This is a genomic window from Nonomuraea sp. KM90 (assembly GCF_052246675.1).
Lineage (GTDB): Bacteria > Actinomycetota > Actinomycetes > Streptosporangiales > Streptosporangiaceae > Nonomuraea.
Window position 1 is genome coordinate 170,001 of record NZ_JBQQCB010000007.1, and the last position, 54,000, is coordinate 224,000.

The window sequence follows — 54,000 nt, forward strand, 5'->3', positions numbered from 1 at the left end:
GTGGGTGCGCGAGGTCGGCGCGGCCGTGACGAACGTCCGGCCCGGTGACGCGGTCATCCTGCACCCGCTGGTCACCTGCGGGTTGTGCCGGGCCTGCCGGGCGGGCGACGACGTGCACTGCGCGAACTCGCGCTTCCCCGGCATCGACTCCGACGGCGGCATGGCCGAGCTGCTGCTCACCACCGCCCGGTCGGTGGTGAAGCTGAGCCCCGCCCTGCAGCCGGCCGACGTCGCCGCGCTGGCCGACGCGGGCCTGACCGCCTATCACGCGGTACGCAAGGCGGTGCCGCTGCTCCACCCCGGCACGCGGGTCGTCGTGATCGGCGCCGGCGGGCTCGGGCACATCGGCGTGCAGTGCCTGACCGCCATGACGCCCGCCGAGATCATCGTCGTCGACCGGTCGGCCGAGGCGCTCAAGCTCGCCGAGGGGTACGGCGCCGCGCACACCGTGCCCGCCGACGGCCGGCAGGTGGAGGCGGTGACCGACCTCACCGATGGCGAGGGCGCGCACGTGGTGCTGGACTTCGTCGGCGAGGGCGGCGCGGAGCGGCAGGGGGTGGCGATGTTGCGGCGCGCGGGGTCGTACTTCTCGATCGGGTACGGCGGGCGCGTCGAGATCCCCACCATCGACATCATCTCCACCGAGATCAACGTCATCGGGAACCTCGTCGGCTCCTACAACGACCTGGACGAGCTGATGGCCCTCGCCGCCCAGGGAAAGGTGCGCCTGCACACCAGGACGTACCCGCTCGACGCCGTCAACGACGCCATGGACGACCTGGACGGCGGCCGGCTGCAGGGCCGGGGCATCCTCGTGCCGGCAAGGAGCTAGCGGATGTACGAGAAGGACGGCCAGCGGTATTTCGTCGTGGACGGGGGAGCCGGCCGGGCTGCTCCGGCGCCGGGCCGAGCTCGGGCTGGACTGCGCGCCGGGGTCCGCGCGGCTGCTCGACGAGCCGGGGCGCCCATCCCGGAGGAGGAGGCCGAGCGCCGGTTGCGGTTCGCCCGCGTGGTGCGGGTCAGCATCGAGGGCAACGCCGGGTTCTGCCGGGGGTTGCTGCGTACGCGCTACGCGGGGGCGGAGTCTTCGTCCTAGACCGCTCGCCGGATGACGTTTCCCCATGTGGCGCTGATCACCTCTGATGTGTGGATTCCTGCACAGTTGATCGCTTGTGGTCTCCGTACTGTCTGTCTTGCCGGAAACACCCCGGCAGCACTGACAGGGAGGAACCCGAAATGCGTAAGACTCTTGCGATCGCCGCTCTGGCCGGTTCGATGGCCGTGACCGGTCTGGCGCTCAGCCCGGCCGCCGCGCAGGCGAGCACCACGACCCAGTCGGCCACGACGCAGTCGACGGTCACCACTTGGGGGAAGTTCTTCTCCAGTGACGGTAAGGCGTACACGTTCGGCAGGACGTGGAAGTCGGGTGGCAAGGTGTTCACGAAGTGGTACGGCGTGGACAAGGTCGGCGGGAAGAAGGGCTGGGTGTGGTTCGAGGTCTACCAGAACGGCGCCTGGCACAAGTTCAACAAGTCGTGGGACGGCAAGGTCGTGGGTTCGTGGAGCGGCCGGGGGATCGGGAAGGTGTACACCTTCACCTGCTGGGCCGGCAAGTTCGACAACTGCGGCAAGAAGTACCGCATCTACTAGACGATCAGGGCGACGCCCACCAGGACGAGACCGGCCGCGCTGGCCACGGCGCGCAGCGTGTTGAAGGCGGTCCACCTCGGCGAGTAGTCCTTCCAGGACATCGTCCCGGCGTCGAGGGCGTTGTTCATGGGCACGTTGATCACCATGGTGACCAGGAACGAGCCGACGAAGCTCACCCCGGCGGCGGCGAAGAACCAGATGGCGGCCGGGGCGTCCGCGAGGAACCCGGTCACCAGCGCCGCGATCGGTGAGCCCAGGAACGCGAGGTAGAGCCACGGGTTGAGGATCTTCCGGTTGATGCTCCGCATCGCCGCCTCCGCCTGGTCGGGGTCGACGGCGTTCAGGCCCGGCATGACCGACATGGAGAAGGTGTAGAAGAGGCCCGTGAGGGCGCCGTGCAGCAGGAGTGTGACGAGAGCCATTACCAACATGGTTCATATGGTGACGGCTGACCGATGAGACGGTCCATGCCCGTTCCGCTCAATCCCATACGTGAAAGTCCACGATCTCAGAGGTAGCCGTGGGCGACGATGTGGGCGGCGCGATGGGCGTAGGGGGCGGGGTCGTCGGGGGCGGTGGTGGCCAGGCCGTCGACGTACCGGTTGAACATGCAGAACGCGGCGGCGATCAGCACCGTGTCGTGGATCTCGGTGTCGGTGGCGCCGGCCTCCCTGGCCGCCGCGACGTCCTCGGGGGTGACGGCGCTCCCGCCGTGCCGTACGGCCGCCGCGACGCGCAGCAGGGCGCGCAACTTGCCGGAAATGGGGGCGGTGTCTGGGGCCGCGCACGCGTGGGCGACGACCTCCTCGCCCCCGTCGAGCTGGGCCGCGGCGAAGGCCCCGTGGGACCTGGCGCAGAACCCGCACTCGTTGAGCGTGGAGACGTAGGAGGCGATGAGCTCGCGCTCGCCACGCGACAGCGTGTTGTCACCGCGCAGCAGCACCTCGGCCAGCTCGCTCAGCACCTTGCCCGTCTCGGGACGGTAGCGCATCAGCCCGACGATCCCGGGGGCGTCGTTGCCCAGGTCGATATGTGGCATCCGGTCCTCCAGATGGGACATTACCGAATCGGTAAGGTCTGCGAAGCATGGAGCTCTACATCTACTGGTTCGGCGATGCCCACGCCAGCAGGTACGACGTCGAGAGGCTCATGGGCCAGGTCGCCCGGGCGGTCTCGGCCGACCTCCCCGCGTACGCCTGCTACCAGCACGCCGACGACGAGGAGCAGCACCTGCTCCGCGAGCTTCTCCCGGAGCACCCCCGAGCGCCCGAGCACCTGCGTGCGGCGGGTGAGGGCATCCGCAGCGGGCTCAACAGCGCGCTGGAGGCGGCCGCGCCGGGGGGCCGGCTGCCGTTCCGGTGCGCGGCGTCCATGGTGGACGGCGCCACGGTGATCTCCCAGCTGGTCGGCGCCACCGCGTGGGAAGCGCACTACAACGGCGTTCCCGTGTTGCGCGTGCCCGTGTAGCGGCGCCGGCCGCGCCGCGCCGAGCTGGCGGACGGCGTCAAGATGTCACCAGGTGACCCATACGTCCTGGAGCCCGCCGGATAGCCCGCCGGTGCGCAGCCGGAGGTCGTCGGCGGAGTCACGTAGCCGCAGGTTCGGCAGCCGCTGCGCCAGGGTGGTCAGGACGACCTGGAGTTCGAGCCGGGCCAGCGGCTGCCCGAGGCAGTAGTGCGGGCCGGCGCCGAAGGTGAGGTGCTGGCCGCTGTTCTGCCGCCGGGGGTCGAACCGGTCGGGGTCGGGGAACTTGTCCGGGTCGCGGTTGGCGGCCGGGATGTTCGGGATCAGCGTGCTGCCGGCGGGCACCGTGGTCCGGCCGAGCTCCACGTCCTCGGTGATGAACCTGGGCACCCCGCCGATCACCGACAGCGTGCTGTCCAGGCGCAGCACCTCCTCGACGGTGCCCGGGACGAGGCCGGGGTCCTCGATGACGGCTTCGTACCGGCGGCGCTCCGCGAGCAGCATGGCCGCCATGATGGCGATCATGTTCGAGGTGGTCTCGTGGCCGGCCAGCAGCAGCCCGCGTACGGTGGCGATGAGTTCGGCCCCGCTGAGCCGGCCGTCCTCGGCGTCGGTGATCTGGGTCAGCTCGCTGAGCAGGTCGTCACCCGGGTCCGCCCGGTTGCGGTCGACCAGGTCCGACACGTACGCGTTGAACTCCCGGTAGGCCTGGTCCACCTCCTCCTGCGTGTGCCGCGTGAGCGTCAGCATGACGCGGGACCAGTGGGCGAACTTGTCCTGGTCCTCGCTCGGCGCTCCCACCAGCGCGCAGATGACCCGTACCGGCAGCGGCAGGGCGAGACCGGCCGACAGGTTCCCCGGGGAGCCCTTGGCCAGCATGGCGTCCAGCAGGTCGTCGGTCATCGCCTGGACCCTGGGCCGCCAGAGCTCCATCCTCCGCATGGTGAACCAGCGGCCGAGCAGGCGCCGCCAGCGCAGGTGGCCCTGCCCCTCGCTGATGTCCATGGTGTTCACCCGGCGCCGGTTGAACAGGCCGCCGTCCTCGGTGGTGGACAGCCGGGCGGCGCCCTCCCTGGCCAGGTTGCGGCTGAAGCGCGGGTCCGCCATCACCGCGCGGGCGTCGTCGTACCTGGTCACCAGCGTGGCGACGTCGCCGCTGGGCAGCCGTACGTGCGCCACCGGGCACTTCTCGCGCAGCTCGGCGAGCTGCGGCGGCGGCTCCAGGGCCGTGGGGCGGTCGAACGGGAATTCGGGGATCGCGTCGGCAGTCACCTTGTCCTCCAACTCGGGAGCCCGTCGTCCTTCCGAATATAAGTCGATCGCCTCAGGACGCCCACGAAGGCCGGCGCGACGTGTCGGGCCACCGTGCCGGCGCTTTGTGGCGCTGATCACCTCTGATGTGTGGATTCCTGCACAGTTGATCGCTTGTGGTCTCCGTACTGTCTGTCTTGCCGGAAACACCCCGGCAGCACTGACAGGGAGGAACCCGAAATGCGTAAGACTCTTGCGATCGCCGCTCTGGCCGGTTCGATGGCTGTGACCGGTCTGGCGCTCAGCCCGGCCGCCGCGCAGGCGAGCACCACGACCCAGTCGGCCACGACGCAGTCGACGGTCACCACTTGGGGGAAGTTCTTCTCCAGTGACGGCAAGGCCTACACGTTCGGCAGGACGTGGAAGTCGGGTGGCAAGGTGTTCACGAAGTGGTACGGCGTGGACAAGGTCGGCGGGAAGAAGGGCTGGGTGTGGTTCGAGGTCTACCAGAACGGCGCCTGGCACAAGTTCAACAAGTCGTGGGACGGCAAGGTCGTGGGTTCGTGGAGTGGCCGGGGGATCGGGAAGGTGTACACCTTCACCTGCTGGGCCGGCAAGTTCGACAACTGCGGCAAGAAGTACCGCATCTACTGAACCTTGAAGGAGAACTGCTGCGGCGTTGCCCGTCGGCTCGCCTGATCGCCGGGGTGGCCGGACCAAGCTTGCCATGACAAGGTTCCGGCCCCGGGCAAAGACAAGCAGGTTCTCATGGTTGGACGATTCCTCGCCGCCCTCGCCCCGATCATCGTCTTCGCGCACCCGGCTCCCGCGTACGCCGTGACGCTGGAGCAGAAGCTCACCGCGCTCTCCGCGCTCACCAGTCCCACCAGCGCCGGCGCCGCCGCCTGGTACGACGCCTGGCTGGACCGGGCGTCCTGGACCGCCTACGCCTTCGACTGGTCCACCGACCTGTGCTCCGGCAGCCCCGACCAGCCGCTCGGCTTCGACTTCCGGATGCCCTGCCGGCGGCACGACTTCGGTTACCGCAACTACCGGGCCGTGAGCCGGTTCGCGGCAAACAAGGAGCACGTCGACAGCGCCTTCCTCTTCGACATGCGGCAGGTGTGCGCCGGGTACGAGGGGGTCCGCGAGGACGCCTGCGACCGGCTCGCCCGCTCGTACCACCAGGCCGTTCAGCGGCTGGGCGCGCTCGTGGTCGGCGAGGGGATCCACTGACCGTCACAGCCGGTGTGCGATCACCTGATCGCGGCTGTCCTGAGACCCCGGTGCCGTCGTGCCCGCCGGACCGGATCGGGCTCTCACCCGTCCGTTCCGGTCAGCCGCAGTTGGTCCGGCGCTTGCCGCCCTCGACCCCCGAGATGCGCCCCATCCAGTCCACGCACCTGCCCGCCGCGGACAGCCGGATCGGCCCGGCGTAGGAGGTGTAGTGGCGCCCCTGGTAGGCCGGCCAGTGCTGGCCGACCGGGTGCACGCCCAGGCCCGCCTCGATCAGCACGCGCGTGCCGGCGCGGTGGCGCTTGGCGATCACGCAGTTGTTGCCCGAGGCGGAGCTGTAGGTCAGGAACACGGTGCCGAGCCGGCCGATGGGGGCGGAGTTGACGACGCGGTAGCCGGGCCCGCACTCGCCCGCGTACGTGGCCGCGGCGGCCGGTGGGGCGGTGATGACGGTGCCGGTCACGGCGGTGAGGGCACAGGCGGCCACGGCCGCCGCTCGCTTGGAGCTGTTACGTAGAGTCACTGTTCGGTTATAACGCGTGTTCGCGGGGATGTCATCGAGCCGGCTCCTGGGCGGCCAGAAAAAGATCATGTAATGTGAGCCCGGCATACCCCCCAACGGCCTGGAGCCCGCCGTGCCGCACATGTCCCGCCGCCAGGTTCTCTCCCTGCTCCCCGCCGCCGGCCTGCTCGCCGTTGCCACCCCCGCGCGTGCCGCGGCGGCGGTCGACCACGCGCGGCTGCTCGCCAACACCGTGGCGATCTTCGCGGGGACCCCCGAGGTCAACGCCCGCCCCGAGGTCGCGGGCAAGCTCGCGGCCATTCTCGGCACCGCCAGGCAACGGCTGACGGCCATGGACCAGGCGGGCGCCGGCGAGCTGTTCGCCGGCCTGAAGCTGGGCACCGACGACGCCAACCTCCGGCTGGCCTACCAGTACCTGTACGAGATCGCGCTCGCGACCCGCGCCCCCGGCAGCGCGCTCGCCGACGACACCGCCGTCCAGCAGCGGGTCGCCGGCGGCCTGCGGTGGCTGCACGAGCGCTACTTCGGCGACCAGGCCGCGGGCTACTACGGCAACTGGCACAACTGGGAGATCGGCATCCCCACCCACGTGAGCAGGACGCTGGTCCTGCTGCCGGAGCAGTTACGAGGGGACCTGACGGGGACGTACATCACCTCGATGGACGCCTACCTGCGCAACGGCGAGAACGGCGACGTCGACCTCGACTCCCGCTTCCACACCGGGGCGAACCTGGCCGACATCACCGCCAACCGCATCCTTCAGGGCGCGCTCACCGGCGACGACGCCCGCGTCACCAAGGCCATCTCCGACCAGGCCACCGTCTTCGCCACGATCGACCCCTACAACCTCCAGCACGGCGTCACCGACGGCTACTACCGCGACGGCTCCTTCATCCAGCACCACTCGGTCGCCTACACCGGCTCGTACGGCCGCATCCTGCTGACCCGGGTCGTGCAGACGCTCAAGACCCTCGAAGGCGTGACCGGCGGCCCGGAAGAGCTTCCCGGCGCGGTGTACCGGTGGATCTCCGACGGCTTCGCCCCGCTGATCTTCGAGGGCTGGATGATGGAGATCGTCAAGGGGCGCGCGGTCTCGCGCACCAACACCGGCTACTCCGACGTCAGCGTGGTCGTGGAGGCCGTCGCCGACCTGGCCGACCACGTCGGGAGCGCCGAGGCGCTCGCGCTGAGGAAATACCTCAAGTTCCTGCCGGCCACCGACCCGGCCGCCTTCGTCTCCCCGGTCAGCATCGCCCGCTACGCCGCCATCCGCGCCGACTCCGCCATCCCGGCCGCCGACCTGAACCCGCCCGAGCGGTGCGTGGCGTTCAACGCCATGGACAGGACCGTCCACCGGCGCCCCGGCTACGCCTTCGCCCTGGCGCGGAGCTCGGAGCGGATCAGCAAGTACGAGTACATGAACGGCGAGAACCTCATGCCCTGGTTCCAGGGCGACGGCGCCTACTACCTCTACCTGGCGGGCGAGGACCAGCGCGAGGTCTTCGGCGTCGACTACTACACGACCGTCTCGCCGTACCGGCTGGCCGGGGCCACCGCGCCGGTGGAGGAGCGGCGGACGGTGCCCGAGCTGTACGGCCGGTTCTGGTACGAGAACCCCGGGCACCCGCTCAACTTCACCTCCTCCTCGGAGTCCCAGAACACCTACGTGTACTTCCCGCGCGCAGGCAACGCCTTCTCCGGCGGCGCGACGCTCGGCGCGTACGGCGCGGCCGGCCTGGTCCAGTCCGACGACGCCGCCTACACCGCCAAGCAGGCGGGGCTGCTGCCCGACGACTTCGTCGCCTACCGCAACGCCCGCGCGACCAAGTCCTGGTTCATGCTCGACGACGAGATCGTGGTGCTGGCCGCGGGCGTCTCCGGCCAGGACGGGCGGGCCGCGGTGACCACCGTGGACAGCCGCATCGCCGCCCCCGGCGACGCGGTCGCGGTCACCGGCGAGGGCTGGGACGGCGCGGCCTGGCAGGCGGGGGGCAGCACGCCACCGCGCTGGCTGCGCTACGCCAACGGCACCCGCCGCACGTCCGTCGGCTACGCCTTCCTCACCAGCCAGCCGGTCACGGCCGGGCTGGAGACCGTCACCCGCAGCCGCCGGGTCGTGCGCACGTCCAACCCCGACACCATGGTGACCAAGAACGTCTTCACCGCCTCCGTCACCCACCCCGCCGGCGGCGACTTGACCGCCCTCGCCTACGCCCTCGTCCCGAACGCGACCGAGGCCGCCCTGCGCGGCTACGCGAAGGGCCCGCTGTCCGTCCTGGCCAACAGCCGTCACGTGCAGGCGATCAAGCACAAGGCCCTCGGCATCGTCGCCGCCAACGTCTTCTCCGACGGCCCCCGCCACGTCGAACGCCTGCTCATCGACGGCCCCGCCTCGGTCATCGTCCGGTCCGGCGCGCGCACGGTCGTCGCCCTGTCGGACCCCACGATGAAGCGCGACCGCGTCTCCGTCGTCCTGCACGGCGCGTCCCTCAGGCTCGACACGGCCGACGAGGGCGTGACGGTACGCCGCGTGCCCGGCGGCACCCTGATCCAGGCGACCACCCGGCACGCGCACGGCCGCACCTTCACGGCGACCCTGCGCTGACCGCGCCGGCCAGTACGATGATGGCCGTGGTACCGACCCAGGGGTAAGGCGTTGCGCTGATGGCCGTGAGCATGCACGACGTGGCCCGCGCCGCCGGTGTCTCCCAGCGCACGGTCTCCAACGTCGTCAACGACTACGCGTACGTCCGGCCCGAGACACGCCGGCGGGTGCTCGACGCCATGGCGGAGCTCGGCTACGTGCCCAACGCCGCCGCCCGCCGGCTCCGGTCCGCCCGCACCGGGCTCATCGCGCTCGTCGTCCCCGACTTCAGGGCGCGCATCTTCGCCGACCTCGCCGGTCAGGTCGTGCGCGAGGCCGAGGCGCTCGGCTACACGGTGCTGATCGAGCTGACCGAGTCGGATCGCGAGCGCGAGCTGAAGGTGCTGACGGGCGGGCGGGACCAGCTCACCGACGGCGCGATCATGATGGCCATGTCGCTGCGGCCGGACGACGGGCAGCGCCGCCGCGCGGACTATCCGATCGTGCTGATCGGCGACGAGGTGCTGGAGGGCGAGGTCCCGCACGTCGGCATCCCGAACCGGGAGGCGTCGCTGGCGGTGGTGCGCCATCTGGCGGGCGCGGGCAGGCGGCGGTTGATGTTGCTCGGCCACCATCCCGGCGGAGGGCTGACGGCACGGTTGCGGCTGCGGGGATTTCTGGAGGGGCTGGCGGAGGCGGGGCTGACGGCGTACGACGAGTTGCTGGTCGGGGCGGACTGGACCCGGGCGGACGGCCGGCGGGCGATCGAGGAGCACCTGGACGCCGGGCGGCGGCTGCCGGACGCCATCTACGCGATGAACGACTCCCTCGCCCTCGGCGCGCTCCGGGCGCTGCGCTCCCGGGGGGTCCGGGTGCCGGAGGAGGTCGCGCTGGTGGGCTTCGACGACGTCGAGGAGGCCCGCTACGCGACGCCGTCGCTGACCTCCGTCTCGCCGGACGTCGAGGCGCTGGCCGGCAATGCCGTCGCGATGCTGGACGAGCAGATCGGTGGCAGGTCCGGCGGGCGCGGGTCGCACGTCGTGGTGGACTTCCGGCTGGAGGTGCGCGAGTCCAGCCGGTGAGGCCGTGTCGCAGGGGGCCGTGGCAGGGTATTTTGCTACGTAGCAATTACCCTGCCCCCCGAAGGTTGTGAGATGCCGAGCGCCGCTCCCCACGACGTGCCCCGTCCGGAATATCCCCGCCCGCAGATGGTCCGCGAGGACTGGCTCAACCTCAACGGCCCCTGGCAGTTCGAGATCGACGCCGCCGACTCCGGCCTGGAGCGCGGCCTGCGCGAACGCGAGCTCTCCGGCACGATCACCGTGCCCTTCGCGCCCGAGTCGGAGCTGTCCGGCGTCGGGCACACCGACTTCATGGCGGCGGTGTGGTACCGCCGCACCGTGACGATCCCGGCCGCGTGGGCCGGCCGCCGTACGCTGCTGCACTTCGGCGCCGTCGACCACGACGCCACGGTGTGGGTGAACGGCGTGGAGGTGGCCCGCCACCGCGGCGGCTTCTCGCCGTTCACGGCCGACCTGTCGGCGGTGGCCCGCCCCGGCGAGGACGCCACGATCGTGGTACGCGCCCGCGACCCCCGGCACGGTCCCCAGGCCCGCGGCAAGCAGTCCACCCGGTACGGCAACTTCGAGTGCCTCTACACCCGTACGACGGGCATCTGGCAGACGGTCTGGCTGGAGCCCGTCCCGGACGTGCACCTGCGCCGCCCCCGCATCACCCCCGACGTGGCGACCTCGTCCTTCACCGTCGTCGTGCCGCTGTCCGGCAACCGCCCCGGCAGCTCGATCCGCGTGACGGCCTCCGACGGGGACGGCGCCGCCGCCACCGCGACCGCCCGCGCCAACGTGGACCTCGCACCTTCCGTGCGCCTGGAGCTCCCGGCGGACCGGGTGCGCCTGTGGGAGCCGGGTGACGGCTTCCTCTACGACCTCAGGGTCGAGCTGCTCGACGACGGTGGCGCCGTCACGGACGCCGTGGACGGTTACGCCGGGCTGCGCTCGATCGCGATCGACGGCAAGCGCGTGCTGATCAACGGCCGCCCGGTCTTCCAGCGGCTCGTGCTGGACCAGGGCTACTACCCGGACGGCCTCATGACCGCGCCCACCGACGCCGCGCTGCGGCGGGACATCGAGCTGTCGGTGGCCGCCGGCTTCAACGGCGCGCGGCTGCACCAGAAGGTGTTCGAGGAGCGTTTCCTGTACCACGCCGACCGGCTCGGCTACCTGGTGTGGGGCGAGTTCGGCGACTGGGGCGCGGCCACCGGGCACGAGCGGCAGGAGCCGGCCGCCTCCTTCGTCACGCAGTGGCTGGAGGTGCTGGAACGGGACGTCTCACACCCGTCGATCATCGGCTGGTGCCCGCTCAACGAGACCTCCCAGGCCATCGACGACCACGTCACCCAGCTCGACGACGTCACCCGCGGCATGTTCCTGGCCACCAAGCTCGCCGACCCCACCCGCCCGGTCATCGACGCCTCCGGCTACAGCCACCGGGTGCCGGAGACCGACGTCTACGACTCGCACAACTACGAGCAGGAGCCCGTCGCGTTCGCCGGGCAGCTGAGCGGCCTGGGCGAGGACGAGCCCTTCGTCAACCGGGCTTCGGGCGGCCGGCCCATGTCCGTGCCCTACCGCGGCCAGCCGTACTTTGTCAGCGAGTACGGCGGCATCTGGTGGAACCCGGAGCTGGCCGGGACCGAGCAGGACGCGCTCCGCGAGAGCTCCTGGGGTTACGGGCAGCGGGTGCGGAGCGAGGAGGAGTTCCATGCCCGATTCGCCGGACTGACCGGGGCGCTGCTGGACGACCCGGGCATGTTCGGCTACTGCTACACGCAGCTGACCGACGTGTTCCAGGAGGAGAACGGCATCTACCGCTTCGACCGTACGACGAAGCTCGACGTGGACCGGGTCCGCGCGGTCCAGTCCCGCCCGGCCGCCGCCGAACGCTGAGACCCGGGTACCGCCGGCTGTACTCGCATCACCGGCTTGACAGGTGACGGGCGGGCCTGCCAACATCGTCACCAGTTGAACAGGTGACGCTCGCGAGCATGCCCGTCCGGGGCCGGCGATCGTCCTGCGGGAAAGGAAATGTCATGGCTGTGAGCTACACCGGGGTCGTCACCGTGACCGGAGAGGGCCGTAACGGGGGCCGCGTCCGGGCCGACGACGGTCTCCTCGACACCACCCTCGCCATCCCCGAGGAGCTGGGCGGCGCCGGTGGAGCCACCAACCCCGAGCAGCTGTTCGCCGCCGGGTGGGGCGCCTGCTTCCTCGGCGCGGTCAGGAGGGCGGCGGCGCAGCGCAAGGTGACGCTGAAGAGCACGAGCATCAGGGCCGAGGTGACCCTGCGGCACGGCGACGACGGCGGGTTCGGCCTCGGCGCCGTGCTCAACCTCGAACTGGGCGGGGTCGACCAGCGGACGGCCGAGGAGCTCGGGGACGCCGCCCACCAGATCTGCCCCTACTCCAAGGCCACGCGCGGCAACATCCCGGTGACCATCCGGGCGACCGCCGTCGCCTGATGTCCCTTTCGCCGCCGCAGGGCTCAGCCCGCCGTCCAGGGGCGGAGCTTCTCGGGGTTCCGGACCGCCCAGATGTGCTTGATCCGATCGCCCGCCACCTCGAACGCGAACACCGCCACCGTGACGCCGTCCTGCTGGGCCACCAGCCCCGGCTGACCGTTGACCGTACGCTCCAGGATCGCCAGGTCGGGCGCCACGCGGGCGATGTCGGCGAAGGCCTGCGCGACCAGGTCGCCGCCGTGGACCGGGAGGAGCCGGGCACTGACGAGCCCGCCCCCGTCGGCGGTCGCCGTGACGCCGGGGTCGAGGAGACCGATGAGGGCGTCGATGTCCTTGGCCTCCCAGGCCAGCTTGAAGTCCCTGACGATGCCGGCCTGCTGGGCGCTCGGCGTCGCGGGGGTCTCGGCCTCGCGGACGCGGCGGCGGGCCGAGGAGGCCAGCTGGCGGCACGCCCCCGGCGTACGGCCGACGATCTCGGCCACCTCGGGGAAGGAGTAGCGGAAGACGTCGTGCAGGATGAACGCGACCCGCTCGGCCGGGGTCATGGATTCGAGCACGACGAGGAAGGCCATGTTGACGGACTCGTCGAGGGTGACCCGGTCGGCGGGATCTCCCTCGGGCTTCATCCACTCCGTACGGTCGGGCACCGGCTCCGGGATCCACTCACCCACATAGCTCTCCCGCCTGGCCCGGGCCGAGCCGAGCAGGTCGAGGCAGATGCGGCCGGCGACCTTCCGCAGCCAGGCGCCCGGAGCCTCGATGGCCTCCTGCTCCCGGTCGGACATGGCGTACCAGCGGGCGTACGTCTCCTGCACGACATCCTCGGCCTCGGCCAGGGAACCGAGCAGCCGGTACGCGAGATTGATCAGCTGCCGCCGCTCACTCATGATCGCGCTCAGACTCGGATCGTCCCGGTCGTACCCTGGCCCGGATCGGCTGGTCATGGTGTCGACGACTCCCTCGGTCACATCTCTCCTCACCAGTTGGACGAGACAGCCTGCCGAACTGTGAGGTGCCTTCCCCCTTCCGCGGGGTCGCGTCGTCGTACCGGTGAGATCTGGCACCATCCAACACCAGCCAAGGAGCGAGCCGATGAGCACCCTTCAGACCGTCGCCGACCGCGTCGAGATCGCGGCGCATTTCGTGCAGACACCGTGAGTAGGTAGTGCGGCGTGGTGGGTTCCCAGTCGGCTACAAGCCATGGACAAGAGCGGTGCTTCAGCATTTGCCGACGTGAACGGATTTTTCGGGAATTTCAGGAATTTCAGTAAAGGGTGGACGAAGGTGGCCGCGGTTGTGGCGGCGGTCGTCATGGCAGTCGCGTTACCCGCCGCGCCCGCGGTGGCCGATGGCGCGCCCGACGAGCGGCCCGACGTGCCGGTGGGCACGTGGCTGGCGGCTCGCACCCAGCCCGCGGTGCAGCTGACCAGCTTCACCTACACCGGTACGGTCGCCGTCCCCACCAGCACGATCAACCAGAACGCCTTCAACCAGCTCACCGAGCAGGCCGTCCTCGCCGTGCAGGCGGGCAAGATCTCGTCGGACGAGCGCAGCATCGCCAAGTGGCTGTTCCAGCAGATCGCCGCCGACGTCGACACCTACCTCGCCGAGACCACCCCGGAACGTACGGTGGACGCCGAGGTCGGCGGCCTGTGCACCGGCTGGTGGGTCACCCCCGACGGCTACATGGTCACCGGAGCCCACTGCGTCCAGGTCGGCGAGACCGAGCTCAGCCGGTTGTTCGCGCAGCAGGCGCTGGCCAAGTTCAACGAGCAGGACGCCAAGGAGATCATCTCGGGCCTGCAGAACATCGCGGCCGACGAGGAGATGGTCAAGCTCGCCCAGCAGATCTACGTCACGTTCAACACCAACCACATGAAGATCCGCGGCCTGAAGCAGAGCCTGTCGGTGCTGCAGAGCCTGCCCGGCGGTGGCGTGGACAAGACCGCGAAGGCGGTGCCGGCGGAGCTGGTGTCGGTGGGCGAGAGCTACCCCGGCAAGGACTTCGCGCTGCTCAAGGTCAACGGCCAGCAGAACCTGCCGACCGTCCCGCTCGGTGACGACGCCGACGTGCGCACCGGCGACTCGCTGTACATCAGCGGGTTCCCGGGCCTGGTCACGAACACCCCGTTCTTCAGCCTGGAGTCCAAGCTGGAGCCGGCGCTGACCGAGGGGCCGTACAACGCCAAGCGCACCACCCAGACCGGCGTGCCGTACATCCAGACGCAGGCGCCGTCCTACCAGGGCAACTCCGGCGGGCCGGTGTTCAGCAAGGACGGCAAGGTCATCGGCATGCTGATCGCCGGCACGGTGAGCGAGGGCGGCGAGGCCTCGGAGAGCGAGAGCTTCGTGCTGCCGGTGAGCATCATCAAGGAGAAGCTCGGCGAGAAGAACGTCAAGCCCGCCCAGGCCGTCACGACGGTCCGGTACAACGAGGCGCTCGACGACTACTTCCGCAACTACTTCGAGGACGCCCTGCCGAAGTTCCGCGAGGTGCAGGCGCTCTTCCCGAACCACCCGTACGTGGCCAAGTACATCAGCGACACGCAGGCGGCGATCTCGGCGGGCAAGGACGAGTCGCCCAGGCCGCTGCTGATGTGGGTGCTGATCGGGGCCGGGGTGCTGGTCGCGATCGTGCTCGCCCTGGTCGTGGTGAAGCTCCTCGGCAAGCGCCGCCGCCGATCCTCTCCTCCAATGGGTTACGCCCCGTACGGTGCGGTGCCGCCGCCCTCGTGGCCGCGGCACCAGCTGCCGGCCGGACATGACAGTCAAGCGTCGCCGCCGGTCCCGCCGGCCCACGGCGGCACGTACGCCCACAACGGTCAGGGAGGTTACGGGGCCGGGCCCTATGCCGGTGGTGGTGGGCAGTACGGCAACCCTGCGCAGGGGCACGCCGGTCAGCCGTACCTGGACGACCGGACGCGCGACGCCCGCCACGGCCAGTTCGCGCCTCCTCGGGACGGTCACTCCTCCTGAGAACGGCTTCCTCCGGCAGCAGGCGGGGAGGAGCATGAGCCGTTCACGATGTTCCCCCGCAGGCGACCGTCCCCCCGAGGGGCGGCAGCCGGAGGTTCGTGGACCGGCGGCACGTGATCGTGGACGTGCCGCCGGTTCACCCACGTCCGTCCAACGATTCCCCGGAAGGGGCCCCGTTCGTATCCCCGCTGTATCGCGGATGAAGCCTGCCTGGATAGGCCCGGCGCATCGTGATGGTATGTCCGGCGAAACCCTGACCGAAGGCTGCGAGCACGGCCGTCACCGGCACCCGACCCATCGCGGGATCCCGTGACCCGATGGACGTCAGGCGACTCGGCCACGCCGGTCCGGCCTCCTCCGCCATCGGCCTGGGCGGGACGGCCTTCAGCGGCGCGTACGGCACCGTCGATGTCGGCGCGGGTGTCCGGGTCATCCGCCACGCGCTGGATCTGGGCATCACCCTGCTCGACACGACCTGCCGCACCCGGTCCGAGGAGGTGGAGCAGCTGGCCGGCCGGGCGATCGGGGGCCGCCGCCGGGAGGTGGTGCTGGCGGCGCTGGCCCGCCCGGGCAACCGGAGCCTGGCCCGGGCCTGCGACGCCACCCTGCGCCGGATGGCCGTCGACCACCTCGACCTGTTCTACCTCGACTGCCCGGCCTGGCGGCGGCCCATCGAGGACGGCGTGGGCGAGCTGGCCGAGCTCGTCACGGCGGGGAAGATCCGGCACATCGGGCTGGCCGAACCGCTGGCCGGGCAGATCCACCAGGCCGCCGCCGAGCACGCGATCTCGGCGATCACCTGTGAATACTCCCTGTGGGAGCGCCGCGCCGAGCTGGACCGGCTGCCCGCGGCCCGGGCGCACCGGATCGGGGTGGTGGCCTGCCGCCCGCTCGGCCGCGGCTTCCTGTCGGGAGCGGCCAGGTTCGGGGCGCACCTGGCGCATGATGACGCGCGGCGGGCGGACTTCCGCATCGCCAGGCACGCGCTGGGGGAGAGCATGCGGGCGGTGCGGTCGGCCGAGGAGATCGCCGCGCAGCTGCACCTCAGCCTGGCCAGGCTGGCCCTGGTGTGGCTGCTGGCGCAGGGCGGTGACATCGTGCCGGTCCCGAGCACGCGCAACCAGGTGCACCTGGAGATGAACGCCAGCGCGGCGGGCATCCAGCCCGACCACGCCCTGCTCGCGCGGCTCGGCACGCTGTTCCCGCCGCTCCAGGGCCCGATACCTGAGGGCCCGCCGCTCCAGGGCCCGACCTCTCAGGGCCCGCCGCTCCGGGGCCCGATCCCTCAGGACCCTCCGTGTCCGGGGTTGTGATGGGTGGACGGCGGTTTGATGAGGGACGCCGCGACGGCCTTGTTCACCGCGTCCACCCGCGAGACCGCCCCCAGCTTGACGAAGATGTTGCGCAGGTGCCGCTTCACGGTCGCCTCCGTCAGGTCCAGCCGGCTGGCGACCTGGCCGTTGCTCAGCGCCTCGGACACCAGCTCCAGCACCTGCAGCTCCCGCGCGGACAGCGGGTTGACGTCGCTCGGCTGCGCCTGGCACAGGCTCTCCCTGGAGACGGCCAGCACGACCCGGTCGTGGTCGGTGCGGGCGGCGTGCACGGCGGCCAGCAGCTCGGCCCGGCGCACGCTCTTGAGCAGGTAGCCCCGGATGTTCTGGGCGAGCAGGCTCCGCACCAGGTACGGCCCGTCGTACATGCTCAGGATGATCACCTCGGTGTCGGGTGAGGCGGCCTGGATGCGGCTCACCGTCGTGGTCACCTCGTCGCCGGGGATCTCCACGTCGAGCAGCACGACGTGCGGTTTCCGCTCGGCGGTGACCGAGACGGCGCCCTCGCTGTCGCCGGCCTGGCCGACCACGACGATCTCGTCGTCGCTCTCCAGCAGCTCCTTCAGGCCCTCACGGAACAGGGCATGGTCGTCCACGATGAGGACGGTGGTGCGGTCATCCATCTCGATGCTCCGATAACGGTACGACGAGTTCCATGTAGGTGCCGCGGTTCACCACCGGTGTCAGCATCAACCGGCCGCCTATCAGCTCGGCGCGCTCCCGCATCGACGTCAGCCCCATGCCGGACGACCGGCGCGCCCGGGCCAGGTCGAAGCCGCCGCCGTCGTCCTCGACCATGGCGTGGAGCTGGCTGGGCGCGATGTTCACGCTGATGAGCACCATGCTCGGCGTGCCGTGCGCGAGCGCGTTGCGCACGGCCTCCCTGATGATGAGGAACGTCTCCGCCAGCACCTGCCTGGAGGCCCACGCCTCGTCGCCGTTGACGCGTAAGCGCATGATCACGCCGTCGGGCGCGATGGTCTCCAGGAGCGTGGTCAGCTCCTTCTCGAGGTTGTGCACCTGCTCGTCCATGCGCAGGTCGGAGACGATCGAGCGGGTGCTGAGCATGGCGTTCTGGACGGCCTCGTGCGCCAGCGTCACGCGGTCCATGGCGTTGGCCGGGTTCGTCCGGTAGACCTCGGCCAGCTCCAGTTGGTGGTGGGCGACTCCCAGCCCGGAGCCCACCCGGTCGTGCAGTTCGCGCGCGATCCTCCGGCGCTCGTCCACGTGCGCGGCGTTGATGTCGTGGAGGAGCTGGGAGGAGTAGGCGAGCGAGGCCTCGTGGACCCGCATGATGACACTCTCCGTCACGGCGCGCATGACGAGCACGAGCAGTTCCCGGCCGCACGCGTGCTCCGAGAGGTAGTCCGCGGCGGCGTTCATGGTGACGTCCGCGAGGCAGGTCGCGGCCTGCAGCGACGCCCTGGGGTGCAGCCGGCTCTCCGCCCGGGTCTTGCCGATGTCCCAGGCGAGGAGCTTGTAGCCCTCGTCGATGGTGGGGTGGCCCAGCCGCAGGCTCCTCATGACGTCGGTGATGGTCAGGTCGGCATGGGCGAGCAACTGCGGCCGGGTCTCGGGATCGCCGATCAGCGGACTGCTCATGCTCTCCAGCCCGGCCACGTAGGCCGCCAGGAGCGCAGACCGCTCAGCGTCGAGGAAGTCGGCCAGCGCCTCCCGCAATGGCTTGCCGCTTTCGCGCACGTGCGCCATCACTGGGCCCTTCCCGGAAGGTGGGCGCCCGAACGTAGGACATCTTTTATCAAGCCCATAAGACCGACAACAGCACAGCAACATGGGCGATGTACTGCGTCGCCATGAACACTCGGTAGGGGGCCCGGCTGCCGACCCCGACCTTGACGGCCAGCCCGGCCAGCAGCACGGCGCCGGCGGACAGGCAGATCGCCATCCCCGCCAGCAGCGGCTCGGCCACGCTCACCAGGCCGGCCGCGATGGCCAGCGAGGCGGGCGCCGCGATGAGCAGGATCCGCGTACGAGCGAGGCCGTACGCGGTCAGGAAGCTGCGCCGCCCCGCCGCCGCGTCACCGAGGGCGTCGGGCAGGTCCTTGGCCGGGGCGCCGACCAGCCCCATCCAGGCCGCCATGATCAGCGCCATCTGCGGCAGCGGGGTGCCGGTGACCTCGGTGAGCCGGCCGCCGGCGGCGACGAAGCCGGCCGCGTACGTCAGCAGCGCCGCGCTGACCGCCACGGCGACGCTGGTGCTCGGGCGGGACTTGAGCAGCAGCGGCGGGGCCGAATAGGCGTGGCCGAGCACGAGCAGCGCCGCGACGAGGACCGCGAACAACGGGCCGGCCAGGACGCCGAGGCAGAGCGCGAGCACCGCGGCCCCGCCCGCGACCCTGGCCGCCGTGCCGGGGCGGAGCAGCCCGCCGGCGATGGGCCGCGAGGAGCCATTGGCCCGGTCCTCGACCACGTCGGTCACCCCGTTGAAGAGGTAGACGAAGAACACCGCGAGTGTCCACGAGCAGATCCCGAGCAGCGCACCGGAGGGCCACGACCCCGCCGCTCCCAGCGCGGCGCCGGCGCCGAACCGCAACGCGAAGACCACGAGCACGGACGGCCGGGACTCACGCAGACACAGGACGGGCACGCGCCACGGCGCCACTGATCGGTCGGCTCTCATAGCCGTATGATGCGTCGCCAAACGAATCTGACAAGGGGTACAACTCGGTGTTACCACTTTAGGAGTCGTGCGCGATTATTTCGAGTCAGCCGGATGGCGCTTGCGGGGGAGTCGGCTTGTTTAAGCACGTCAGCCAGGTGAAGCTGCAAGGGAGTCGACCCGACCTGACTTACTCCCACTAGAGAGAGATTTTCGGTGATGCCCTCCTCTTCGGCGAGCCGGTTTTATGACTGGAATTTGGCCGCAGGCACCGGTGAACGGCGAGTCGAGCTCAACGACGAAACCTTACGCGACGGCCTGCAGAGCCCTTCCGCGCGCCAGCCCACATTGGCCGAGCGCATGCGCCTGCTCCGGCTCATGGACCGGCTCGGGATAGAGGCGGCGAGCATCGGCATGCCGGCCTCCGGGGCGGCCGCCAAGCGCACCGTCACGGAGCTGGCCGCGTTCGGCGCCGAGGCGACGCCGCGGCTGCGGCTGCACTGCGCCGCCCGGACCGTGACAGGTGACATCCAGGCCGTCGCCGACGTCAGCCAGCAGCTCGGCCGCCCGCTCGACGTGATGGCCTTCATCGGCTCCAGCCACGTGCGGATGGACGCGGAGGGCTGGACGGCCGCGCAGGTCGAGCAGGCGGTCCGCGAGGCCGTCCGGTTCGCCGTCGCGGAAGGGCTGCCGACCTGCCTGGTCACCGAGGACAGCACGAGGGCCAGGCCCAGGCTGCTGCGCCGCCTCTACCTCGCGGCTCTGGACGAGGGGGCCGTCCGGATCTGCCTGTGCGACACCGCCGGACACGCCGAGCCCGCCGGGGCCGCGGCGCTGATCCGCCACGTACGCGAGAAGATCCTGGACCCCGCCGGCCACGACCACGTGCCGATCGACTGGCACGGCCACAACGATCGCGGCCTGGCGCTGGCCAACGCGCTGGCGGCCATCGACGCGGGCGCCTCGCGCGTGCACGCCACCGCGCTCGGCATCGGCGAGCGGTGCGGCAACACGGCGATGGACCAGCTCCTGGTCAACCTGGGCCTGCTGGGCGACGGGCGCGACCTGGACATGCTGGACGAGTACTGCCGTACGGCGTCCGAGGTCGTCGGCCGCCCCATCCCGCCCGAGTATCCGGTGTTCGGCAGGGACGCCTTCTTCACCGCCACCGGCGTGCACGCCGCGGCCGTGGCCAAGGCGGAGCGGGCCGGGGACAGGCGGCTGGCGGACCTGGTCTATTCCGGCGTCCCCGCCTCGCGGTTCGGGCGCCGGCAGGAGATCGGCGTGGGCCCGACGAGCGGGCGCTGGAACGTCCACAGCTGGCTGCGGCGCAAGGGCCTGCCCTCGGACCCGCCGGTCATCGACCGGATCCTGACCGCCGCGCGCAGCGCGACCCGCGTGCTCACCGACCGCGAACTGACCGCTCTCGCAGCGGACTGACGCCGCTCACCACAAGGAAGATCACCATGGCGAACTTCAACCTGCTCGGCCCCGTAGAGATCGTCGTCGACGGCCACGCGCGCACGCTCGGCCAGCACAAGCTGCGCCAGGTGCTGGCCGTGCTGGCACTGCGGGCCAACCAGATCGTGGACACCGACCTGCTGATCCAGGAGCTGTGGGACGAGCGCCAGCCCAAGAACGCGCGGACCATCCTGCACACCTACGTCTACCAGCTCCGCAAGACCTTCGAGCAGGACGGGCTGTGCCGGCACGGCGAGGAGCTGGTGGAGACCCGGACCGCCGGCTACCTGCTGCGGGCCGGCGATGACGACATCGACGTCTTCCGGTTCGACCGGCTCGTCCGGGAGGGGCGGCGGCTGCTCCGCGACGGCGACGTGGCGGGGGCCGCCGCGCTGCTGCGCCGCGGGCTGGACATGTGGTCGGGGCGGGCGGTGGCCGACGTGGTGCCGGGGCCGGTGCTGCACGGGCACACGGTCGCGCTCGACGAGCAGCGGGTCTGCGCCCTGGAGATGCGCATCGAGGCCGACCTGGAGCTGGGCCGGCACCGTGACGTCCTTCCCGAGCTGCGCCTGCTCGTCGAGACGTACCCGTACAACGAGGGGCTCCACGGCCAGTTGATCAGTGCCCTGGGCCGGTGCAACCGGCGCAACGAGGCCCTGCACGCCTACCAGAACCTGCGCCACCTCCTCGACGAGGAGCTGGGCCTGGCCCCCTCGCCGCAGATCCAGGAGCTGCAACGCGAGCTGCTGTCCGCCGGCATGCTGAAGAGGATGGCGTCATGAACGCGATCGCACCCTAGCGGGCGCGGGTCTTGGCCGCGTCGTTCAGGTGCCGTACGGCGAAAGCCGCCGTCGCCGCCGCTCCCCTGGCGCAGCTCAGCGCCTCGCGGGCACCGTCCACGCTGCCCTGGGGGAAGGCGGCGACCGCCCCGGCCGCGCAGGAGATGAGCTCCTGCGTGGCCTGCACCATCAGCTCCTCGCAGCCGTCCAGGTCGGCCACCCGGTCCCGGGCGGTCTCGAGCAGGTCCAGCACCTCGCCTATGTCCGTGCTCATGATGTCTCCTCCAGTCGTATGGCCCGGCCGCCGTCCCGGCCGCCGCTCTCCGCGGCGAGCGCGGCGGCCCAGCCGGTCGGCAGCTCCTCGGGCGGCACCAGGTGGTCCAGCACTTCGGGGAAGGCGACCAGGTGCGCCTCACGTACCGGGACGCGGGTGAGAGCGTCCACGTCGGCCGGCGACAGCCCGCCCGCGCCGGCTATCTCCACGGGTCCCGCCGGGATGAGCGCGCCGCCGGGCAGGGCCCGGGCGACGGCCTGCAGGCTGGCCAGGTGGAGGCCGGCGGGCACCTGGGCGACCCGCTCGGCCGCCGCGCGGAACTCCGCGCCCACGCTCAGGGCGTCCACCACTCCCCGCTGCATCACGGGCAGGTACGTGGCCTGGAAGTAGCCGCCGACGCAGCTCAGCCCGCGGGCGAACGCCAGTGTCGCGAAACAGGTGAACAGCGAGGGCAGCAGCTGCCCGCCGAGCAGCGCCGGCACCAGGTCCTCAGGACCGAACTTCCACTCCAGCCGGTGGCCGCGCTCGTCGATCCCGGTGAGCAGCTCGCCGTCGAGTGTCAGCGGCACCCGCCGGCCCGCGGCGCTGAGGCCCCAGAAGAAGACCGTGCCCCGCGACGGGTCCCGCTGCCAGCAGGCCCGCACCCCGTCCAGCCGGCCGAGCAGCGTGTCGCGCACCTGGGGCACGAAGAACAGCTGGTGGACCAGGCTGCCGGGGTCGTGGAGATCCCGGCTCAGCAGGGCGGCGCTGATCGGCTCGATCGCCAGCTGCACCAGCCGGGCGGGCGGATCGGCCTGGAACAGGCCGTCCCACAGGGCGGTGTTGACGCGGGTGGCCTGGAGGGCGTGCGAGGGCAGCGACAGCGTGGCGGGGGAGGCGTACACCTGGTGCAGGACGTCGTCCGCGCTGCGCGCGCAGAACGCGGAGACCTCCCCGTCCCGCCGCATCCGCGCCAGCCGGCCGCGCGCCCGGTCGATCATCCCGGCGTCGTACGGCCGCGCGGCCAGCACGGTCCGGTGCTTGTCGCGGTTCGGCTGGATGGGCAGCCGCTGCGGCAACGACCCGACCTCGCCGTGCCGGGGGTCGTAGAGCCGCAGCCCCATGGGGTAGGTCAGGTTGTTCATGCTGACCGAGCCGAAGCCGAGCACGACGACGTCGCGCGGGGCGCCCGGCCGCAGCGCGAAGAGCAGCGTGCCCTGCACGGAGTCGGCGAAGGTGTCCACCCCGAAGTGGTTGGAGGTGGGCACGATCGGCTGCGCGCGCAGGCCGGCCACCGCCTCGGCGGCCACGGCGGGGCCGTACCAGGCCGCCGTCTGGTCAGCGACGACCTGGTACAGGTCCTCCCTGCTCTGCCACGGCTCGGACCGGCCGGGGCGGAGCCCGGCCAGCAGGTCGGCCAGCGGGGCGTCGCCGAGGCGCCGCAGCGTGTCGCGGACCAGCGGCGAGTGCCGCGCCGCAAGGTCGAGGACGTGAGCACCCAACGTCATGGCTTCAGCTCCACGGATAGAGGACGATCTTGCCGCACTCGTGGCGGGACTGCCGGTCGAACGCCTCGCCGATCCGGTCCAGCGGGTAGCGGTGGGTGATGAACCGCTCGATCTGGTCGGGCACCTCGCCGATCAGGTGGAGCAGCCGGCCGGCGTCGTTCAGGTTGATGTCCAGGCTGCCCATCAGCGTCACCCCCTTCTGCACCAGGTCGTCGTCCACGCGCACGGTCAGCTCGCCGGGCTCGGCCAGGAAGCCGACCGTGCCCAGGCGCCTGACCGCGTCGACGCACAGCCGCTGGTACTCCGGCTGCCCGGAGCAGTCGATCGCGAAGTCCACGCCGCCGGTGAGCGACCTGACCTGTTCGAGCGGGTCGCCGTCGCGGGGGTCCAGGACCGTGGCGCAGCCCAGCTCGCGGGCCAGCCGGGCCCGGTAGGGGCTGCGGGCCACGCCGATCACGGTGGCGCCGCGGTACCGGGCGTTGATCACCCCGCCCAGGCCGACCGCGCCCAGCCCGGTGATGAGCACGGTGTCGAAGGAGCCGACGCCCATGCGCTGCATCACCCCGAACGTCGGCCCGAGGCCGCAGCAGGCCATGGCGGCGTGATCCAGCGGCATCGCGTCGGGCACCGGTACGCAGAGCCAGGCGGGCTTGACGGCGTACTGGGCGAACCCGCACTCGCCCGACTCGCTCTTGCACACCTCCAGCGGGTCCTCGGTGCCGGCGCAGTGCGAGTAGTAGCCGCGCCGGCACAGCTCGCAGGTGCCGCAGGGATAGCCGCACAGCGCCACGACCCGGTCGCCGGGCCGCAGCCGGGCGCCCTCGGGCGCGTCGGCCACGACGCCGGCCATCTCGTGGCCCAGCGAGTCGGGCCGGTTGCGCTCCAGGTAGACCTGGTCGCGGTAGGCCAGGTACTCGTTGCACATGGGCGCGGCCTCGACCTTGAGCAGCACGTAGTCGCGGCCGATGGCCGGATCCGGCTTGTCGACGACCGCGCAGGCGCGCGGGCCGGTGATCCGTACGGTCTTCATCGGCCCGGCGCCAGATACTGGCCGATGCTGCCGCGCCGGCGCACGTCCACGGTGACGCAGTGGAAGGATCCGCCGAAGGTGTACACGTGCCGGAAGTCCACCGGGACGCAGCGGAAGCCCCAGTCGGTGAGCAGCTCCATCATCGGCTCCTCCTGGCGCTCCACCACGACGGTCCGCTCGTCCAGGGAGAGCATGTTCATGCTCACCCACGGGCTGCAGAAGTACATCGGCCAGTCGCGCGGCAGCGCCGGTCGCGGCGCCTGGCGGATCTCCCAGCCGCGGAACAGGTCGGTGGGCACGTAGCGCTCCTGGTTGACCAGCAGCTTCCCGGGCGCCAGCGGCAGCAGCGTGGCGTCGATGTGCATGGCGTGCGGGTCGTTCACCTCGATGGTGCGTACGCGGAACGCGCTGCCCAGCGCCCGCTGCACCCACCGGATGCCGAACGCGTTGGTGACGTGGCTGCGCTGCACCACGAGGTCGCGGCCGAACCGCATGAAGTCGGCCGCGTCGAAGACCGGCTCGAACTCGGTGATCGCCCACCCGTCGTGCTCGCCGGTGCGGAACAGCTCCTCGGTGAGCTGGGGGCGGGGGGCCTGCAACCACCGGGCGTCCTGGTTGAAGTACGACTTGAGCAGCGGCCGGAACGGGTCACCGTCGAACTGGCGGCAGCGCCACGACATCGGGGACTCGATGATGGTCTCCCCGACGACGATGAGGTGGTCGCGCGGCATGGCCGAGTAGAGCCCGCCGGAGGTCACCCAGTGCGGCGTGGCGAGCTCGGCGCCGTGGTCGGCGGGCTCCGGCCGGACCACCTTGACGCCCTCGGCCGCCAGGGTGCGGGCCAGCCCGTCGAGCTCCTCGTCCGCGGCGTCCACCAGGTCCTGCGGGAACGGCTGCCCGCCCCGCTCCTGGAAGAGCCGCCACGAGCTGGGCGGCATCGTGGCGCGCATGGACTCCTGCCAGGTCGGGAAGACGCCGCCGGACAGCCGCCCGACGATCACCTCTTCCAGCGGATCCCACTCGTTGTAGGAGCTCACCACCTTGGCCGGTGCGCGGCGGTCCTGGCGGGCCGGAGCAAGCGAGGACACGGTCATGGGAAATACGCCTTTCTGTTCTCGGGTAACAGCGTTGATCCGGGATCAGCTCGCCAGCCCGCCGGCCGTCTCGCCGCCGTCGATGACGAAGCTCTGCCCGGTCACGAATCCCGCCTCGTCGCCGGCGAGGTAGGCGACGAGCGCGGCGATCTCCGCCGGCCGGCCCAGCCGGCCGAGCGGTATCTTGCGCGCGCATTCCGCCAGGGCGGCGGGGGAGTACTCCGCCTCCTGCATCGGCGTGAGCACGTAGCCCGGGCAGACGGCGTTGACCCGGATCTGCGGCGCCAGCTCCAGGGCCATCGTCTTGGTCAGCTCGATCACCCCCGCCTTGCTCACGTTGTAGGCGCTGTAGTCCGGCATGCCGACCATCCCGCTGACCGAGGCGATGTTGACGATGGCCCCGCCGCGGTCGCGCATGCGCCGGGCGGCCCGCTGGGAGACCAGGAACACGCCGGTCAGGTTCACCCGCAGGATGCGTTCCCAGTCGGCCAGCGGCACGTCGAGGAAGGCGCCCGGGCTGCTGATGCCGGCGTTGTTGACGGCGACGTCCACCCCGCCCCAGCGGCGGCCGATCTCCTCGAACGCCTCGTCCACCGCCGCCGGTTCCGCCACGTTGGTGACGAGCCCCAGGTCGGCTCCCGGTACGCGGTCGTCGAGCCGGTCCATGGCCGCCTTGTCGCGGTCCATGACGGCCACCCGGGCGCCGTCGTCGACGAAGCGGCGGGCGATGGCGGCGCCGATGCCGGAGGCCCCGCCGGTGACGATCACTCTGCGCTCAGCCGGTGTCTTCATGGATGCTCCGCCAGGTCTCGGGGTCGAGGGCGCTCGCCGTCCGCGGGTCCTCGCTCAGCCGCCGGTAGAAGCTCGCGTTGTGCTGCCGCACCTGGTCGGCGGCGGCGTTCAGCACGCTGTCGGGGGAGAGGTCCAGCAGCCACACCGGCCGCAGCTTGGCGCCGTACAGGGCCTTGGCCTCGTACGACTTGAGGCCCGCGTGGACCCAGCGCAGCCCGAGCTCGGCCGCCAGGTCGAGCTGGGCGGCCAGCACGACGTTGCCGTACTCGGCCGCGCCGGACAGCCGGTCGTAGTCGAAGCCGGCCCAGCGCAGGAAGATCGCGTCGGTGCCCACGTAGTACAGGCAGAACCCGACGGGGTCGCCGCCGTCGCGGCAGCAGAGCGCCACCCGGGCGGCCGCGCCCATGTGCACCGCGTGGCTGTTCAGCGCCACCCGTTCCACCTCGGGCTCGCTGTCGATGCCGTATTTCGCCAGGGTCTTGGACGCCGGCACCGCCAGCAGGTCGACGCAGTCGGCCAGCGGCAGGTGCCTGATCTTGTACCCGGCGTCCTCGAAGGCCCGGCGGCCGGTGCGGATGCGGTAGCGCTTCTTGGACGACAGGTAGCCGGGCCAGCCGTCGACCGCGGTCCACGCGTCGGCGTCCATCACCACGGCGGGCGCGGTGACCCCGGCGCGGCGGGCCAGCTCCAGCTCGGACGTGGGCAGGTACATCGCCACGCAGGGCCGGCCGGCCGCCCGCGCCCGCAGCTCCTCGATGAGCGCGGGCACACCCTCCGGCGCGCCCAGGAAGTGGGTCTGGTAACCCTCGCGGGGCCCGACCATCAGCCCGGCGGGCGGGGGCGCCGGCAGGCCGCGCGCCGCCAGCTGCTCGGTCCACCGGTACAGCGGCAGCGCCGGCGGCTCGGTCAGCTCCACGTACGGCACGGCGGCCCCGTCGCGCACCACGGCGTCGCCCGCCCCGCCGTATTCCGCCGCGCAGAAGCGCAACCAGGCACTGGTCGAGTAGAAATGCGGTCCGGCCAGCTCGTCCCAGGCGGCCGGGGTCAGTCCAGCGAGCACAGCGTCTCCTTCGGGCCGAAGATCTCGTCGCCGACCGACCGGATGCGGGTGACCGCGAAGACCACGGCCCCGGCCAGCAGGGCGGCCACGGCGATCACCATCGCCGTCCGCACGCCGAGCCGCTCACCCAGCAGCCCGCCGAGCAGCCCGCCCAGCGGGATCGTGCCGAAGACGAAGAACCGGTAGGTCGCCGTCACCCTGCCGAGCAGCTCCGGCGGCACGAGGGCCCCGCGCAGGCTCAGGCTGTGCACGTTGAACACGGCCAGCGCGAGGCCGTACACGAACAGGCCGGCGGCCAGGACCGAGCCGGCCACGAGCGGGGACCCCGAGGCCGCGGGCACCAGGCCGAGCGCGGCACAGCCGAGGATCATCGTCCAGACCATGGTGCGGCCGACCCCGAGGACCTGGCCGGCGCGGTCGGCCACGAACGAGCCGGCCAGCGCGCCCACGCTCCCGACGGCCAGGACGGCGCCCAGGAGGCTGGTGGACAGGTGCAGCTCGCGCACGCCGTACAGCAGGTACAGGGTGAGGATGACCTGCTCGAACAGGTTGAACCAGGCCGAGCCCACGGTGAGCGGGCGCAGCAGGGGGTCGCGCAGCGTGGTGGCCAGGCCTTCCTTGATCTCCGTCCAGGTGGAGGCCCGGTCCGCCGGCCGGTCGGGGGGCGGCTCGCGGTGCCGGATGGCCGCCACGCTCACCGCGGCGGCCAGGTAGGTGACGGCGTTGGCCACGATCGAGACGGGCGCGGTCAGCCACTGGACGAGCAGGCCGCCCACGCCCGGGCCGCCGATGGACGCGATCGAGTACGTCGCCTCCAGCCGGGAGTTGGCCTGGACGAGCTGGTCCTTGGACACCAGGGACGGCAGGTAGACGACGTAGGCCACGTCGAAGACGGCGGTGAGCAGGCCGGTCAGGAAGGCGATGGCGTACAGGACGGGCATGGACAGCAGGTCGGCCACGTAGAGCACGGGGACCAGGCCGAGCAGGGCCGCCCGGCCCAGGTTGGCGACGGTCAGGGCGGGGCGCTTGCGGTTCCCGTCCAGCCACACCCCGGCGAACAGGGTGATCAGCAGCACCGGCGCGAACTGCATGGCGGTCAGGACGCCCAGCTCCCCGGCGGTGGCCTGCAGGGTGAGGATCGCGGTCAGCGGCAGGGCCAGCACGGTGATCTGCGCGCCGAACTGCGAGATCGTCTCGCCGCCCCACAGCTTGAGGAAGTCGCCGTGACGCCAGAGGCCGGCCATCACGCCACCTGAGCCGCGCCGAGCCTCTGGTGCAGGGTCGCCAGCTTGGGGCGGTACCGGGGGGCGTCGGCCGGGTCGGCCGCGTACCACAGCGACCACAGCTCCACGCCGGTGAAGCCGTAGCGGCGCTTGAAGTCGTCGTTGCCCTTGCCGAGCTCCAGGCGCTCCCACCCGCGCTCCAGCCCCATCCGCAGCAGCTCGTAGAGCGTGAACAGGTACGGGCTGACCTCCTTGACCACCGTGTGGTCCATGCCGCCGGACCACAGGTAGAACCGGCGGTCGTGCTCCATCCCGACGAAGGCGGCGACCGTGCGGCCTTCCCAGTCGGCCCGCAGCAGCCGGCCGTGGGGGGTGCTCGCCACTGCCTGGAAGCCGGCCCGGTCGTACAGGACGGGCCAGTCGTGCCGCACGGCCGAGCCGTTGGCCAGCTCGACGACCTCGTCGATGCGCTCGGGCGCGGGATCCTCCTCCATGATCAGCCGCATCCCCTTCTCGGTCGAGCGCCGCCACCGCCTGCGCCACTCCCGGCGCTTGTCCACGTCGCCGAGGTCGGGTTCGGGGCCGCCGCCGATCGTCCGGTGGTAGGCGTGGTCCAGCCGCACCATGCCGTCGGGCTGCCGGACGGTGGCCCACTCCAGGGCCGCCTCCAGCGGCAGGTTGAGCACGAGCAGGCCGCAGGTGCCGGGCATCTGCCCTGTCGCGTAGTCCATCAGGCCGGCCACCTCGTCCGGCTGTTCGGCCAGGTACGCGGGGCCGTACCCGGCGTAGAGCGAGCCGAGGGTGAGGATCGGCCGGTCCCAGATCCGGCCCAGCTCCGTGTCGAGCTCGTAGCCGTGCCAGAAGGGTGAGTATTCGAGGCGCTGGAGGAGGGGCCGGTCGGTCTGCCGCAGCCGCTCGACGGTGTTGCCGCTCCACGCGGTGAGCCATTCCTCGGTGTCGAATACGGTACGTGGATAATGCGTGATGTGTGGCATTGTCATGGTTTCCTCCACGGTACGGCGGCGCCGTATTCGGCAAACCGTTCGCCGTGAAAAGCGGCGCTCACCATGGTGCCCAACTCGTAATGCCAGAATTCCCACGAGTACGGCGCGAAACCTGCGCCGAGCATCGCCCAGTAGAGCATTCGGCGCAGCCGCCGGTATTCGGACCGGGGGTCATTCTCGTAATGCGTGAGCCAGGACCGCTCGTTGAACTCGTCGAACTCCGCGCCGAGATCCAGCTCACGACCCTCGGAATCGCACAGCGTGACGTCCACCGCGCCCCCGGTGGTGTGCGGCGGCGGCGAGGTCAGGAACTCCTCCTGGTCGGTGGGCGGCAGCGCCAGATACATCTCGACCGTGGCGTCGTCGCCCGGATCGGGCAGCGTCCGGCGGAACTGCTCGACGATCTCGGCCTGGGTCTCCAGCGTGCGCAGGCCGTCCCAGACCAGGATGCCGATGCCGTCGGGCAGCGCGGCCGAGGCGCTCCGCAGCCCCGCCAGCACCCGGCGCCGAACGAAGACGCGGCTGTCGGCGGCGGCGATGCCGCGCCGGTGGTAGGCGGGGCCGGCGTGCACGTCCGGCACGCCGGCCACCTCCACCAGCGGCTCGCCGCACTCGCGCACCCCAATGCCCGGCGGCGGCGACACCGTTGGCTCGATGACGATGGGCCCGTCCAATGTGGTGATCATCGTCAGCTCCCGAACCATGCCTTGGCGAACCCCTCGGACAGATCGGGTGGCAGCTCGACGGGCTCGGCCGGGGAAAGGCCCTCCACGGGGGCGGTGTAGCCCCACGCGTAGGCGCCGGAGTTGGGCAAAACGACCAGGTCTCCCTCGGCCATCGGGGGCAGCGTGGCGTGCCTGGCGATCACGTCGAAGGAGTCCATGACCGGGCCGAGCACGGCCGCGGGCACCGGGTCGCCGGACCGCGCGGCGGCGGCGATCTCCACGCCGGCCTCGGGCTCGATGAAGGTGGTCTCGAACAGGCCGGCGTACGCGCTGGTGTCGAGATGGACCAGCCGCCGCCCGGCCACGACGCGATCGGCCACGACCCGGCTCAGCATCGCCATGGCCGGCTGGCAGAGATACCGGCCGGGCTCGCACAGCACGTCCACGTCCGGCGGCAGGGCCTGGGCGATCCGCTGGAAGAAGCCCGGGTGATCGTGGTGGAACCGGTCGCGGGAGCCGGGGAACCCGCCGCCGATGTTGATCGTCGGCACGGCGACCCCCGCCTCGGCCAGCCGCTCCCGCAGGCCCAGCAGCACGTCGAGACCGCGCAGGTACGGCTGCGCCTGCTCCATCTCGGCCCCCGCGGTGCCGACGAAGAACGACAGCGCCTCGACCTCGATGCCGCGTTCGACGGCCCGCCCGGCCAGGCCGGCGAGCACGTCAGGGGTGTTGCCGAAGCGCACGATCGAGCGGGTGGACTCCCCGGCGTCGGGCGGCCGCAGCCGCAGGGTGATCCTGGCCGTGTCCGGCAACATCTCCAGGCCCCTGGTGTCGTCCACCACGAACCGGGTCACTCCGGACGCGAGGATTCTCTCCAGGTTTCCCGGCGTGATGACCGGGTTGAGATAGGCGATGCGGTGCGGCGAGACCCCCAGGTCGAGCAGGGTGGCGAGGTGCCCGGGATTGGTGACGTTGAACTCCTCCACCAGCGGGTCCAGTGCCCGCAGCACCAGCGGGTGGGCGTTGGCCTTGGTCGCGTACGAGATGCGGGCGCCGAGCCGGGTCCGCAGTTCGGCCACCCCGGCGCGCAGCGTGGCCGGGGCGAACAGGAACGCCGGCGTCTCGACCCGCTCCTTCTCCGCCCAGTCGGCCACCTGGTCGACGAGCTGCTGGGAAAGCATGACGGCTCCTCAGTGGTAGTCCGGACCACGCAGCAGGTAGCCGAGTTCGATACCGCTGGAGTCGATGTGCGGGTCGGTGGAGGTGAAGCCGGCCACGGTCAGCCCGGCCCGCCGGAACAGCTCGTCCCAGTAGGCCTTCCTGGCCAGGCGCTGGCGGGTGAAGTAGTGGATGAGGAAGTACGGGTTCCAGAAGTTCCTGGCCACGCCGTGCCGCATGACGGCCGGGTTGCCGATCTCGTCGCTGACCTCGATGACGACGACGTTGATCCGCGGGAACCGGGCGACGACGTCGCGCAGCAGGTCGAGCACCGCCTCCTCGCCCTCTTGGGCCAGGATCTCCTGCAGCACGTAGCCCAGGACGATCAGGTCGGGCCGGCACTCCGGGGGCGGGTCGCGCAGGAAGTCGGTGGCCGAGGCGTTCACCAGGCGGACCCGCTCGGCCATGCCCGTCCGCTCAACCAGGCCGACCGCCGCCCGGTAGCCGTCCGGGTCCGGCTCCACCCCGACCGCCCGCAGGCCGGGGACGGCCTTGGCGAACTCCGTGAGGTACAGCGCGTTGCCGCAGCCGAGGTCGAGCAGCTCCTGAGCGGTCACGCCGCCCTGCTCCAGCAGGTCGAGGGTCATCGGCATGCCGTCGTAGCGGCTGATCTCGCAGCTGCCCACGCCCACGTACGCGCCGTTGCGGGTGCAGATCGGGGGCGCCGCGGGCCAGGGCGCCCCCGATCTGCTGGATCGTGGTGGCGTACCCGCCGATGAGGAAGGTGTACCAGGCACGGAACTCGTCGAGCCCGCGCGCCCGTCCCGTCAGCGCGACGCGGTCGTCCGCCAGCTGCACGATGTCCTCGTTGGCCAGGTAGAGCAGGAAGCCGCGCAGCCGGTCGACGTCCATGGTCAGCTCGTCGGCGAGGGCCGGGATCGGGACCGGCGGCCGGTCGGCCAGGGCGTCGTAGATGCCGGTGTCGAAGAGGTGGTGGATGCCCACCGCGAGGAAGTGCTCGGTGATGGGCCGGATCGCCTCGACGAGCCGCAGCTCGAACGACGGGTCCACGGTCGTCCTGAGCGGGCTGGCCAGGGTCGTGGTGGTGGTCACGGCGTCCTCCCGGATCGGTCGTCGGCCGGCCCGGTGGCCGGATCGTTCTCGCGCGAGAAGTCGCCCCAGCGCAGCAGGTCGAACAGCCGCTTGCCGGTCGATGGCGGGCTGAAGAAGAACGTGGTCTGCTCCCGGCGGCGCAGCAGCCCGTGCGCGACGAAGTCCCGTGCCGTCGCGGCCCAGTACCGGGGACCGCTCCTGAGCAGCAGCGAGGCGTAGTCGGCCGCGGTCATCGGGCGGCCGAACCAGTGGTTGACGGAGACGGACGGCGTACGCGCCCTGATGTCGTGCCAGCACCCGCGCGGCATGAACAGCACGTCGCCCGGCCCCACGGTGCCCGCGTAGAACACCGCCCGGCGCAGCCGCGGGAACCGGTCCAGGTCCGGGTCCATCAGGTCGACCTGGCTGTTGACCAGGTTGCCGGGGAACGGGTAGACGTCACGGGCGTGCTCCCACGGCACCAGCACCACGTGCTTCTCGCCCCAGATCTGGCAGAAGAAGTTGTCCTTCAGATCCGAGTGCAGCATCGACCTGGTGCCGGCCGAGCCGATCCACACCCGGGTGTCCGTGCCGTCCGGCAGGCCGCCGCTGAGCGGCTCGAAGTCGTAGTCGCAGGCCGGGAACAGCTCGGCGGCCCGGGTGTAGGCCAGGTAGCAGGGCGAGTCCGCCGGGGTGGTCAACATGGTGTGGACGAACTCGGCGAACGGCAGCGTGCGCTCGTAGTTCTTCTGGTCCTGGGGGAACAGCACGCCGTTGGCCGGCAGCCCCATCAGTGCGGTGACGGGGCGCCGGCCGTGCGTGCCGGCCAGGTTCTCGGGCGTCCAGCGAGTCCTGGCCGGCCACGAGTCGGACAGCCCGGGGAACACCATGGGGCCCGAACGGTCGGCGATGGCCTGCCGTACCGCGGCGGGCGTGGGGTTGCCGTGGCGGGGCAGCGGCCGCACGTCGAGACCGGCCTCGCGCAGCGTGTCGGCAGGGTCAACCTGCTGGTGCAGCGAGCACATGAATGGGGTCCTTAGCGGATCGACGGTTGCCGGGGTTCTGGGACGCGGGCGAGGTCCGGGGGGACCGACGTCTCGGGTACGACCGACGTCTCGGGTACGACGCCGACACAGACCAGGCGAGGCTGGCCGGTCACGACATATCCGGATTCGGTGCTGGTGACGGTGAGGGCGGCGCCGGGCTGGTACCAGCGGCACCGGTGCGGCCAGAACTCGATCTCACCCTCGGGCAGGAGCCCGAGCTCCCTCCCGACGTGCGCCATGGCCACCGTGCCCGAGCCGCAGGCCAGCGTCTCGCAGTTGATCGCGCGCTCCCACGTGCGGTACTCGACCCGCCGCCCCTCGACCCGGGCGAAGTTGAGGTGCACGCCCTGGGGAAAGAGGTCCCGGTAGGCCCGGTTGACGTGGGTGCCGATGTGGTGGGCGAGGGCGACCGACTCCGTGATGTCGTCACCGTCCGGCCTGCCGATGGCGCCCCGCGCGTCGATGAACAGCTTCTCCGCCAGCTCGTCCGGCAGCCCGTGCCCGCGGAACAGCGCCAGATGGGGCTCGCCGCTGAAGGTCAGGTAGCCGCCCAGCTCGCCCACGCCCGGCACGTCGAGGCCGCTGATCCGGTCGATCCCGTCGGCCGGGGGCGGCCCGCTCCGGTTGATCAGCTCCGCCGGGACCGGGCGGGTCTCGCCCATGTCGACCCAGGTGCGGCGACCGTCCCCCTCCGCGCCGATCTGCACCGGCCGGGGCCGTCCGGTGGGGAGCTCGGTGAGCACCCGCCACTGATCGCCGCCGTGCTCCCGCCGCAGCACGGCGGCGGTGCACAGCAGCCCGTTCCCGCAGGACAGCGTCTCGGACCCGTCCACCTCGAAGATCCGGAAGACGTAGTCGGCCGGGCCGGTGGCCTCGGAGAGGTACAGGACGTTGTCCGTCCCCCCGATGCCGAAGTCGCCGTTGAGCGCCCAGCGCGCGAAGCCGGCCCGCTGCTCGTCGCCGGCCAGCGGCGTGCGGGTCTCGTCGACGATGATGAACGTGTTGCCGAACGAGGTGTACTTGCTGAACCGGATGTCCATGGTCACACCGTTGTGGGGATGGGACCGGTGGCCACCGGCAGCCCCACGTCGCTCTGGATGAGCGACTTGACGCCGGCCGCCAGCTCGGTGGAGTCGTCGGGCAGGCGCGTACCGAAGAGGTTCTCGCAGTGCCTGGCCCGCAGGTCACGGTCCTTGCCGTGATATTCGGCCCGCCGGTGCATCATGCGGTAGTTGTCGATCACCGCGACCTCGCCGGCCGACCAGCCGATCTCGATCTCGTGCTCGAACGCCCAGCGCTCCACGATCTCCAGCAGCTCCCGCGGCACCGGAGTGCCGTCGCCCAGCGTCATGCCGTAGAACGTCTGCTCCGTCATCGCCTGCAGCATCGTGTTGCTGAAGCTGTCGTCGCCGTTGGGCGTCCTGATCACGATCGGTGTCTCGCAGCAGGTGTACAGCGTGCCGTCGGGGAGGAACTGGTGGCTGAAGCCGGGCAGCGAGTCCAGCACCTGCCCGACCTCCCCGGCCGTCGCCCCGCCGGCCGCCGTCCGCCAGGTCTCCTCGCCCCAGTGACGCTCGAAGCGGAGCGTGTTCGCCCGGCAGAACTCCCGCCAGCGCGGGCTGAGCTCGTTGAGCAGCCGCACCCCGTCGACCGCCCCCGTGGGCGCGCCGCCGTCACTGCCCTCGAACAGGCACAGGAACCAGATGGCATCCGGCCTGTAGGGGTTGTAGGAGTCCTCGGCATGGAAGCCCAGCGCCTCCCCGCCCTCCGGGTAGTGCACGTGGCGGGCCCCGGCACACGTACCGAACCGCCCGGTGAAGGCCTCGAACTCCGCCAGGGTCGGCTGGTATCCCGTGAAGTGCACGTAGCCGTCCTTCTTCAGGAGCGGTACGACGATCGCGGGGTCGATGTCCGCGAGCCGCTCACCGGGACCGGCGGCGATTTCGCAGCCAATGGTCTTCGAGAGAATCTTCATGCCACACCTTCCGGATGTTCCGGCCGTCCATCACCGCCCAGAATCACCCGTCTGGCTATATTGGCTGTCCAACCCCGTTGATGCGCCGCTGAAACACGTGGTGAGCCGTTCCCGGCGCGGAGGAGCGTCACGTGACGGTCGTTCCTACCGCCTCCACCGGCGGCAGATCCTCGGGAACCAGGACCAGCGGCCGCTCACCCTCCGCGTGGTGGCTCATGATCCGTGCGCTCCCGCCATCAGCGCGGCCAGGTCCTCCGGCTCGATGAACGACGGCGGCACCGGCGGCCCCCAGCTGTAGAGGATGCGCATGTCCTGGAACACCTCCGGCTCCCAGATCGCCTCGTCCACGATGCAGTCCAGGTCGGAGTAGTACTCGGAGAAGTTGCCCGCCGGGTCCTTGAGGTACCAGAAGAAGTTCGAGCCGATGTGGTGGCGGCCCAGCCCCCACACATGCCGTTCCGGGTGCCCTTCCAGCATCCGGTGGGCGCCGCGGCCGATCTCGTCGACGTCCTCGACCTCCCAGGAGGTGTGGTGCAGGTACGGGATCGGCGCCGGCTGGACCAGCAGGTTGTGGTGGTCGGTCGAGCAGCGCAGGAACGCGGCGATGCCCGGCACCTCGTCGCTGACCTTGAACCCGAGGCCCTCGGTGAAGAAGCGCCGGCTGGCCTCCTGGTCGGTGGAGCCGAGGACCACGTGGCCGAGCTTGCGCGGCCGTACCGGCTGCTCGCGCAGCACGCCGGGCGCGCGGGCGTCGACCCGGTCGGCGCGGCCGGGCCCGTTGTAGACGGGGGCGGGCTCGGCCGGGCGGGCGATCCGTTCGGCGACCGACACCTGGACGCGGACCTTCGTACCGGGGTCGGTCACCCGGCCGTCAGCATCGAGCGCCAGGTCCAGCCGGGCCAGGCCGGCCCCGATGCGGCCGAGGTCGTCGGCGTCGTCCACGCCGATGCCCAGCTCGACCAGCCGCCGGGTGGGCGCGTGCACCAGGTGGAGCTGCTCGCCGCCGTCGGCGGTGGCGAAGGTGTGCTCGCCGGTGGCGAGCAGCCCGAAGTCGGCGTAGTAGGCGACGGTCTCGGCGACGTTCGGGACGCCGATGGTGATCCGGGTCAGGCGGTGCAGTGTCATGGTCAGGCTCCCGTGAACGTGGTTCGGAGGGTGCCGATGCCCTCGATCGTGCTGTGCAGGTGCTCGCCGGGGGTCAGGAAGCGGGCCGGGGTACGGGTGCCGCCGATGCCGCCCGGCGTACCGGTGAAGATCACGTCTCCCGGCAGCAGCGGGGTCACCGACGACAGCCGCTCGACCAGCTCGGGCACCGAGAAGATCATCTGGCTGGTACGGGCGTGCTGCATGCGCTCGCCGTCCAGGTAGCAGGCGATCTCCAGATCGTCGGGATCGGCGAACTCGTCCGGGGTCACCAGCCACGGCCCCATCGGCCCGAACCCGGGGAAGGACTTGCCGAGGGAGAACTGCTGCGGCTGCGGCGGCGACAGTTGCGTGATGCGTTCCGACAGGTCCTGCCCCACCGTCAGCCCCGCCACGTACGACCAGGCGTCGCCCGCGGCCACCCGGTGGGCGGGCCGGCCGATCACCACCACCAGCTCCACCTCCCAGTCGGTCAGCCCGCCCTCCGGCAGCACGACGACGGCGTCCTGACCGGTCAGGCAGGAGACGAACTTGGTGAACACCGGCGGCCGGGCCCCGGGCTCGATCCGCGACTCCTCGGCGTGGTCGCGGTAGTTCACCCCGATCGCGAACACCTGGCGCGGCGCGGGCGCCGGAGCCCCCAGCTCCGCCTCGGCGAACGGCACGGGTTCGGCGGCGTCCGGGCTCCAGGCCCGCAGCTCGTCCCAGCGCTCGAACAGCGCCTGCGGGTCGGCCGGAAACCGCCCACCGCCGGCCTTCTCGATGTCGATCGCGCCGCCGTCGGCCAGCAGCACCGCCCGGCCGGCAAGGTTGGCAACCCGCATGAGCTTCCCTTCGTCCATCGGCTTGTCACCCCGATTCAACGAAGGCCGGGCCCACGGCCGCTTGCGCGCCCAGCCCAAAGTCTCGCCGCCGATTGGTCCCAGCGGTGACCCCGCCCGCGCTCAGCGCCCCGACGGGATGCGGCGCCGGCACCAAAGGGCCGCCTCCTCCGGCCTCGAAGGTTCGCTCCCCGCTCGGCCGGATGGTGGGAGCCGAGGAGGTCAGGCGTCGTCGCGCTGGTGGAGCGCGGCGACCACCTCGGCGACGCCCGCGTCGGTGAGTACGAGCGGCCGGTAGCCCTCGCGGGCCAGGAGCCCGCCGGCGATGCTCGCGCGGCGGCCGGAGGCACAGGCGACGAGCACGGGCCGCTCCGGGTCGAGCTCGGCCGGAACGCCCTGGGTGAACAGGTCGGGCAGGAAGCGCTCGACGGCGCCCGCCAGTCGCGTCCGCTCCCGCTCGCTGGGCATCCGCACGTCCAGGAACTGGGCGTCGGTCTCGGTCAGGCGGTGGACGAAGGCGTCCAGGTCCAGCAGCTCGTACGCCTGCGTGGCGTCCTTTCCGAGGTCGCGGACGACGCCCCGCACGGTGTCGACCCCTACCTGGGCCAGCTGGGTGACGGCCTCGGTGACGTCCTGACCGGGCTCGGCGACCAGGGTGATCGGCTGCCGATAGGGGAGCAGCCAACCTGCCCAGCTGCCGAAGTCGTCGTCCAGCTCGATGCCCAGGGAGCCGGGGAGCATGCCACGGGTCTGAGCCTCGCGCGGCCGGACGTCGACGACGTACGTGCCCGCCGCCGGTCGCCCGAGCTCGGGCACGCTCACGGGCGGCATGGGCGGCACGCCGAGCGTGTTGGCCGGGCCCATGTGCCGGTAGAAGCCGGGGATGGGCATGGGCGCGGCCAGCAGCGCATCGGCGAACTCCTCCGGGTCCTCGATCGCCAGCAGCGGGTTGTCCTGCCGTTCGGCCCCGATGGTGGAGGTCAGCTTGCCGGAGCCGGTGGCGGTGCAGAACGAGCCCTTCCCGTGGGTCGGGTACAGGCCGACATCGGGCGGTAGCGCGGCCAGCCGGCGTAGCGAGACGTACTGGAGCCGGGCCAGCGAGCGGGCCCGGTCGGGACCGAGCAGATCGGGCCGCCCGGCCGAGGCGACCAGCAGGCTGCCGCCGGAGAACAGCGCGACCGGTTCGCCGCCGATGAGCACGAGGTAGCTCGTGTGCTCGGGGGTGTGGCCGGGTGTGTGAACGGGCCGGAGGGTCAGGCCGCCACCGCCGTCGATGTCCTCCAGGTGGAAGGCGGGCGTGTGCCGGTACGCGGGCGCGGCGGCCGCGGGCAGCACCAGCTCGGCGCCGGTACGCAGCGCGGCCTGCTCGGCGCCGGAGACGTAGTCGTTGTGCAGATGGGTCTCCAGCACGAATCGGACCTCGGCGGCACACTCGGCGGCGGCCCGCAGGAAGCGGTCGATGTCGCGCTGGGGATCGACGAGGACGCCCATGCCCTCATGGGTCAGCAGGTAGGTCTGGTCGCCCAGGCCGGGCGTCCGGAACGACATGACGTCCATCGTTCTTCTCCTCAAATCGAACAAGGCCGACCAGTCAACTGCCCAAGGAAGCCCGTGTCGTGTCAGTGGCGGCGTCAGGGCGGCGGCGGCCCGGTGTCAGAGCGGTCGGCGATGGTTGAGCCCATGAACGGAACAGCGAACGCGGCGCCCACAGGCCGCACTTCACCAGCCGTCCGTTCACCCGAATCTCTCGTCGCAGATCTGAAGGAGCACCCCATCATGTCCGTCACCCTTTCCGGCCAGGACACGCTCACCCTGCGGACCGCCGCCTGGGGCGCCGTCTCGCTGATGTCCGCCGCCGGTGCCGCCGGCTCGGCCCACAAGGCCGCCACCGAAGGCAGCATCGCCCTGACCTCCGCGACCGGCCCCGTCGGGCACGTGCTCACCAAGGCGCCCAAGGGCGTGAAGTACGGCAAGACCGTCGCCGCACTAGCCGACCAGGTGCTGCCCGCCTTGACGGCAGCCATGAGCCTGCTCAAGCAGCAGGACCCCACCGAGGCCGGCAACTTCCGCCGCACCGTCATCGTCGCCGTCGAAGCGGCCACCCGGCCCCACAAGGGCGAGCCCAGCCCCACCATGACGGAGATGGCCCGCAAGATCACCGAAGCCCTCGACGCCTCCTGACGAGATGTGCATGCCGTAACCGGACATCGGCTACGGGCTGGGCGTGCCGCTTCCCCGTCGCTGGATCTCGCCAGATTCTAAAATATCGTTCTAGTATCGGAAGGGAGGGTTCCTCAGTCGGCAAGGAGAGGACAGCCATGGGCGTACTGGAAGGCAAGGTCGCGGTCGTCACCGGAGCGAGCAGGGGCATCGGCGCCGCGATAGCGGTAAGGCTGGCCGCTGAGGGTGCGAAGGTCGTCGCCGCCGCCCGTACCGTCGACGCGTCGCAGAGCCGCCTCGAAGGGACGATCGGCGACACCGTCGCCCGGATCGAGGCGGCCGGTGGCACCGCCTTCGCCCAGGCCACCGACCTGTCGCGGGAGCAGGACAGGCGGGCGCTCGTCGAGGCGGCCGAACAGCGGTACGGCACGGTCGACATCCTGGTCAACAACGCCGCGGTCACCTACTTCACGCCGGTGTCGGACTTCACCGACCGTCGCTACCACCTGATGTTCGAGGTGCAGGTCAACGCGCCCTTCCACCTCGCCCAACTGGTGATGCCCGGGATGCGGGAACGCGGCGAGGGCTGGATCCTCAACATCTCCTCCATCGCCGCCCGCCACCCGACGTTCCCGCCCGGTCCGCACGCCGGTTTCGGCGGCACGGTGTACGGCATGTGCAAGGCCGCCCTCGAACGCTTCACCACCGGCCTCGCCGCCGAGCTCTACGCCGACAACATCGCCGTGAACGCGCTGTCGCCGAACCAGGTCGTCCCCACCCCGGGCACCCTCTTCCACCGCCTCACCACCGACGACGACCCGAACGCCGAGCCTCCCACCGTCATGGCCGACGCCGCCCTGGCCCTGTGCCACCGCCCGGTCGCGGAGCTCACCGGCCGCATCGCGTACTCGCAGGACTTGCTGACCGAACTCCAGAAGGGCTGAGGCCGGGGTCGCCCGCGGGCTGCCGGCCCCATCACTCCGGCCGCGTACGGCGCTCGCGCCCTTCCCCCGCCGGGCGTCCGAGCAGCTTGTCGATGTTGCGGCGCTCGCGTTTGGTGGGCCGCCCCGCGCCCCGGGCCCGGACGGCCACCGTCACGGTCTCCTCGCGGGGAGGCGGCGGAGGGCTCTTGTCGACGTAGCACTCGGCGGCCACGGCGGCGCCGACGCGCTTGGTGATGACCCGGGAGACGACGACGATGCGCTCGCGCCCCTCGTGCCGCAGCCGGATCTCGTCGCCGGCCCGGACGACGTGCGCGGGCTTGACGCGTACCCCGTTGACCCGGACGTGGCCGCCCCGGCAGGCGTCGGACGCGATCGACCGAGTCCTGGTGAGCCGGACCGACCAGATCCAGCTGTCCACCCGCGCACTCACCTGCTCACCTGCCACTCCGACACCCTACTGAGTGCCGTGACACCCCGTCGATCGCGCAGGAGCCGGGTGCGCTGACATGCGCGTGCCGGATGCGGCCGATCCGATCCCCTGCCCGCGGGGTGGATCAGACGGCGGCGTCGGTGGAGCGGCTGAGCTCCTCCCAGCCGGCCATGTCCTGCAGCCGGGATGCGAGCTCGGCGCGAATGCCGTCGATCGCGTCACTGCCCAGCACCAGCCGCAGGGGTGGGTTGCCGCTGTGGACGGCGGTGACGATGGCGCCTGCGGCCTTGGCGGGGTCGCCTGGCTCCTGGCCCCGCATCGAGTCGATGGTCGTCCGGAAGGCGCCGACGCTGCCGTGATATGCCTCCGGCACCGCGGTGACGATCTTGCTCGCGTTGATCTGGGTACGGAAGGCCCCGGGTTCGACGATCATTACGCGGACGCCGAGCGGGGAGAGCTCCTGGGCGAGCGTCTGCGACAGGCCTTCCAGGGCGAACTTGCCCGCGTGGTAGGCGCCGAATCCGAGGAAGGTGACTTGCCCGCCCATGGAGCTCATCTGCACGATCGTGCCGCTGCCCTGCTCGCGCAGGTGCGGCAGGACCGCCTTGGTGACCTCGGCGGCGCCGAAGAACAGCGTGTCCATCTGACTGCGCAGCTGGTCCATGTCGAGGCCCTCGACCGCGCCGAAGAGCAGGTTTCCGGCATTGTTGACCACGACGTCGATCCGGCCGTGGACGGCCAGTGTCGCCTCGACCGCATCCTTGATGGAGCCTGAGTCGGTCACGTCCAGCGTGGTGACGCTGACCTGGCCCTGGCCGAGCTCCACCAGATCGGCCAGGGCCTCAGGGCGGCGGGCGGTGGCCATCACCCGGTCGCCCGCAGCAACCGCGGCACGCACGAGCTCGCGACCGAACCCGGTGGAACAACCAGTGATCAGCCAGACCCGGGCCTGGCCGCCGGCGATGTCAGGCATGTGTGAATCTCCTTAGGTGTCGGGGTCGCCACGTGCTTCCCGCTGTCCACCAGCCTGTCCGGGGACCGTGATCCAGATCCAACACTCGCTTTCTGCCGCGCTACAGTCAGAAGCTGTGACCCATCCTGAGCTGCGGCAACTGCGGTATTTCGTCACGGTGGCCGAGGAGCTGAGCTTCACCCGGGCAGCGGAACGCCTGAGGATCGCCCAGCAGTCACTCTCCCAGCAGATCACCGCTCTGGAGCGCCGGCTGGGGGTGCGGCTGCTCGACCGAGACAGCCGTGGCACCCGGCTGACGGCTGTCGGAGGTACGTTCGTCTCCGAGGCCCGCGCCGTCCTGGAACGCACGGACCAGGCTCTCGCCGTCCTCCAGCGGGCGCGGCGGGGCGAGGTCGGCGATCTGCGCCTGGCCTTCCTGACCACCGTCGCCAACCACCTGCTGCCCCCGATCGTCCGAGCCCTGCGCGAGCAGTTGACGGACGTGCGCGTCACTACCGAGTCGACGGCCATCGGCACCCTCGTGGCGGGCGTCACCAGTGGGCGCTACGACGCCGCGTTCACCCGCCCGCCGCTGGCCGACGGCCTCGCGTCCCGAACGCTGACCAGCGAGCCCGTCTGCGCAGTCCTGCCCGAAGGTCACGTCCTGGCCGACCGCACCGAGCTGGATCTGCGGGACCTGGCGGAGGAACGCTGGATCCTCACCCCGCCGAGCTCATGGGAGCCCTGGCACCGGGCCTACAACGACCACTTTCACGAGGCGGGCTTCATCCCCGACGTCGTCCACACCGACGCCAACCCCCAGAACCTCCTCGGACTGGTAGCCGCCGGCGTCGGCGTTACCCGCCTGGCCCGCTCTTCCCGGAGCCTTCGCCGTACCGGCGTGGTTTTCGTCCCCATCACCGGCGCCTACGCCCCCACCGACGTCATCTGGCGACCGGGTAACGACAACCCCGCGCTCGTGCGTCTGCTCGAGATCGTCACCAACCTCGCGGCAACCTGCGATCTCACTCGAAGCGGATGATCGTGAGGCGGCCGTGACGGTGGACCGTTCTGCCCGAGCCTGACCCGTTCCCGTGCTGCGCCGTTGAGCTATGGGGAGCGGTTCTCATGAAGTTCTCAGGCGAATTTGTGGCACTTTCAACTGAAATTTATGACTATGGGGCAATGGACCGCGTGCCGCCGGAGGCCGGTGCGGCCGAGGCTCAGCTAGCCCAGGGGGCCGTGGCCGGGAGGAGGGCTCGGCGGTTCGCCGTCGCGGGCGGCGTGGTTGTCGTCGTGGCGGTGCTGGCGTACTGGCTGGGAAGCAGTGGTGGGAACGGCGAAGGGGCCGCGCCCAGGCCGAGTGCGACGCCGTCGCCCAGTGCGACGCTCGCGGTGCCCGACGTCTTCAAGAGGGTCGGGCCGTCGGTGGTGGTCATCCAGGCAGGGGAGTCGCTCGGAACCGGGGTGATCGCGGCCGAGGACGGGACGATCCTGACGGCGCACCACGTCGTCAAAGGCACCAAGGACGTCAACCTGACGTTCGCGGACGGCACCAAGGCGAAGGCCGTCGTCGCCTCGTCGAATCCCAAGCGCGACGTCGCGATCCTCAAGCCCGCGGAGCTGCCGGAGATCGTCGTCCCGGCGACGATCGGTGGCGGCGTGGCCGTGGGCGCGCCGGTCGTGGCGATCGGCAATCCGCTGGGCCTGACGTACAGCGTCTCCACCGGAGTCGTGTCGGGCCTGAACCGGACCGCCGAGAAGGACCTGAGCGGGCTCATCCAGTTCGACGCCTCCGTGAACCCGGGCAGCTCCGGCGGTCCCCTCCTGGACGCTCGCGGCCTGGTCATCGGGATCGTCGTCTCGATCGCCGACCCGGGAGGCGACGAGGCGTTCGCCGGCATCGCGTTCGCGGTGCCGATCGGCGTGGCCCTGGGCGGTTCCGACGGCGACGGCCCGCCGGGCGAGGGACCCCTGATCTGACCGACGAGAAGGAACGCCATATGACCTCGACCAAGTCCCCCGAGTCGGCCCAGGCCCATCCACTCGAACAGGTGCTGTTCGAGGTCAAGCGAACGATCGTCGGCCAGGACATCCTGCTGGAGCGCATGGCCGTCGCGCTGATCGCCGACGGCCACCTGCTGGTGGAGGGCGTGCCCGGCCTGGCCAAGACACTCGCGGTGCGGTCGCTGGCCGCCGCGATGGCCGGGAGCTTCCAGCGCGTCCAGTTCACCCCCGACCTGGTGCCCGCCGACCTCGTGGGCACGCGGGTCTACCACCAGCACTCCGGCGAGTTCAGGACGGAGCTCGGCCCGGTGTTCGCGAACCTGCTGCTGGCCGACGAGATCAACCGCGCCCCCGCCAAGGTGCAGAGCGCCCTGCTGGAAGTGATGCAGGAGCATCAGGTGACGATCGGCCGTGAGACGTTCCGGGTGCCGGAGCCGTTCCTGGTCATGGCGACGGAGAACCCGATCGAGTCGGAGGGCACGTACCCGCTGCCCGAGGCGCAGGTCGACCGGTTCATGATGAAGGTCGTCGTCGACTATCCGACGCAGGCCGAGGAGCGGGCGATCGTCGACCGGGCGCTGCGGCCGCCGGAGCCGCCGCAGCCGATGGTGACGGCCGAGGACCTGATGGCGATGCGGGTCCGCGCTCAGGAGGTGTACGTCGATCCGGCGGTCGTCGACTACGCCGTACGGCTGGTCTCCGTGACGCGCTCCCCGGCGACGGGCGGGCTCGGCGAGCTGGAACGGTACGTCACGTACGGGGCGAGCCCGCGGGCGTCCATCGCGCTCGTCACGGGCGCCCGGGCGCTGGCGTTCCTGCGCGGACGCGACTACGTGCTGCCGCACGACCTGTCCGAGCTCGCGCTCGACGTGCTCCGTCACCGCCTCGTGCTGTCGTACGAGGCCCTCGCGGACGACGTCGACGCCGACACGATCGTCTCCAGGGTGCTCGGGGCCGTCCGGGCGCCCGACGTCGTCCTGCAGAGCCGTTGAGCGCGATGGCCACCGCCCCCGAGAAACTCCTGCTCCGCCTGGAGTGGAAGGTCGTCCGCAGGCTCGACGGCCGGCTCCAGGGCGCCCACCGCACCACGTACCGCGGCTCCGGGATCGACTTCACGGGGCTGCGCGCGTACAGCGAGGGCGACGACGCCCGCCACATCGACTGGAACGTGACCGCACGCCTGGACGAGCCGCACCTGCGCGTGTTCACCGAGGACCGCGAGCTCACGGTGTGGCTCGTGCTCGACCGGTCGGCGTCGATGACGGCCGGGCGGCCGGGGCGCGGCAAGCACGACGTACTCGCCGAGCTGGCGCTCGTCCTCGCCCGGCTGTTCGGACGGGGCGGCAACCGCGTCGGCGCGCTGCTGTTCGACACCGGGATGCTGCGCGTCGTGCCGCCCGGCACCTCCCGGCGGCACGCGCTGCGGATCGGCGCCGAGCTGGACCGCACCTCCGCGGCGCACGGCGGCGCCACCACCGACCTGGCCGAGATGCTCGACGCGGCCGGACGGCTCGCGCGCCGCCGCGCGCTCATCGTCGTGCTGTCGGACTTCATCGGCGAAGGCGACTGGGAACGCTCGCTCCAGCGCCTGGCCAGGCGGCACGAGGTGGTCGCCCTGCGGATCGTGGACACGGCCGACGACGTGCTGCCCGAAGCCGGGCTGATCGTGGTCGAGGACGCCGAGACCGGCGAGCAACTCGTCGTCGACTCCGCCGACCCGCTGCTCCGGGTACGCTTCCACGCCGCCGTCGACGCCCGCGACGCCCGGCTCACGGCGGGCATGCGCCGGGCCGGGGTGCCCGTGCACCGCGTCGACACCGACCGCGACCTGGCCGAGGCGCTCGTCGAGGTCGTCGCCCGTACCCGGGACCGGTCGTCATGAGGTCGGCGAAGGAGGCCTCATGACCCTGTCCTCACCGCTGCTCCTCGCCGTCGGACTGCTGCTCACGGTGGCGCTGGCCTGGGCTGCCGTCGTCTCGGCGCGCCGCCGGACGGCCGCCCTCGCCGCGGCCGGGGTCGCCGCGCCGGACGGCCGCCGGGCGTACCTCGGGATCGGCCTGACGGTCGCCGGCGTCGGGGTGCTCGCGATCGCCACCTCCGGACCGGCGGCCATGGTGCCGGTCCCGCGGACCTCGGGCACCGTCATCCTCGCCATGGACGTCTCCAACAGCATGGGCGCCGACGACGTCGAGCCCACCCGGCTGGCGGCGGCGCAGCGGGCGGCCCGCGCGTTCGTGGCGGCGCAGCCCGACAGCGTCGACATCGGGGTCGTCGCGTTCGAACGGGGGGCGCACACCACCGCCCGGCCCGACGCCGACCACTCCATCGCGCTCAAGGCCATCGACCGGCTGAAGATCGCCGGCGGCACCTCGCTGGAGACGGCCATCACGGCCTCGCTGATGGCGATCACCGGCAAGGAGGTGGCCGTCGACAGCGAGGGCGCCGCGCCCGACCTCGGCTACTGGCCGTCGGCGACGATCGTGCTGTTCTCCGACGGCCAGAACCTGGGCCGGGACGTCGAACGCGCCGCCACCCTCGCCCAGCAGGCAGGCGTGCACATCCACACCGTCGGCGTCGGCACCGCGGCCGGGGCCACGGTGAAGGTGGACGGCTACCACCTGCAGACCTCGCTGGAAGAGGACACCCTCACCTTGATCGCGCAGACCACCGGCGGCGCCTACCACCCCGCCTCCGACGCCGCGCGCCTCGACGGGATCGCCGACACGATCGACCTGCGGCTCACCGTCTCCGACGAGCCGCTGCCCCTCGCCGGCGGGCTGATCGGGCTCGCCCTCGCGCTGCTCACCGCAGGAGCGGCGCTCACCGTGCTCCGGTCCGGACGGGTGATCTGAATGACGTTCTCATGGCCGTGGGCGCTGCTGACCGTCCTGATCATCCCGCTGATCCTCGCCATCCGCTGGTGGGCGCTACGCCGCCGCCGGCGGGCCGCCGTCCGCGTCACCTCGATCTCGCTCGTACGCACCGCGCTGCCCGGCCGTACGCGCTGGACGCGCAAGATCCCCCCGGCACTGTTCATCACCGGACTCGCGCTGCTCGCGGTCGGAGCCGCGCGACCGCAGGCGTCGGTGCCGGTGCCGCAGACGTCGGCGACGATCCTGCTGGCGCTCGACACCTCCGGCTCCATGTGCTCCACGGACGTCGACCCCAACCGCCTCACCGCCGCGCGGAAGGCCGCCGCGGAGTTCATCGAGTCGCAGCGGGGTGGGCCGCGCATCGGCCTGGTCACCTTCAACGGCACCGCCGGCCTGGTCGTCCCGCCCACCGACGACACCGACTCGTTGGTCGAGGCGCTGGACAACCTCACCGTGGCCCGCGGCACCGCGATCGGCCAGGCCATGCTCGCCTCGATCGACGCGATCGCGGAGGTCGACCCGTCGGTCGCCCCCACCGGCGCGGACCCCGGCACCGGAGGCTCCGGTGATGGCTACGCCGGCGCCGCGATCGTCGTGCTCACCGACGGCGCGAACACCCAGGGCGTCGACCCGCAGACCGCCGCCCAGGAAGCGGCTTCGCGCCGCCTCCGCGTCTTCACCATCGGCTTCGGCACCACGAACCCGGCCCCGATGGTCTGCGAGAACTCCCAGTTCGACGGCCGCGGCTTCGGCGGCTGGGGCGGTGGCTTCGGCGGGCGCGGCAGGTTCGACAGCGGCCGCAACATCCGCATGATCGACGAGCCCGCGCTCAAGCAGATAGCCCGGACCACCGGCGGCTCCTACCACCGCGCCGAGAACGCCGACCAGCTCCAGAGCGCCCTCGACACCCTCCCCGGCAGCTTCACCGTCGTCCGCCGGCAGGTCGACACGGCCGCCGCCTTCGCCGCCGGCGGTGCCGTCCTCATCACCGCGGCCCTGTCCCTCTCCCTCTGGTGGAACCGCCCCCGCACCCCGACCCGCTGACGGTCCGGCCGGGGGAAGCGTGCGCCACCGGGGGCTACCCCCTCGGCCGCACCGGACCCCGGAGGACGTGGCACGGGACCGCAGGTCAGCCGCGGGTGCCGGCCGGGACGTGCAGCGACAGGTGCGTGGACAGGGCGCGGAGGAAGTCCGGGGCGTCGAAGACCGCGCCCGCGGAGGCGACGCCGGTGGTCCTGGTCCGCCCGGTGAGGATGCGGTCGACCGCCTCCACCGCGAGCGGCGCGCTGACGGCGTAGATGTCCTGACCGGTGGCGGCCACGCGGCGTTCCGCGCCGCCGGAGCGGACGAGGACGTCGACGACGAAGGTCTGCGCGGAGCGGCCACGGTCGTCGACGGCGGCCGGTGCCGAGGGGTCAGAAGCGCCCAGGTCCGCGGCCGCCTTGGCGGTCATGTAGGTACGCACCTCCCGGACGTCCAGGTGGCTGGGAACGGTGACGACGTCGGCCATGGTGAACTCACCGATGACACTCTGCGGGCCGAGCGGAGCCGGGAAGGGCCACTCCAGGGTTGGCAGCGCGTCGTCGTGGTACTCCAGCCGTCCGCCGGTGAAGCGGACCCGGCGGCCACCCCGTCGCTGCCCCGAGACCACGCCCGAAGCGAGCGTACCGGTGGTGGGATGCCAACTGCTCAGACCGTAGGCGACGTGCACCTCGTCCGCGGCCGTCCAGTCGCCCATCGCGGTGGTGACCAGCAGGTCGCCGAGGCCGCCGTAGAAGGCCATCGCCGGAACCACCACGGTGCCCGCGGCCCGGGCGCGGTCGGCGAAGTGCGCGAACGTGTCGACGTTCGCCTCGATCTCGGCCGCCACGTCGACATACGGGATGCCGGCCCGCAGCGCCGCCTCGACCAGCGGGCCGGCGGTCGTGGCGAAGGGCCCGGCACAGTTGATCACGGCTGCCGCGCCGTCCAGCGCCCGGTCGAGCGAGGCCGGGTCATCGACCGAAGCCTGCCGCGCCGCCAACCCCGGGTGGGCCGCCACCAGCGCCACCAGCTTGTCCTGGTCGCGACCGAGGAGCAGCGGGACGTACCCGCGCTCAATCAGCTCCGCGACCACGAACCGCCCGGTGTGCCCGTAGGCGCCGAACACCGCCACGTTCTGACCCGATCCCATGCCTGCTCCCGCGTTCTTCGAAGTGATTCAGTACGCAAATCCTGTCCCTGCTGGCACACCTGTGCCTAGTGTCCGAAACGACACGACCCATACAATTTCCGACATGAACTCGTTCCCGCGCTCCGTCGCGGTCGCCGCCACCGACGGGATGCTGCACTTCGAGCTGGCCCTGGCCTACGAGGTCTTCGGCTCCGCTCCCGACGCCCTGCCGGGCCCCTGGTACGACGTCAGGGTGTGCGGCACGCAGGCCGTCCGGGTCGGCCGGTTCCACCTGGAGCCGGACTGCGGGCTCGACTGGCTGGCGCACGCCGACACGGTGATCGTCCCGGCCCTGGCGGACGTCGACGAGGACCCGCCGGCCGACCTGGTCGAGGCGGTGCGCGTGGCCCACGAGTCGGGCGCGCGGGTGGTCTCCCTGTGCACGGGCGTGTTCGTACTCGCCGCCGCCGGCCTGCTGAACGGGCTGCGCGCGACCACGCACTGGGCCCACACCGGCCAACTGGCCGCCCGCTACCCCCAGGTGGAGGTCGACCCCGACGTCCTCTACGTCGACAACGGCACCGTGCTCACCTCCGCCGGCAAGGCCGCGGCCATGGACCTGTGCCTGCACCTGGTACGCCGCGACCACGGCTCGGCGGTCGCCAACGTGGTCGCCCGCCGCCTGGTCGTGCCACCCCACCGGGCCGGCGGCCAGGCCCAGTTCGTCTCCACACCGGTGCCCGCCCAGGACGGCCACCCCCTGGCCGAGCTGCTCACCTGGGTGATGCGCCGCCTGGACCAGCCGCTCACCGTGGAGGACCTGGCCCGCCAGGCGAACATGAGCTCACGCCACCTGGCCCGCCACTTCCGCTCGCTCACCGGCACCACACCGCTGCAATGGCTGCTGACCCAGCGGATCCGGCGCGCGCAGGAACTGCTGGAGACCACGGACGACAGCGTCGACACCATCGCCTCGGCCGCGGGCATGGGCACGGCGACAACACTGCGCCGCCACTTCCACCGCACGGTAGGCGTCCCACCGGACGCCTACCGGCGCACGTTCCGTGCATGAGACGGACGCGCACACGCCGGATCGCACCTGCGCGAGTTCCGCTTGCGGAGCCGATCCCGGCGGCTCAGCACGCGGATTACGCAATACAGCGCAATTCGAAATCCCATGCGTACAAGGCCGGCTTCAGAAGCTGACTGGCAGAAACTCCCGTTTGCCGATTTTACGTATGCGTCCCCTCCCCTGCATATGCCATATCCGCCGCCGCAGCCCGTCGCAAATGCATAACGCGTTTACCCGCAGTATCAGACGTGCTTTACTTCCGCCTTGTAAGCCACACCCTCTGGGAGGGCCCATGGGGGAGTTGGCCGGGATCGATCCCCTCGGCGCAGACAAGCTGATCCGCCAGATGGAGGCGGGCAAGGACGTCCTCGGCCGGACACGACCGGGACTCGAAGCAGCGATCGCCGAGGCGGGTCCGGACTGGGCCGGCCGCATGGGTGTCGCCACCATGCATCGCACCTGGGCGTTCTTCCACGAGTCCCAGCAGGACCTCAGATGGCGCATCGACATCCTCAAGCGCATGGTGCCGGCGCAGCAGAAGGGCATGCTGACCGCCACCCTGCCCTTCACCAGCCGGACGGAGGCGGCGCAGGCGGCCGAGGAGGACGCCGCGGCGATCACCGGGGCGCTCAAGCGCCACGATGAGCACCTCTCTCAGCAGAGCTGGAGCGAGGTGGACAAGGCGATGGCGGCGCTCAGGGGCCGGGTCGACGACCCTGCCTACGCCACGGCGCTGCTGGCCGCACTCGGCCCCAAGGCCTTTCAGAAGTTGTTCCGCGACTGGATGACCACGCAAGCCGGCGGGGATCGCCGAGGGCTGACCCCGGAGGCGGGCAAGCGGGCCGGCACCGGCTCACCGGGCCTGCTTGCCAGGGCCTTCGCCAGTGCGGAGAGCTCTGGGCGGCTCGGGCCGGAATGGCAGAAGATGGTGGAGAGCGCCCCATCGGACATCCTCACCGCCCTCGTGAGACTTGCCCCGCAGTCGGGCACGTTCCTCAATCGGGTGGCGGCCAATCTGCTGAATCGCCCACCGAACTCTGACGCGTTTCCCACCGATCCCAACTGGAACCTGTACAACCTGGCCACGGCATTCGCGGCGAATCCGGAGGCGTTCCAGCGATTCCTGGCCGAGCACCCGAAAGAGGCGGGAGTCCTGCTCGACGCCTACACCATCAGGTCAAGCGGCGTCCCTGCCTATGAGGCAGCGCTGGCACAGGCGTTGGACGGGGCGTTGCAGCCGAAATTCGGGTCGTTCGAGGTGCAGGAGCGTGCCTGGATCGTCGTCATCAACAGCATCGGGTCCGTTCACTCTCTCTGGATCGGCGGCAGTCTCGGCACCTTTCCCGATTCGCCGATCAGCCGGGTGCTGGCCAAGAACATCGGGCCAGTCCTCGACAAGCTCGCGCGAGGCCAGGCTGACAAGAGAGCTCAGGATGCGTACAAGCGAGCGGTAGCCGACGGGGTGGAGACTCCACCACTACCGCCGCCCTATCTGGCCGCCCGGGCTCCATGGGACACGGTCGACCCAGCCGTGAGCGCCCGGTTCTTCGGCGCGTTGATGCAGGACTCCGCCGCGGCCGCCACCTTGGCGAAACTGGGGAAGGAGTATGTCCAGCAGATGGACATGGGCCGCTTCCGACCCTTCGGCTCGGACAACTACAGCACGTCGGCGTTCTACAACTACGCCGCACGGGCGGGAGCGCTGGCAAGCCTGCTGCTGTCTGGATCGACCTACGCCGAGTGGAGCGACGACCAGTATGCGGAATGGCTCGCTGGAAGCATTCTCATGCCGGTTGACTACCTTGATCAGCTGGTGCCCGTCGCCGGCAAGATTCCGGGCACTGGTAAGGCGAAAATGCTCGACGAAATCAAAGACAGATTGAAGAAAATCATTACAGATCACATGGACGGGAAGACGCCGGAGGACGCGGGGACGGTTGCCACCAGGCTGGTCAATATGCAAGTGGATGCGATGATCAAGTCGCTGAAGGCAGCCGGACACGGTGGGCTGACGACAGACGAGCACAGCACGTTGAGGGATGCCGCGATGGGCCGAATGCTTGGCGCTCTGACCAACGCTCTCAAGGTGAGAGGTGGTTGATCATGTCCAAGCGGGTTCAGCTGCTCCGAGAGGCAGCCGAAAAGGAGTTGCTCGCCTCCACGTTCGCCGGCTATGCCACAAGCCTTGCCGGGACCTTCGACGGTTTGCCATCGCGACCAGGCGACAGCGATGCTTTCTGGAGAGGGGCGGCTGCGGATCGATATCTTGCGGATGCCGTCCGTCTCAGGCGAGAGATGGCCGATCTCGAAAGCTCGTGCTTGGCGACCGCCGAGGCCCTTCGGCGCCGAGCCGACCAACTCCGGAAGGAGGCGGCGCAGGTGCCCGACTCGGCGTGAGTGGGGTCAGGCGTCGCGAGGGTAGCATCCGGTCTTTCCGACGATCGCGATGTTGGGCGTGGAATCCAGGCGGGCGAAGAGCACGAAGGTCAATCGCGCTTCCGGATTGACCAGTACGGCAACGCTCGTGTCGTCTTCCCGCAGGTCGAGATTGTCGACAACCTCGTCGTGATAGCCCCTGCTGAAGAGTTCGCCTTTCAGTATTCCGACAAGGCTGATCGGGCTCTCCTTGGCCGGATTAGCGAAGCTGCCTTTGGCGATGTAGAAACGTCGCTGCTTATCGGGTCCACAGGTCGAGCTCTGGTCCGGGCCGTCTGCCCGTTCTTTCGTCAGCCCCGTTATCCCCGCCTCGACCCAGGACACCACGGCATCCCCATCGCTCACGAGCTTCTTGACAGCATCCGCCAGCGGCGGTGGTTCCGGCTCGCCAGAACAGCCCGTCAGGACCGCGAAACAGACAAGTGCCGCGGCAACTACCCTCGAAGACGCACCAAGGCGCACGGTCGGACCTTATCCGAGCAGGCTCCGCTCGTACATCGGATCTGCCCCAGCCATAGCGAGCTGCGATGAGGGGACACATCCTTTACCGCTGCGAGCGCTATTTCCTGGAACCAACGGGGCCGAATCGCCCGAATTTCCTATTGTCGGAAGGCTCCGCCGGCCGCGGCGGCGTCGTGCCTGGAATGGCGTCACGCCCGTGGCCCCTCAGAGACAATGACAGGATGCGTGAGCTGGTCGTCGTCCGGAACCCGGATCAGCAGTCCCGCCTGCCCTACCTGATCCGGCTGCCGCTCGGGGAGGGGCTGTTCCTGCGCGCGGGCGGCACCTGGCCGCGGGAGAAGGCGATCTACTGCTACCCGGTCGGGCCGGAGGAGTGGCCGGAGGAGCCGGAGGTGGTCGAGCGGGTTCCGGTCCGCTCGTGTGTACGGCGGGGCGCGGCGATCGATCTGGTGCTGGACCGGGCCCGGGAGAACCGGTCGCAGATCGTCTTCACCAAGGCCCGCGGCCGGGACGCGATCTTCTGGCAGACGGCCCGGGTGCGCAGGCAAGCCCGCCCGAACGTGACCACCCCCACCGCGCGCGCCTCCGGAGTCGCGGCCCTGCCGATCGTCGTGGACAGTGGCGAGCGGTACGCCTACAAGTTTCCCCGCCAGCAGGTCGAGCTCGTCCGACGGCGGTTGCCGTGCGGCGACTACGGCGTCGAGATCGCCGGGACGCTGCACGCGGCAGTGGAGCGCAAGAGCCTGGCCGACCTGGTGGGGTCCCTGCTCAACAGCCGGCTGAAGTACCAGCTGACCGAGCTGGCCGCCCTTCCGCACGCCGCGGTGGTGGTGGAGGACCGTTACAGCCAGGTGTTCAAGCTGGAATACGTACGCCCGGCGGTGGTCGCCGACGGGATGGCCGAGTTGCAGGTGGCCTTCCCCAGCGTGCCGATCGTGTTCTGCGAGAGCCGGCAGCTGGCCGAGGAGTGGACCTACCGGTTCCTGGCCGCCGCCTACGCCGCCGCGGATCACCCAGCCGAGGCGGCGCCGGCCGTACCGGCGACGGACGAGCCCGTGACGATGCCGGAACCAAGTACGGCCGAGGTTCGTGCCTGGGCTCGTGACCACGGTCTGGACGTGCCGGCCAAAGGGCGGCTTCGTCCGGAGGTGTGGCAGGCGTACCGGCGCGCCCATTCGTAGGCCACCGGCGGGGGCCGCATCGGAGCCAGGCACGGTCGTTCTCGACCCGTACCC

Annotated in this window: 56 protein-coding genes (1 of these 56 cut by a window edge); 26 read left to right on the plus strand and 30 right to left on the minus strand. The window is 71.1% G+C overall.

The genetic code is table 11. The features are described 5' to 3' along the window. The 3 genes from ACTWPW_RS11155 to ACTWPW_RS11165 form a co-directional block, all read left to right on the plus strand. A protein-coding gene (locus ACTWPW_RS11155; protein WP_375116796.1) for an NAD(P)-dependent alcohol dehydrogenase crosses the window boundary here: on the plus strand, positions 1-832 show its 3' portion. It extends 203 nt beyond the left edge of the window; only the last 832 of its 1,035 coding nucleotides appear in the window; its start codon lies beyond the left edge, outside the window; the stop codon is at positions 830-832. A 3-nt stretch (positions 833-835) separates the two neighbouring features. Beyond that, positions 836-1,096, plus strand: coding sequence for a hypothetical protein (locus tag ACTWPW_RS11160; RefSeq protein WP_443168633.1), 261 nt, complete (start codon positions 836-838; stop codon positions 1,094-1,096). Between the two features lie 140 nt (positions 1,097-1,236). Beyond that, on the plus strand, positions 1,237-1,650 hold the full coding sequence (locus ACTWPW_RS11165; RefSeq protein WP_375116790.1) for a hypothetical protein: 414 nt from the start codon (positions 1,237-1,239) through the stop codon (positions 1,648-1,650). Here ACTWPW_RS11165 and ACTWPW_RS11170 read toward each other — a convergent pair. Both ACTWPW_RS11170 and ACTWPW_RS11175 read right to left on the minus strand, forming a co-directional pair. Then, positions 1,647-2,081: an anthrone oxygenase family protein gene (locus ACTWPW_RS11170; protein ID WP_375116794.1), complete on the minus strand. Its 435-nt coding sequence runs from the start codon at positions 2,079-2,081 to the stop codon at positions 1,647-1,649. The two genes, ACTWPW_RS11165 and ACTWPW_RS11170, sit on opposite strands and share 4 nt — an antisense overlap. 77 nt (positions 2,082-2,158) lie before the next feature. Then, the gene (locus ACTWPW_RS11175) at positions 2,159-2,689 is read right to left on the minus strand and encodes a carboxymuconolactone decarboxylase family protein (RefSeq protein ID WP_375116793.1); all 531 of its coding nucleotides are present in this window, start codon (positions 2,687-2,689) and stop codon (positions 2,159-2,161) included. Positions 2,690-2,736: 47 nt separating this feature from the next. Here ACTWPW_RS11175 and ACTWPW_RS11180 point away from each other — a divergent pair, with 47 nt between their 5' ends. After that, positions 2,737-3,117, plus strand: coding sequence for a hypothetical protein (locus tag ACTWPW_RS11180; RefSeq protein ID WP_443168634.1), 381 nt, complete (start codon positions 2,737-2,739; stop codon positions 3,115-3,117). A 45-nt stretch (positions 3,118-3,162) separates the two neighbouring features. On the opposite strand, the gene ACTWPW_RS11185 is transcribed toward ACTWPW_RS11180, so the two are convergent. Continuing rightward, on the minus strand, positions 3,163-4,386 hold the full coding sequence (locus ACTWPW_RS11185; protein ID WP_443168635.1) for a cytochrome P450: 1,224 nt from the start codon (positions 4,384-4,386) through the stop codon (positions 3,163-3,165). Between the two features lie 219 nt (positions 4,387-4,605). Here ACTWPW_RS11185 and ACTWPW_RS11190 point away from each other — a divergent pair, with 219 nt between their 5' ends. Both ACTWPW_RS11190 and ACTWPW_RS11195 read left to right on the plus strand, forming a co-directional pair. Beyond that, complete coding sequence (locus ACTWPW_RS11190) at positions 4,606-5,019, plus strand: hypothetical protein (RefSeq protein ID WP_375116790.1); 414 nt, start codon at positions 4,606-4,608, stop codon at positions 5,017-5,019. 114 nt (positions 5,020-5,133) lie between these two features. Next, positions 5,134-5,601, plus strand: a complete 468-nt coding sequence (locus ACTWPW_RS11195; protein WP_375116789.1) for a phospholipase — start codon at positions 5,134-5,136, stop codon at positions 5,599-5,601. Positions 5,602-5,701: 100 nt separating this feature from the next. Here the strand turns inward: ACTWPW_RS11195 and ACTWPW_RS11200 are convergent, their stop codons facing one another. Next, positions 5,702-6,124, minus strand: coding sequence for a spore-associated protein A (locus ACTWPW_RS11200; protein WP_443168636.1), 423 nt, complete (start codon positions 6,122-6,124; stop codon positions 5,702-5,704). Between the two features lie 121 nt (positions 6,125-6,245). Between ACTWPW_RS11200 and ACTWPW_RS11205 the strand changes: the two genes are divergently transcribed. The 4 genes from ACTWPW_RS11205 (at position 6,246) to ACTWPW_RS11220 (ending at position 12,246) form a co-directional block, all read left to right on the plus strand. Beyond that, on the plus strand, positions 6,246-8,729 hold the full coding sequence (locus ACTWPW_RS11205) for a polysaccharide lyase family 8 super-sandwich domain-containing protein (RefSeq protein ID WP_443168680.1): 2,484 nt from the start codon (positions 6,246-6,248) through the stop codon (positions 8,727-8,729). Positions 8,730-8,800: 71 nt separating this feature from the next. Beyond that, the gene (locus tag ACTWPW_RS11210) at positions 8,801-9,790 is read left to right on the plus strand and encodes a LacI family DNA-binding transcriptional regulator (RefSeq protein WP_375116898.1); all 990 of its coding nucleotides are present in this window, start codon (positions 8,801-8,803) and stop codon (positions 9,788-9,790) included. A gap of 72 nt (positions 9,791-9,862) precedes the next feature. Next, a complete protein-coding gene (locus ACTWPW_RS11215) occupies positions 9,863-11,674 on the plus strand; it encodes a glycoside hydrolase family 2 protein (protein WP_443168637.1) in 1,812 nt (603 codons plus the stop codon). A 143-nt stretch (positions 11,675-11,817) separates the two neighbouring features. Continuing rightward, entirely contained in the window at positions 11,818-12,246 is a 429-nt protein-coding gene (locus ACTWPW_RS11220) for an organic hydroperoxide resistance protein (protein ID WP_375116786.1), read from the plus strand. 23 nt (positions 12,247-12,269) lie between these two features. On the opposite strand, the gene sigJ is transcribed toward ACTWPW_RS11220, so the two are convergent. Continuing rightward, positions 12,270-13,214, minus strand: a complete 945-nt coding sequence (sigJ, locus tag ACTWPW_RS11225) for an RNA polymerase sigma factor SigJ (RefSeq protein ID WP_443168638.1) — start codon at positions 13,212-13,214, stop codon at positions 12,270-12,272. Between the two features lie 316 nt (positions 13,215-13,530). Between sigJ and ACTWPW_RS11230 the strand changes: the two genes are divergently transcribed. Further along, positions 13,531-15,222, plus strand: a complete 1,692-nt coding sequence (locus ACTWPW_RS11230; RefSeq protein WP_443168639.1) for a S1 family peptidase — start codon at positions 13,531-13,533, stop codon at positions 15,220-15,222. Between the two features lie 317 nt (positions 15,223-15,539). After that, positions 15,540-16,535, plus strand: a complete 996-nt coding sequence (locus tag ACTWPW_RS11235) for an aldo/keto reductase (protein ID WP_443168640.1) — start codon at positions 15,540-15,542, stop codon at positions 16,533-16,535. On the opposite strand, the gene ACTWPW_RS11240 is transcribed toward ACTWPW_RS11235, so the two are convergent. From ACTWPW_RS11240 to ACTWPW_RS11250, 3 genes are read right to left on the minus strand one after another with little or no spacing between them, the layout of a single operon-like run. Continuing rightward, on the minus strand, positions 16,508-17,176 hold the full coding sequence (locus tag ACTWPW_RS11240) for a response regulator (protein ID WP_375116782.1): 669 nt from the start codon (positions 17,174-17,176) through the stop codon (positions 16,508-16,510). The two genes, ACTWPW_RS11235 and ACTWPW_RS11240, sit on opposite strands and share 28 nt — an antisense overlap. Beyond that, positions 17,169-18,263 (minus strand): sensor histidine kinase, encoded by a 1,095-nt coding sequence (locus ACTWPW_RS11245; RefSeq protein ID WP_375116781.1) that lies wholly within the window; start codon positions 18,261-18,263, stop codon positions 17,169-17,171. The genes ACTWPW_RS11240 and ACTWPW_RS11245 overlap by 8 nt, the downstream gene beginning before the upstream one ends. Positions 18,264-18,312: 49 nt before the next feature. Continuing rightward, a complete protein-coding gene (locus tag ACTWPW_RS11250; protein WP_443168641.1) occupies positions 18,313-19,194 on the minus strand; it encodes a UbiA family prenyltransferase in 882 nt (293 codons plus the stop codon). Between the two features lie 237 nt (positions 19,195-19,431). On the opposite strand from ACTWPW_RS11250, the gene ACTWPW_RS11255 reads away from it, so the two are divergent. Beyond that, positions 19,432-20,613 (plus strand): hypothetical protein, encoded by a 1,182-nt coding sequence (locus tag ACTWPW_RS11255; RefSeq protein ID WP_443168642.1) that lies wholly within the window; start codon positions 19,432-19,434, stop codon positions 20,611-20,613. Between the two features lie 26 nt (positions 20,614-20,639). Further along, positions 20,640-21,416 (plus strand): AfsR/SARP family transcriptional regulator, encoded by a 777-nt coding sequence (locus tag ACTWPW_RS11260; protein ID WP_375116778.1) that lies wholly within the window; start codon positions 20,640-20,642, stop codon positions 21,414-21,416. 13 nt (positions 21,417-21,429) lie between these two features. On the opposite strand, the gene ACTWPW_RS11265 is transcribed toward ACTWPW_RS11260, so the two are convergent. From ACTWPW_RS11265 to ACTWPW_RS11350, 18 genes are all read right to left on the minus strand, one after another. Continuing rightward, on the minus strand, positions 21,430-21,687 hold the full coding sequence (locus ACTWPW_RS11265) for a hypothetical protein (RefSeq protein WP_364116724.1): 258 nt from the start codon (positions 21,685-21,687) through the stop codon (positions 21,430-21,432). Beyond that, a complete protein-coding gene (locus tag ACTWPW_RS11270; RefSeq protein WP_443168643.1) occupies positions 21,684-23,174 on the minus strand; it encodes a hypothetical protein in 1,491 nt (496 codons plus the stop codon). The genes ACTWPW_RS11265 and ACTWPW_RS11270 overlap by 4 nt, the downstream gene beginning before the upstream one ends. A gap of 4 nt (positions 23,175-23,178) precedes the next feature. Further along, positions 23,179-24,204 carry a zinc-dependent alcohol dehydrogenase gene (locus ACTWPW_RS11275; RefSeq protein WP_443168644.1) on the minus strand — a complete coding sequence of 342 codons (1,026 nt, stop codon included), beginning with the start codon at positions 24,202-24,204 and terminating at the stop codon, positions 23,179-23,181. Then, positions 24,201-25,298: a hypothetical protein gene (locus tag ACTWPW_RS11280; protein WP_443168645.1), complete on the minus strand. Its 1,098-nt coding sequence runs from the start codon at positions 25,296-25,298 to the stop codon at positions 24,201-24,203. Before ACTWPW_RS11280 ends, ACTWPW_RS11275 begins: the two co-directional genes overlap by 4 nt. 45 nt (positions 25,299-25,343) lie before the next feature. Next, positions 25,344-26,090, minus strand: a complete 747-nt coding sequence (locus tag ACTWPW_RS11285; RefSeq protein ID WP_443168646.1) for an SDR family NAD(P)-dependent oxidoreductase — start codon at positions 26,088-26,090, stop codon at positions 25,344-25,346. After that, entirely contained in the window at positions 26,074-27,150 is a 1,077-nt protein-coding gene (locus ACTWPW_RS11290) for a GNAT family N-acetyltransferase (RefSeq protein ID WP_375116773.1), read from the minus strand. The genes ACTWPW_RS11285 and ACTWPW_RS11290 overlap by 17 nt, the downstream gene beginning before the upstream one ends. Next, entirely contained in the window at positions 27,135-28,394 is a 1,260-nt protein-coding gene (locus tag ACTWPW_RS11295) for an MFS transporter (protein WP_375116772.1), read from the minus strand. The genes ACTWPW_RS11290 and ACTWPW_RS11295 overlap by 16 nt, the downstream gene beginning before the upstream one ends. Beyond that, a complete protein-coding gene (locus ACTWPW_RS11300; RefSeq protein WP_375116771.1) occupies positions 28,394-29,374 on the minus strand; it encodes a GNAT family N-acetyltransferase in 981 nt (326 codons plus the stop codon). The genes ACTWPW_RS11295 and ACTWPW_RS11300 overlap by 1 nt, the downstream gene beginning before the upstream one ends. Next, entirely contained in the window at positions 29,371-30,081 is a 711-nt protein-coding gene (locus ACTWPW_RS11305) for a M15 family metallopeptidase (protein WP_375116770.1), read from the minus strand. Before ACTWPW_RS11305 ends, ACTWPW_RS11300 begins: the two co-directional genes overlap by 4 nt. Further along, complete coding sequence (locus ACTWPW_RS11310; RefSeq protein WP_375116769.1) at positions 30,066-31,223, minus strand: hypothetical protein; 1,158 nt, start codon at positions 31,221-31,223, stop codon at positions 30,066-30,068. The genes ACTWPW_RS11305 and ACTWPW_RS11310 overlap by 16 nt, the downstream gene beginning before the upstream one ends. A 9-nt stretch (positions 31,224-31,232) precedes the next feature. Continuing rightward, positions 31,233-31,775, minus strand: a complete 543-nt coding sequence (locus ACTWPW_RS11315; protein WP_443168681.1) for a hypothetical protein — start codon at positions 31,773-31,775, stop codon at positions 31,233-31,235. Further along, positions 31,678-32,313, minus strand: a complete 636-nt coding sequence (locus ACTWPW_RS11320; RefSeq protein WP_443168647.1) for a hypothetical protein — start codon at positions 32,311-32,313, stop codon at positions 31,678-31,680. Before ACTWPW_RS11320 ends, ACTWPW_RS11315 begins: the two co-directional genes overlap by 98 nt. Then, a complete protein-coding gene (locus ACTWPW_RS11325) occupies positions 32,310-33,317 on the minus strand; it encodes a cupin-like domain-containing protein (protein WP_375116767.1) in 1,008 nt (335 codons plus the stop codon). Before ACTWPW_RS11325 ends, ACTWPW_RS11320 begins: the two co-directional genes overlap by 4 nt. A gap of 11 nt (positions 33,318-33,328) precedes the next feature. Further along, positions 33,329-34,378 carry a diaminopimelate epimerase gene (locus ACTWPW_RS11330; RefSeq protein ID WP_443168648.1) on the minus strand — a complete coding sequence of 350 codons (1,050 nt, stop codon included), beginning with the start codon at positions 34,376-34,378 and terminating at the stop codon, positions 33,329-33,331. A 2-nt stretch (positions 34,379-34,380) separates the two neighbouring features. Beyond that, the gene (locus tag ACTWPW_RS11335) at positions 34,381-35,313 is read right to left on the minus strand and encodes a TauD/TfdA family dioxygenase (protein WP_375116765.1); all 933 of its coding nucleotides are present in this window, start codon (positions 35,311-35,313) and stop codon (positions 34,381-34,383) included. 213 nt (positions 35,314-35,526) lie between these two features. After that, positions 35,527-36,438 carry a VOC family protein gene (locus ACTWPW_RS11340; protein ID WP_443168649.1) on the minus strand — a complete coding sequence of 304 codons (912 nt, stop codon included), beginning with the start codon at positions 36,436-36,438 and terminating at the stop codon, positions 35,527-35,529. Between the two features lie 2 nt (positions 36,439-36,440). Continuing rightward, positions 36,441-37,298 carry a fumarylacetoacetate hydrolase family protein gene (locus ACTWPW_RS11345; RefSeq protein WP_443168650.1) on the minus strand — a complete coding sequence of 286 codons (858 nt, stop codon included), beginning with the start codon at positions 37,296-37,298 and terminating at the stop codon, positions 36,441-36,443. Between the two features lie 201 nt (positions 37,299-37,499). After that, entirely contained in the window at positions 37,500-38,834 is a 1,335-nt protein-coding gene (locus tag ACTWPW_RS11350) for an MBL fold metallo-hydrolase (RefSeq protein WP_443168651.1), read from the minus strand. Between the two features lie 219 nt (positions 38,835-39,053). On the opposite strand from ACTWPW_RS11350, the gene ACTWPW_RS11355 reads away from it, so the two are divergent. Continuing rightward, the gene (locus ACTWPW_RS11355) at positions 39,054-39,458 is read left to right on the plus strand and encodes a hypothetical protein (RefSeq protein WP_443168652.1); all 405 of its coding nucleotides are present in this window, start codon (positions 39,054-39,056) and stop codon (positions 39,456-39,458) included. Positions 39,459-39,595: 137 nt separating this feature from the next. Then, a complete protein-coding gene (locus ACTWPW_RS11360; RefSeq protein WP_375116760.1) occupies positions 39,596-40,381 on the plus strand; it encodes an SDR family NAD(P)-dependent oxidoreductase in 786 nt (261 codons plus the stop codon). A gap of 31 nt (positions 40,382-40,412) precedes the next feature. On the opposite strand, the gene ACTWPW_RS11365 is transcribed toward ACTWPW_RS11360, so the two are convergent. Continuing rightward, positions 40,413-40,826, minus strand: a complete 414-nt coding sequence (locus ACTWPW_RS11365) for an RNA-binding S4 domain-containing protein (protein WP_443168653.1) — start codon at positions 40,824-40,826, stop codon at positions 40,413-40,415. A gap of 109 nt (positions 40,827-40,935) precedes the next feature. Further along, a complete protein-coding gene (locus ACTWPW_RS11370; RefSeq protein ID WP_375116758.1) occupies positions 40,936-41,784 on the minus strand; it encodes an oxidoreductase in 849 nt (282 codons plus the stop codon). A gap of 115 nt (positions 41,785-41,899) precedes the next feature. Between ACTWPW_RS11370 and ACTWPW_RS11375 the strand changes: the two genes are divergently transcribed. The 6 genes from ACTWPW_RS11375 (at position 41,900) to ACTWPW_RS11400 (ending at position 47,687) form a co-directional block, all read left to right on the plus strand. Then, positions 41,900-42,805, plus strand: a complete 906-nt coding sequence (locus tag ACTWPW_RS11375; protein ID WP_443168654.1) for a LysR family transcriptional regulator — start codon at positions 41,900-41,902, stop codon at positions 42,803-42,805. 143 nt (positions 42,806-42,948) lie between these two features. Beyond that, entirely contained in the window at positions 42,949-43,746 is a 798-nt protein-coding gene (locus tag ACTWPW_RS11380; RefSeq protein WP_375116756.1) for a S1C family serine protease, read from the plus strand. Between the two features lie 20 nt (positions 43,747-43,766). Next, the gene (locus tag ACTWPW_RS11385) at positions 43,767-44,762 is read left to right on the plus strand and encodes an AAA family ATPase (protein WP_375116755.1); all 996 of its coding nucleotides are present in this window, start codon (positions 43,767-43,769) and stop codon (positions 44,760-44,762) included. Between the two features lie 5 nt (positions 44,763-44,767). Beyond that, entirely contained in the window at positions 44,768-45,652 is an 885-nt protein-coding gene (locus ACTWPW_RS11390) for a DUF58 domain-containing protein (RefSeq protein WP_443168655.1), read from the plus strand. A 19-nt stretch (positions 45,653-45,671) separates the two neighbouring features. Next, entirely contained in the window at positions 45,672-46,622 is a 951-nt protein-coding gene (locus ACTWPW_RS11395) for a VWA domain-containing protein (protein WP_375116753.1), read from the plus strand. After that, positions 46,623-47,687 carry a VWA domain-containing protein gene (locus ACTWPW_RS11400; protein ID WP_375116752.1) on the plus strand — a complete coding sequence of 355 codons (1,065 nt, stop codon included), beginning with the start codon at positions 46,623-46,625 and terminating at the stop codon, positions 47,685-47,687. It abuts the gene before it with no gap. A gap of 85 nt (positions 47,688-47,772) precedes the next feature. Here the strand turns inward: ACTWPW_RS11400 and ACTWPW_RS11405 are convergent, their stop codons facing one another. Then, a complete protein-coding gene (locus ACTWPW_RS11405; protein ID WP_443168656.1) occupies positions 47,773-48,816 on the minus strand; it encodes a saccharopine dehydrogenase family protein in 1,044 nt (347 codons plus the stop codon). A 103-nt stretch (positions 48,817-48,919) separates the two neighbouring features. Here ACTWPW_RS11405 and ACTWPW_RS11410 point away from each other — a divergent pair, with 103 nt between their 5' ends. The 3 genes from ACTWPW_RS11410 (at position 48,920) to ACTWPW_RS11420 (ending at position 52,264) form a co-directional block, all read left to right on the plus strand. Further along, entirely contained in the window at positions 48,920-49,867 is a 948-nt protein-coding gene (locus ACTWPW_RS11410) for a helix-turn-helix domain-containing protein (RefSeq protein ID WP_375116750.1), read from the plus strand. 292 nt (positions 49,868-50,159) lie between these two features. Beyond that, on the plus strand, positions 50,160-51,968 hold the full coding sequence (locus tag ACTWPW_RS11415) for a hypothetical protein (protein ID WP_443168657.1): 1,809 nt from the start codon (positions 50,160-50,162) through the stop codon (positions 51,966-51,968). Between the two features lie 2 nt (positions 51,969-51,970). Further along, positions 51,971-52,264, plus strand: a complete 294-nt coding sequence (locus tag ACTWPW_RS11420; RefSeq protein ID WP_443168658.1) for a hypothetical protein — start codon at positions 51,971-51,973, stop codon at positions 52,262-52,264. Positions 52,265-52,270: 6 nt separating this feature from the next. On the opposite strand, the gene ACTWPW_RS11425 is transcribed toward ACTWPW_RS11420, so the two are convergent. Next, complete coding sequence (locus ACTWPW_RS11425) at positions 52,271-52,765, minus strand: hypothetical protein (protein WP_443168659.1); 495 nt, start codon at positions 52,763-52,765, stop codon at positions 52,271-52,273. Between the two features lie 221 nt (positions 52,766-52,986). Between ACTWPW_RS11425 and ACTWPW_RS11430 the strand changes: the two genes are divergently transcribed. After that, complete coding sequence (locus ACTWPW_RS11430) at positions 52,987-53,946, plus strand: ERCC4 domain-containing protein (protein WP_443168660.1); 960 nt, start codon at positions 52,987-52,989, stop codon at positions 53,944-53,946. Positions 53,947-54,000: the final 54 nt, after the last annotated feature.

What these genes read in the sequence shown, in the direction of transcription:
- ACTWPW_RS11400 (WP_375116752.1), top strand. Translation starts at nt 46,623, where the DNA reads ATGACGTTCTCATGGCCGTGGGCGCTGCTGACCGTCCTGATCATCCCG.
- ACTWPW_RS11250 (WP_443168641.1), bottom strand. Translation starts at nt 19,194, where the DNA reads ATGAGAGCCGACCGATCAGTGGCGCCGTGGCGCGTGCCCGTCCTGTGT.
- ACTWPW_RS11345 (WP_443168650.1), bottom strand. Translation starts at nt 37,298, where the DNA reads ATGGACGAAGGGAAGCTCATGCGGGTTGCCAACCTTGCCGGCCGGGCG.
- ACTWPW_RS11410 (WP_375116750.1), top strand. Translation starts at nt 48,920, where the DNA reads ATGAACTCGTTCCCGCGCTCCGTCGCGGTCGCCGCCACCGACGGGATG.
- ACTWPW_RS11300 (WP_375116771.1), bottom strand. Translation starts at nt 29,374, where the DNA reads ATGACAATGCCACACATCACGCATTATCCACGTACCGTATTCGACACC.
- ACTWPW_RS11245 (WP_375116781.1), bottom strand. Translation starts at nt 18,263, where the DNA reads ATGGCGCACGTGCGCGAAAGCGGCAAGCCATTGCGGGAGGCGCTGGCC.
- ACTWPW_RS11210 (WP_375116898.1), top strand. Translation starts at nt 8,801, where the DNA reads ATGCACGACGTGGCCCGCGCCGCCGGTGTCTCCCAGCGCACGGTCTCC.
- ACTWPW_RS11305 (WP_375116770.1), bottom strand. Translation starts at nt 30,081, where the DNA reads ATGGTTCGGGAGCTGACGATGATCACCACATTGGACGGGCCCATCGTC.
- ACTWPW_RS11165 (WP_375116790.1), top strand. Translation starts at nt 1,237, where the DNA reads ATGCGTAAGACTCTTGCGATCGCCGCTCTGGCCGGTTCGATGGCCGTG.
- ACTWPW_RS11195 (WP_375116789.1), top strand. Translation starts at nt 5,134, where the DNA reads ATGGTTGGACGATTCCTCGCCGCCCTCGCCCCGATCATCGTCTTCGCG.
- ACTWPW_RS11175 (WP_375116793.1), bottom strand. Translation starts at nt 2,689, where the DNA reads ATGCCACATATCGACCTGGGCAACGACGCCCCCGGGATCGTCGGGCTG.
- ACTWPW_RS11405 (WP_443168656.1), bottom strand. Translation starts at nt 48,816, where the DNA reads ATGGGATCGGGTCAGAACGTGGCGGTGTTCGGCGCCTACGGGCACACC.
- ACTWPW_RS11170 (WP_375116794.1), bottom strand. Translation starts at nt 2,081, where the DNA reads ATGTTGGTAATGGCTCTCGTCACACTCCTGCTGCACGGCGCCCTCACG.
- ACTWPW_RS11270 (WP_443168643.1), bottom strand. Translation starts at nt 23,174, where the DNA reads ATGACGTTGGGTGCTCACGTCCTCGACCTTGCGGCGCGGCACTCGCCG.
- ACTWPW_RS11285 (WP_443168646.1), bottom strand. Translation starts at nt 26,090, where the DNA reads ATGAAGACACCGGCTGAGCGCAGAGTGATCGTCACCGGCGGGGCCTCC.
- ACTWPW_RS11395 (WP_375116753.1), top strand. Translation starts at nt 45,672, where the DNA reads ATGACCCTGTCCTCACCGCTGCTCCTCGCCGTCGGACTGCTGCTCACG.
- ACTWPW_RS11220 (WP_375116786.1), top strand. Translation starts at nt 11,818, where the DNA reads ATGGCTGTGAGCTACACCGGGGTCGTCACCGTGACCGGAGAGGGCCGT.
- ACTWPW_RS11205 (WP_443168680.1), top strand. Translation starts at nt 6,246, where the DNA reads ATGTCCCGCCGCCAGGTTCTCTCCCTGCTCCCCGCCGCCGGCCTGCTC.
- ACTWPW_RS11310 (WP_375116769.1), bottom strand. Translation starts at nt 31,223, where the DNA reads ATGCTTTCCCAGCAGCTCGTCGACCAGGTGGCCGACTGGGCGGAGAAG.
- ACTWPW_RS11420 (WP_443168658.1), top strand. Translation starts at nt 51,971, where the DNA reads ATGTCCAAGCGGGTTCAGCTGCTCCGAGAGGCAGCCGAAAAGGAGTTG.
- ACTWPW_RS11335 (WP_375116765.1), bottom strand. Translation starts at nt 35,313, where the DNA reads ATGAAGATTCTCTCGAAGACCATTGGCTGCGAAATCGCCGCCGGTCCC.
- ACTWPW_RS11265 (WP_364116724.1), bottom strand. Translation starts at nt 21,687, where the DNA reads ATGAGCACGGACATAGGCGAGGTGCTGGACCTGCTCGAGACCGCCCGG.
- ACTWPW_RS11390 (WP_443168655.1), top strand. Translation starts at nt 44,768, where the DNA reads ATGGCCACCGCCCCCGAGAAACTCCTGCTCCGCCTGGAGTGGAAGGTC.
- ACTWPW_RS11330 (WP_443168648.1), bottom strand. Translation starts at nt 34,378, where the DNA reads ATGGACATCCGGTTCAGCAAGTACACCTCGTTCGGCAACACGTTCATC.
- ACTWPW_RS11325 (WP_375116767.1), bottom strand. Translation starts at nt 33,317, where the DNA reads ATGTGCTCGCTGCACCAGCAGGTTGACCCTGCCGACACGCTGCGCGAG.
- ACTWPW_RS11215 (WP_443168637.1), top strand. Translation starts at nt 9,863, where the DNA reads ATGCCGAGCGCCGCTCCCCACGACGTGCCCCGTCCGGAATATCCCCGC.
- ACTWPW_RS11355 (WP_443168652.1), top strand. Translation starts at nt 39,054, where the DNA reads ATGTCCGTCACCCTTTCCGGCCAGGACACGCTCACCCTGCGGACCGCC.
- ACTWPW_RS11415 (WP_443168657.1), top strand. Translation starts at nt 50,160, where the DNA reads ATGGGGGAGTTGGCCGGGATCGATCCCCTCGGCGCAGACAAGCTGATC.
- ACTWPW_RS11370 (WP_375116758.1), bottom strand. Translation starts at nt 41,784, where the DNA reads ATGCCTGACATCGCCGGCGGCCAGGCCCGGGTCTGGCTGATCACTGGT.
- ACTWPW_RS11260 (WP_375116778.1), top strand. Translation starts at nt 20,640, where the DNA reads ATGGCGAACTTCAACCTGCTCGGCCCCGTAGAGATCGTCGTCGACGGC.
- ACTWPW_RS11190 (WP_375116790.1), top strand. Translation starts at nt 4,606, where the DNA reads ATGCGTAAGACTCTTGCGATCGCCGCTCTGGCCGGTTCGATGGCTGTG.
- ACTWPW_RS11380 (WP_375116756.1), top strand. Translation starts at nt 42,949, where the DNA reads ATGGACCGCGTGCCGCCGGAGGCCGGTGCGGCCGAGGCTCAGCTAGCC.
- ACTWPW_RS11295 (WP_375116772.1), bottom strand. Translation starts at nt 28,394, where the DNA reads ATGGCCGGCCTCTGGCGTCACGGCGACTTCCTCAAGCTGTGGGGCGGC.
- ACTWPW_RS11180 (WP_443168634.1), top strand. Translation starts at nt 2,737, where the DNA reads ATGGAGCTCTACATCTACTGGTTCGGCGATGCCCACGCCAGCAGGTAC.
- ACTWPW_RS11385 (WP_375116755.1), top strand. Translation starts at nt 43,767, where the DNA reads ATGACCTCGACCAAGTCCCCCGAGTCGGCCCAGGCCCATCCACTCGAA.
- ACTWPW_RS11280 (WP_443168645.1), bottom strand. Translation starts at nt 25,298, where the DNA reads ATGACCGTGTCCTCGCTTGCTCCGGCCCGCCAGGACCGCCGCGCACCG.
- ACTWPW_RS11160 (WP_443168633.1), top strand. Translation starts at nt 836, where the DNA reads ATGTACGAGAAGGACGGCCAGCGGTATTTCGTCGTGGACGGGGGAGCC.
- ACTWPW_RS11240 (WP_375116782.1), bottom strand. Translation starts at nt 17,176, where the DNA reads ATGGATGACCGCACCACCGTCCTCATCGTGGACGACCATGCCCTGTTC.
- ACTWPW_RS11430 (WP_443168660.1), top strand. Translation starts at nt 52,987, where the DNA reads ATGCGTGAGCTGGTCGTCGTCCGGAACCCGGATCAGCAGTCCCGCCTG.
- ACTWPW_RS11340 (WP_443168649.1), bottom strand. Translation starts at nt 36,438, where the DNA reads ATGACACTGCACCGCCTGACCCGGATCACCATCGGCGTCCCGAACGTC.
- ACTWPW_RS11235 (WP_443168640.1), top strand. Translation starts at nt 15,540, where the DNA reads ATGGACGTCAGGCGACTCGGCCACGCCGGTCCGGCCTCCTCCGCCATC.
- ACTWPW_RS11275 (WP_443168644.1), bottom strand. Translation starts at nt 24,204, where the DNA reads ATGAAGACCGTACGGATCACCGGCCCGCGCGCCTGCGCGGTCGTCGAC.
- ACTWPW_RS11360 (WP_375116760.1), top strand. Translation starts at nt 39,596, where the DNA reads ATGGGCGTACTGGAAGGCAAGGTCGCGGTCGTCACCGGAGCGAGCAGG.
- ACTWPW_RS11350 (WP_443168651.1), bottom strand. Translation starts at nt 38,834, where the DNA reads ATGGACGTCATGTCGTTCCGGACGCCCGGCCTGGGCGACCAGACCTAC.